The following is a 54,351-nucleotide window of genomic DNA, read 5'->3' as shown; positions in this document are numbered from 1 at the left end:
CGCGTAGAAGGCGACGTAGCCGAGATCGAGCAAACCAGCGAGGCCGACCACGACGTTCAGGCCCCAGCCCAGCATCACATAGGTCAGCACCAGGATCCCGAGGTCGAGAATGTAGCGCTGGTCGTAGAAGATCACGGGAACGAGGAAGGTGAAGACCAGCAACGCTGTCGCGAGCCAGCGTCCCGCAAACGCCATCGTGGCCTGCACCTGCGGCGGAACGACCCTGATGGTGCCGACCGGACCCCACCATTGCCGCAGCAATTCGACGATGATGCTGCCGCCGAACACGACGCCGACCATGGCGGCGAGATCGCCGAACCGCGTCCAGTAGATCAGGCCGCCCTGATTGCCGGCTTCGGTGCGCACGCCGATCATCAGCGAGAACAGCACCAGCGCGACCACCGCGCTGATCAGGGCTTTCTTGAAGATGAAGGCGGCGCCGGAGGGCTGCGAGGCGTGCGAGGTGGCTACTGGGGTGACGCTCACTGAGGGCTGCCCGTCAGACTTTTTCGACTGTGGGACGGCCAAGCAGGCCGGTCGGCATGAAGATCAGCACCACGATCAGGATCGAGAACGCGGCGACGTCCTTGTACTCGACGGAGAAATAGGCCGACCACATCGTCTCGATCAGGCCGATCGAAAGCCCGCCGAGCATCGCGCCCGGCAGCGAGCCGATGCCGCCGAGCACGGCCGCGGTGAAGGCCTTGATGCCGGCGACGAAGCCCATGAAGAAATCGACCAGGCCGTAATAGAGCAGGTACATCATGCCGGCGACGGCGGCCAGCGCTGCCCCGATCACGAAGGTCATCGAGATGGTGCGGTCGACGTCGACGCCGAGCAGCGAGGCCATGGTCTGGTCCTGCTCGCAGGCGCGCATGTCGCGGCCGAGCCGGGTGCGCGACACGATCCAGGTGAACATTGCAAGCAGCACGATGGTGGTGATGACGACGACGATCTGGATGTTGGAGAGCTGCACCGCAAAGCCCGACGCTCCCTCGTGCAGCGTGTAGCCGCCGGTGATGATCGGCGGCACCGGCTTGACCCGCGCGCCCTGCGACACCTGCGAGAAGTTGGTCAGCACGAATGACATGCCGATCGCCGACAGCATCGGTGCGAGGCGGAACGAATGCCGCAAGGGCCGGTAGGCGATCCGCTCGATGGTCCAGCCATAAAGCGCGGTGATCGCCATCGAGACCAGCAGCACGATCAGCAGGATCACCGGGATCGCGGTGAGGCCGAGCGACACCAGGATCAGGAACGTGATCAGGGCGATGAAGCCGCCGATCATGAAGATGTCGCCATGGGCGAAGTTGATCATGCCGACGATGCCGTAGACCATCGTGTAGCCGATGGCGATCAGGCCGTAGATCGAACCGAGCACGAGGCCGTTGATCAGTTGCTGCGCGAAATAATCCATGCACTGCCGCTGTTAGAGACAAGAAACGCGGCGAGGCCCCCGGTAGCCCTAACCGACTGTCGGGTGGATTTCTAACAGCGGGAACTGAAGGCGGCAACAGCGACCGACTGCAACGAAGGTGGCTGTACACGAGTTGTTTGGCCGGTTCCGGATGATGACGCGGCCGATATGACGTTGTTGCGGGCAGGGTGCCTGCGTTCCGGGCAAGATTCCGGGCAGTGCGATGCCGCGCGAATTATCTTTGTGATTGCTTGCGACCGCATCGCACCATCGCGCCGTTTCCACCGGCGGCGGCGCCGGTTCCGGACCGCTGAAGCGCCCAAGGTTCCCATCGAACCAAGTGCTGATCTCCCGGTTATCTCCTCACTGTGTTCAACAAGGGAGACACCCGAATGAGCAATCAGAACCAGAACGCGGGCCAGCAGAACCAGAAACCGGATCAGAAGCCCGGTCAGCAGCAGCAGGGCGGTGGCCAAAAGCCCGGCCAGCAGCAGCAGGATCCGAGCCGCCAGGGCCAAAAGCCGGAGAAGGATCGCTAGTTCGGATACGAGATCAGCGTAGCCGTGACGGTAGGGTCTCGCCGCAAGGCGGGACCCTTCATTTTGCCCCGTTTTGGCACCGTAAACGACTGTCCCCAACCAATCCCCAGGCCGTTAAGGTAAACAAAGGGTTTAAATTGCCCCTGGCAGTTGAACGGCGTTACCTCCCCGTTAACCGCCGCCCGTTCGGAGGGCCGCGGCAGCGTGGGAAGCGTCATGTCCAGCAATTGGCGGATTAGTTCATTCAATGGCGCGCTGCTCGCGGCCTATTTCATTCCGGTCTGGACCATCATCGCCTTGAACATCATGGTGTCGCCGATCCACGGGCTTTATGAGCGGCCGAGCGTGGCGGTCGCGCTGTACGCCAGCGACTATCTGCAGCTTTCCAAGATCGCGACCGTTCGGCTCGCCTGGCTGCTGGCGCTGGCGCGGATCACGGTGGTGGCGTTCTTCGCGGTCTTCCTCGCCATGATGATCCGCCCGTCGGCGCGGAAGAACGGCGGTTACAACGAAGCGCTCGTCGTGGCGCTGTGCTTCGGCAGCGTGATCAGCTTTGCCAGCATGCTGATGGCCTCGAAGGTTGGCGAGATCCAGGCGCTGCGCATGCATGCGGCCGAGCTTTTGATGCTGCTCGGCACCGCGATCGTGATGTTGTTCGAAGAGCCGGCCAAGTCTGCTGCCAAGAAGCCTGCCGCCACAGCGCCGGTCGTCGAGACAGACGCGCCGGCCGGCCAGCTATCCCTTCAGCAGCCCTAGCTCGGCAACGATCGCGCCGGCTTCCTTGACGGCGTGGTTGGCCGCGGGCACGCCGCAATAGATCGCCTGCTGCAGCAGGATTTCCTTGATGTCGTCGGGCGTGAAGCCGCCCTCGGTAAGCGCTGCGCGCACATGGAGGCGGAATTCGTCCCACTGGCCGAGCGCGACCATGGTGCCGATCACAAGCACGCGCCGCGTGCGGTGATCGAAATGCGGCCGCGTCCAGATCTCGCCCCATGCATAGCGCGTGATCAGGTCCTGGAAGTCGGTGTTGAACGCGTTGCGGTTCTTGATCGACTTGTCGACCCATTCATCGCCCAGCACCTCGCGGCGCTGCGCCATGCCGTCGTCGCGGCGCTGATTGTCGTCCATTGATGTTTCCTCCAGGGTACGTCATTCCGGGGCGGTCCGCAGGACCGAACCCGGAATCTCGAGATTCCGGGTTCGATGCTTTGCATCGCCCCGGAATGACAATCATGATCAGCGTTGCGTCAGGAAGCCGACCACGGCGTCGGTGAAAGCGTGCGACTGCTCGATGTTGGAAATGTGTGCGGCGTCGAGCAGTGTCATGCTGGCGCCGGGAATGCCGCTGCGGATCATCTCCGCCGCCGACACCGGCGTCGCCATGTCCTGCCGTCCCGCGATCACCAATGTCGGGCTCTTGATCCTGGGCAGCAGCGCGCGCTGGTCGAGTGTGGAGAGCGCCTCGCAGCAGGCGAGATAGCCCTCGACCGGTGAGGCCAGCAGCATCGCCTTCATGTTGGCTGCGATCTGCGGCTCGTGCTCGCGGAAATCCGCCGTGAGCCAGCCTGCGATCACGGTGTCGGCGACGGCGGCGAGGCCGCCTTCCTTCACCGCCTTGATGCGGTTCAGCCAGTTGGTCGGATCGGGATAGTAGCAGGCGGTGTTGGCGAGGATCAGCTTGCCGAACCGCTCAGGCGCGTTGGCGCCGAGCCATTGCCCGACCATGCCGCCCATCGACAGGCCGCACCAGTGCGTCTTCTCGATGTTGAGGTCGTCGAGGATATCAAGCACGTCGAGGCCGAACCGCTCCATCGAATAGGGACCGGGCGGCACGCCGGATTTGCCATGGCCGCGGCTGTCGTAGCGGATGACGCGGAAGACCTGCGTGAGCGCGCGCATCTGCGGCTCCCACATTTGCAGTGTGCAGCCGAGCGAATTCGACAGCATCAGCGTCGGTCCGCCGTCGCGGCCCTCCACCTGGACGTTGAGCAGGCACCCGTCGGCGTCGATCATTGGCATCGGGCAATACTCCAGTCGATTATGTCTCGTTGAGGGAGGCGAGCAGGCGGTCGATCAGCGCTTGCGAAGCGCCCTGATAGGCCATCGGCTCGAACAATTCTGCGATTCTCTTGGCGTCGAGATGCGCGGTGACCTTTGGATCATCAGACAGCACGTCGCGCAGATGCTTCTTCCCGGCGACAGCGGTCTTGCTGGCGGCCTCGATCAAATGATGCGCGCCGCTCTTGCCGATCTTCTCAGCCAGCGCCATCGTCACGGCCTCGGCCATGATCAGCCCGCCGGTGGCGTCGAGATTGACGCGCATGCGCGCCACATCGACCTCCAGCCCCTCGGCGAGATCGACGATGGCGGTGAGCGCGCCCGAGGTGACCAGCATCAGGGTCGGCAGCGTCGGCCATTCCGCGTGCCAGGGGCCGGCGCTGCGCTCGTGGTCCTGGATCTGTGCGGCAAAGATCGTCGCGGCGAGATTGGGCGCCATGGTCGCGGCGCCAAGCGCGCTCGCCGCTGCCACCGGATTGCGCTTGTGCGGCATGGTGGACGAGCCGCCGCGGCCGACGTCTGCCGGCTCGAAGGCTTCGCCAACATCGGTCTGCATCATCAGCGAGACGTCGCGCGCGATCTTGCCGCAGCTGCCGGCAAGGATTGCAAACACCGACGCCGCCTCAGCGATCCGGTCGCGATGGGTGTGCCAGGGAGCATCGGGCAGCGGCAGGTCCAGCTCCTTCGCGAGTTGCGCGGCGACCGCAAGTCCGTGGTCGCCCAGTGCAGCCAGCGTTCCGGCGGCGCCGCCGAATTGCAGTGCGAGCGTCTCGCGGCGCAGGCGCTGCAGCCGCTTGCGCGAGCGATGCAGCGCGGCGGCATATTCGGCGAGCTTCAATCCGAACGGCATCGGCAGCGCGTGTTGCAGCCAGGTGCGCGCCACCACCGCGGTGTCGCGGTGCGCACGCGCGAGTTTGGCAAAGCCCGCCACGGCGCGATCGGCATCGGCAAGCAGCGCATCGATGCCCGCGCGCAATGTCAGCATGGTCGCGGTATCGATCACGTCCTGGCTGGTGGCGCCCCAATGCACATAGCGTGCGGCGTCAGCGTCGGCCTTCGCGACATCGGCGGTCAACGCCTTGACCAGGGGGATCGCCAGATTGCCGGACCGGGTGGCGGCCTCCGCCAGGTCAGCGCGATCGAATGATTCGGCCCTGCAGGCGGCGCCGATCGGCCCCGCGGCAGAGGCAGGGATCACGCCGCAGGCGGCCTCGGCGCGGGCTAGTGCTGCCTCGAAATCCAGCATGTTCTGCAGCGTCGCGGCATCGTCGCACACCGCGCGCATCGCGGCGCTCGACAGCATCGGCGCAAGCAGGGGAGAGAGGGCTGTGCTCATGTCGGGCGACCTAACCATTCCGGCGCGGCGATGCCAATGCCAACAGACGGTTTGTCGCCATTTTCACCCACATGGCCGATTGCGCGATTTCGTGAACGGGGCGCTGGTCTTGCTGCGGTTGCGAATATGCATCGCTCATCCTCCGAAGGTGGCCTTTCCTTTGCGCATCAGCTGCTTTACTTGGGGACACAGGTTTAGCGATGTTTGGAGGTCCCTCATGGCCATGACAATGAACGGCGAAGTGCAGCTTGCGGCGGCGCGCCAGGCCGTCTGGGACAAGCTCAACGACCCCGAAGTGCTGAAGGCCTGCATTCCTGGCTGCGAGGAACTGGAGAAGACCGACGACCACGGCTTCCGCGCCACCGCCAAGATGAAGGTCGGGCCGGTCTCGGCCCGCTTCAAGGGCAAGGTCACATTGAGCGATCTCGATCCGCCCAATGGCTACAGGATCTCCGGCGAGGGCGAGGGCGGGGTCGCCGGCTTCGCCAAGGGCGGCGCCACCGTCGGGCTGTCAGACAAGGACGGCGGCACGCTGTTGAGCTACAACGTGGAGGCGCAGATCGGCGGCAAGCTCGCCCAGCTCGGCCAGCGCCTGATCAACGGCAGCGCCAAGAAACTCGCCGACGAATTCTTTGCCAATTTTGCCAAGGCGGTGCAGGGTTAGAGCCGGTGCAGGGTTAGCCCTGCCAACGGCCCGTGCCGTATCCGGCCATGTCCTGGATGAGTGGCTCGAAAGGTTGCTCATTGCCGGGCCGCCCCATATTATGCCGTCTGGAACGATTTTAAACCGCCTGTTCTGCCGATATGCGGCAGTGCAGATAAGAGAGTGCTGATGGCCAAGATTTCAATGATCGTGAACGGCAACCCCGTAAACGCCAACGTCGACCCCCGTACCCTTCTGGTTCAGTTTCTGCGCGAAAACCTGCGGCTGACGGGGACGCATGTCGGCTGCGACACCTCGCAATGCGGCGCCTGTGTCGTGCACCTCGACGGCAAGGCATTGAAGTCCTGCACCACGCTCGCGGTGATGGCCGACGGTCATGAGGTCAGGACCATCGAGGGGCTGGCTGCGGATGGCGCGCCGCTGCATCCGATGCAGGAGGCGTTCCGCGAGCATCACGGCCTGCAGTGCGGCTTCTGCACGCCAGGTATGATCATGACCGCGGTCGATTTGGTCCATCGCAAGGGCCACGAGCTCTCCGACGAGGTGATCCGCGAGGAGCTGGAAGGCAATCTCTGCCGCTGCACCGGCTATCAGAATATCGTCGCCTCGATCGCGGCCGGCGCCAAGGCGATGGCCAAGTCAGACCTCGCTTAAAGTCGGACCTCGCCTAATCATTTCATCGCGCTCCCAGCGATCAGGACATTCCCAGGATACTTAAATGTACGAATTCAAATATCACCGTCCGGAGACCGTGCGGCAGGCCGCCAATCTTCTGGTGAAGAACGAGGACGCCAAGCTGATCGCGGGCGGCCACACGCTGGTGCCGGTGATGAAGCAGCGGCTTGCGAGCCCGCCGCATCTGGTCGACCTCTCCCACATCGAAGGCCTCAACGGCATCGAGATGAAGGGCCGCTCGCTGGTGATCGGCGCCACCGCCAAGCATGCCGAGGTCGCCAACTCCGCCATCGTCGGCGAGGCGATCCCGGCGCTTGCCGAGCTTGCCGGCATGATCGGAGATCCCGCCGTACGTCATCGCGGCACCATCGGCGGCTCGCTCGCCAACAATGATCCGACCGCGGACTATCCGGCAGCGGTGCTGGCGCTGGACGCCACCATCGTCACCAACAAGCGCCGCCTGAAGGCCGAGGAATACTTCCAGGGCCTGTTCACGACAGCGCTTGAGGCTGACGAGATCATCACCAAGGTGATGTTCCCGCTGCCGAAGAAGGCGGCGTATGTGAAATTCCGCAACCAGGCCTCGCGTTATGCGTTGGTCGGCGTGTTCGTGGCCAAGCGTCCGTCCGATGTCCGCGTCGCGGTGACGGGCGCGGGCTCCGACGGCGTGTTCCGGGTGACCTCGTTCGAGGAGGCGCTGAAGAAGCGGTTCTCGCACAAGGTGCTCGACGGCCTGACCGTTCCGGCCGACGGCCTGAACAGCGACCTGCATGGCAGCGCGGAGTACCGCGCGCATCTGATCGGCGTGTTGGCGCGCAGGGCCGTGGAAGCCGCGACCGCCAAAGGCTGATCTAAGGGCTGATCGGCGTCAATTTGCGAACTCCTGCTTCAAGATCGGCTATCCAATGAGTGCATCGGCGTTACCCACTTCCGTCGATGCCATGCTGGAGCTGTTGACCTCGCGCGGCTATCTCGCCGAGCGGTCGCTGGCGACGGTGACGTATCTGGCGCTGCGGATGGGCCGTCCGCTATTTCTGGAGGGCGAGGCCGGCGTCGGCAAGACCGAGATCGCAAAAGTCTTGTCGTCGGCGCTCGGGCGCAAGCTGATCCGGCTGCAATGCTATGAGGGTCTCGACGTTGCGTCCGCAGTCTATGAGTGGAGCAGCGCCGCACAGATGATCGCGATCCGGCTGGCGGAAGCCTCCGGCGATACTGACCGCGACCAGCTTGCCAGCGATATTTTCGCCGAACGCTTCCTGATCAAGCGCCCGTTGTTGCAGGCGCTCGAGCCCGACGTCGCCGGGCCGCCGGTGCTCTTGATCGACGAGCTCGACCGCGCCGACGAGGCGTTCGAAGCGTATCTCCTGGAAATCCTCAGCGACTTCCAGGTGACGATCCCCGAACTTGGCACCGTGAAGGCGCCGGCGCCGCCGATCGTGATCATCACCTCCAACCGCACCCGCGAGATCCACGACGCGCTGAAGCGGCGCTGCCTCTATCACTGGGTGGACTACCCCTCCGCCGAGCGCGAGCTAGCGATCGTCAAGGCGCGGGTGCCTGATATTTCCGCAAAACTCTCGCAGCAGGTCGTTCGCTTCGTGCAGGCGTTGCGCAACCAGGATTTCTACAAGTCGCCGGGCGTGGCCGAGACCATCGACTGGGCGACCGCGCTCTCCGAGCTCGACGCCCGCTCGCTGACCCCGCAGGTGGTCGGCGATACACTTGGCGCGCTGTTGAAGTACCAGGACGATATCGCGCGGCTCCAGGGCGAAAGCTTGCAGAAGGCATTGAAGGACGCGACGAGCGAGACGTAGCCCTTCGTCATTCCGGGGCGACGCGTAGCGTCGAACCCGGAATCACGAGGTTGTTGCGCGAGATTCCGGGTTCACGCTTCGCGTGCCCCGGAATGACAGGAAACAAACGATGGCGATCAATCACCTTGCGCCTCCGACCGGCCACATGGCCGACAATGTCATCGGCTTTGCCCGCGCGTTGCGGGCGGCCGGGCTTCCTGTCGGTCCGGGCTCGGTGATCGACGCGCTCAACGCGATCCAGTTGATCGAGGTCGGCAACCGTGCCGACCTCTTCACCACGCTGGAATCGATCTTCGTCAAGCGTCACGAGCACGCGCTGATCTTCCGTCAGGCCTTCGACCTGTTCTTCCGCGCCGCCGAGGAGTGGAAGAGCATGCTGGATTCGGTGCCGTTGCCCGATCACGCCAAGAAGAAGCCGCCGCCGGCCTCGCGCCGGGTCCAGGAGGCGATGGCGCAGCCCGCGATGCGCGAGGAGCGGCCGCAGGCCCAGGAGCAGGAGCTGAAACTCTCGGTCTCCGACAAGGAGGTGCTGCAGAAGAAGGACTTTGCGCAGATGACCGCGGCCGAGATCGCTGAGGTCGTCAGAGAGATCGCAATGATGCGGCTGCCGCAGGCCGAGCTTATGACCCGCCGCTACCAGCCGGATGCGCGCGGCTTGCGGCTCGACATGCGCCGCACCCTGCGTGCCTCGTTGCGCACCGGCGGCGAGATCATCGACATCCGCAAGCTCGGCCGGATCGAGAAGCCGGCGCCGATCGTGGCGCTGCTCGACATTTCCGGCTCGATGAGCGAGTACACCCGCCTGTTCCTGCACTTCCTCCACGCCATCACCGATGCCCGCAAGCGCGTCTCGGTGTTCCTGTTCGGCACCCGGCTCACCAATGTGACGCGCGCGTTACGGCAGCGCGATCCTGATGACGCGCTGGCGCGCTGCTCGTCCTCGGTCGAGGATTGGGCCGGCGGAACGCGGATCGCGACCTCGCTGCATACGTTCAACCAGCTCTGGGCCCGCCGGGTGCTCGGGCAAGGCGCCATCGTGCTCCTTATATCCGATGGACTGGAACGGGAGGCGGATGCCAAACTGGCCTTTGAGATGGACCGGCTGCATAGGTCTTGCCGCCGCCTGATCTGGCTCAATCCGCTGCTGCGCTACTCTGGTTTCGAGGCCAAGGCGCAGGGCATCAAAATGATGTTGCCTCACGTTGACGAATTCCGCCCGGTGCATAACTTGACGTCCATCAAGGGGTTGATCGGGGCGCTGTCGTCCCCGCCGCCGGTGCACCACCGCAGCCTGATCCGTTCCGTAGCCTGAGGGAGGCTTAAATGCTGAACCGCGACGAAGACATTCTTCAGGCCGCTGAGACCTGGCAGAGCCAAGGCCACGGCGTGGCGCTCGCCACCGTGGTCGAGACCTGGGGCTCGGCGCCGCGGCCGGCCGGCTCGAGCCTCGTCATCAACGACGACGGCACGTTCCTGGGGAGCGTTTCCGGCGGCTGCGTCGAGGGCGCCGTCGTCACCGAGGCGCTCGACGTGATTTCGAGCGGCCAGTCCAAAATGCTCGAATTCGGCGTCGCTGACGAGACCGCCTGGAATGTCGGCCTGTCCTGCGGCGGCACCATCCGGGTCTTCGTCGAGAAGGTCGGTTAGCCGTGAAACTCGAAACGCTGAAGCAATTGAACGCCGAGCGCGCCGCGCGCCGCCCGGTCATCGTCGTCACCGATACCGCCAATGGCGAGCAGCGCCTGGTGAAGGCGAGCGACATCGCCGCCGATCCGCTCCGCGCCGAGCTGTCAAAGCAGCTGCGGATGGGCAAGAGCGGCAACGTCGAGGCCGCTGGCCGGAAGCTGTTCCTCAACGTCTACGCGCCGACCGCAAAGCTCGTGATCATCGGCGCGGTCCATATCAGCCAGGCCCTGGCGCCGCTTGCGCGCTCGCTCGACTATGACGTCACGGTGGTCGATCCGCGCACGGCGTTTGCCAGCCCCGAGCGCTTTCCCGACGTGCCGCTGGTGGCCGAATGGCCCGACGTCGCGCTGCCGCCGCTCAATGTCGATCACTATACGGCCTTCGTCGCGGTGACCCACGATCCCAAGATCGACGACCCGGCGCTGCTGCACGCCTTCGAGCGCGACTGCTTCTATATCGGCGCGCTCGGCTCGCGGAAGACCCACGCCAAGCGCGGCGAGCGGCTGCGCGCACAAGGCGCCAAGGACAGCGACATCGCGCGCATCCACGCTCCGATCGGCCTCGATATCGGCGCGGTGTCACCGTCGGAGATCGCGGTCTCGATCATGGCCGAGATCACCGCGCAATTGCGTTTGCCTCCGAAAGACAACTCCAAGGAAAAAGAAGTAGCGGCATGAAGTTCGGTCCCGCCAGTCCGGCCGACGCGATTGGCGGCGTCACCGTGCATACGCTCCGCCAGGGCGCGCTGGTGCTCAAGAAGGGCACGACCATTGGCCCCGAGGAAGTCGAGGCGTTGACCAAAGCCGGCGTCAAGGACGTCGTCGTGGTGCGGCTCGAGCAGGGCGACGTCTCCGAGGACGTCGCGGCTGCCAGCATCGCGCAGGCGGTGGCGGGCGAGGGCGTCAATGTCGAGCGCGCCTTCACCGGCCGCGCCAATTTGTTTGCCGCGCGCCCTGGCGTGCTGGTCGTCGACCGCGCCGCGGTCGACCGCATCAATGGCGTCGACGAGGCCATCACCTTTGCGACCCTCGCGGCGTTCAAGCCGGTCGTCGAAGGCGAGATGATCGCGACCGTCAAGCTGATCCCGTTCGGCGTGGAAGGGAAGCTGCGCGACGCCGCCGTCGCGGTTGCCGGCAATGACGCGCTGCGGATCGCGCCCTACGCCATCACGAAGGTCGGCGTGGTCTCGACGCTGCTGCCGGGCCTTGCCCCGAAAGTGATCGACAAGACGCTGCGCGTCACCGCGGAGCGGCTGGCGCCGGCCGGAGCTGTCATCATCGCCGAGCGCCGCGTGCCGCATGACGAGACCGTGCTGGCCGCTTCGATCAAGGAATTGCTCGCGCTTGGCGCCGAACTCGTCATCGTGTTCGGGGCGTCTGCGATTGCCGACCGGCGCGACGTGATCCCGGCTGCCATCACCGAGATCGGCGGCGCCATCGAGCATTTCGGCATGCCGGTCGATCCCGGCAATTTGCTCTTGATCGGCAGCGCCGGTGGCGTGCCGGTGCTGGGCGCGCCGGGCTGCGCGCGTTCGCCGGTCGAGAACGGCTTTGACTGGGTGCTGATGCGGCTGCTCGCCGGCATCAAGGTCTCGCGGTCGGACCTCACCGGCATGGGCGTCGGCGGCTTGCTGATGGAGATCGTGACCCGGCCGCAGCCGCGCACCGTTCCCGACATCGAGGGCAACCGCAACGTCGCGGCGATTGTGCTGGCCGCGGGACGCTCGACCCGGATGGGCGGCCCGAACAAGCTGCTCGCCGAACTTGACGGCAAGAAGCTGGTGCGCATCGTTACCGAGCAGGTGCTGGCGTCGAAGGCCTCGGAGGTGATCGTCGTCACCGGGCATCAGGCCGACCTGATCGAGCAGGCGCTCAATGGCCTCAAGGTGAAGTTCGCCCGCAACCCGGATTTTGCCGGCGGGCTTGCCAGCTCGGTGAAAGCGGGGATATCAGCGGTCTCCGACAAAACCGACGGCGCCATCGTCTGCCTCGGCGACATGCCGCTGATTTCATCCGCGTTGATCGACCGCCTGATCGAGGCCTTTGAGCCGGACCGCGGCCATCTGATCACGGTCCCAGTCAACGACGGCAAACGCGGCAACCCGGTGCTGTGGTCGCGGCGCTTCTTCCGGGAATTGATGACGCTCGACGGCGACATCGGCGCTCGCCACCTGATCGCCAGGCACGCCGAGGCGGTCGCCGAAGTCCCGGTCGAAGGCAACAGTGCCTTCCTCGACATCGACACCCCGCAGGCGCTGGAAGCGGCACGGCGGGGGTAATCGTCGTCCCGGCGAAAGCCATTACCACAAATGCGCATTGTCGGCGTCGCTGGGGCCGCTTTCCCGCCTACAACAAAGTTCGGTGGCTATGGGTCCCGGCTTTCGCCGGGACGACGAGTTGATAGAGCAACGCTCTCAACCCGTCATTCACCATCTGGAAACGACCCCCGGGTAGATTCGCCGCCGGGTTCTGGGGGATTTCCGTCTTGATCATTTCAACCGTCGCCGCGCAACGCCGCGCGCTGATCGTTCTTGTCCTGACATTGCTGCTTGGCGCCTCACGTTTCATCACAGAAACATGGGCCGCCGGCGCGTTCGCGGTCGGCAAATGCGGCGCCTACGGCCAGGCCTTTGATTACCCGGCGGAAGCGGCGGCGCGTGCAGCCGCGCTGAAGCAGTGCAAGGGCGACTGCACGGCCGTGACCATGAAGCGCGCCTGCGCCGCGCTCTCGGTCGACATGGCCAATCCCTGCGGCGCCCATGGCTACGCCGTGGCGCCGAAGATCTCGGGCTCGCTCAACGCCGCGACCAGGAAGTGCTACGAGTTCGGCGGCAAGGAATGCGTGATCCGCGCCTGGGCCTGCGACGCCAAGGGCTAGCGCTGGCCGGTGCTCTGCCGCTAGATTTGCGCCATGCAATTCGACACCAAGATCGCGGTCGTGATCCGCACCGATTTGGAAGTCTGGCAGAAGCTCAACGTCGCGGCCTTTCTGTCAGGTGGTATCGCGGCCACCTTTCCCGAATGCATCGGCGAGAATTACGAGGACGGTTCGGGCACAAAATACCTGTCCCTGATCGGCCAGCCGATCCTGGTCTACGGCGCCGACCGCGCCGCGCTGTCGCGGGCGCTTGAACGCGCGCTGGCGCGCAACGTGAAGCCTGCGCTCTACACCGAGGACATGTTCAGGACCACGCATGATGCCGCCAATCGCGCGGTGGTCCGGGCGGTCGCGCGTGCCGATCTCAACCTCGTCGGCCTTGCCATCCGTGCCGAGCGCAAGGTGGTCGACAAGATCGTCGACGGGCTGAAGTTTCACAGCTAACGGGCCGTGGCGGCAGGCGCGAGCGGGTGCTCGACACAACTGGAACATTCCGCACCCTGGCGAGTTTTCTCCCTAATCGCATTGACAATGACTGACTAGTCAGTCATGAATTTGCATGGCAAAACGCACAGATATATCGACCCGCACCTCGCCCGCAGGGGGCCGGACAACCATCCGGGCTGCTGCCACCAAGACCCCAAAAGTGGTCTCGCCGAAGCGATCCGACACCAGGCCGGCGGCGAACCGTGCCGAGAAGTCGGCGGAGCGGCGGGCGGCGATTGTGGAAGCGGCGATGGACGAGTTCATCGCGCGCGGCTTTGCCGCGACCCGGCTCGACGACGTGGCGAAACGGGCCGGCGTCGCCAAGGGCACGCTCTACCTGCACTTCAAGGACAAAGAGTCGATGTTCGAGGAGTTGATCCGCACCGCGCTCGTGCCTCTGATCGATCGCATGGCCGCGCCGCCCCCGATCACCGGCCCGGTGCGCGACGCGGTCGAGCGGTTCGCCGAGACCTTTATCCGCGAGATCGTCGCGACGCGGCGCGGCGACATCATCCGGCTGATTGTCGCGGAGGGCCCGCGCTTTCCCGCGATCGCCGATTTCTATTTCCGCGAGGTGGTGTCGAAGGGACTGGCCGCCATGGGCGCGCTGATCCAGCTCGCGATTACACGGGGCGAAATCCGGCAGCGGGAGCTCGCACAATTCCCCCAGCTCGTCGTCGCGCCGGCGATCGTCGCGGTGATCTGGCAGAGCCTGTTTGCCAGGCACGCGCCGCTCGACGGGGTCGCGATGTTCAAGGTTCATCTCGACCTGATCTTCGGCGAACGGAGGACAACATGACCTCGTCGCGCATGATGAAGCTGGTGACGATGTTTGCGCTGGCGGCGGCTCTCGCCGGCTGCAAGGAGAAGCGGGATCCCGGATTCCAGGGCTGGGTCGAGGCCGACATGATCTTCGTCAGCCCGGACGAGTCCGGCCGCGTCGTCAAGCTGAACGTGCGCGAGGGCGACGAGATCAAGCCTGGCGATCTGATTTATTCCGTCGATGACGATCTGCAGAAGGCCGATCTAAACCAGAACAACGCGACGCTGGCGAATGCGCAGCAGACCTATGACCGCGCGGCCTCCTTGCGGGGCACCGGCGCCGGTACCCAGGCCAATCTGGATTCCGCCGTCTCGGCGCTGCGCGTCGCGGAAGCCCGCGTCAACACCTCGCAGACCCGGCTCGACCGCCGCAAGGGTTTTGCGCCGATCGCGGGCGCGATCCAGCAGATCTATTTCCGCGAAGGCGAGATGGTTCAGGCGCAGCGACCGGTGCTGTCGATCATGCCGCCCGGCAACATGAAGCTGCGCTTCTTCGTACCGGAAACCGAGCTGCCGAAGCTTGCGATCGGCGACGAGGTGAAGGTCACCTGCGACAATTGCGCTGCCGATCTCGCCGCAAAAATCTATTTCATCGCCACCACGGCCGAATATACCCCGCCCGTGATCTACAGCCTCGATGAGCGCAACAAGCTGGTCTATCTGATCCAGGCGCGGCCGAGCCGGCCCGATGCCTTGCGCGTCGGACAGCCGATCAGCGTCTATCTCCACGCCAGGACGCCGCTGGCGGACCGCAGATGAACGGCGCTTCGGCCAGTGCGCGGTCCAACTCATCTGGCATCGCCATCGATGTGAAGGGGCTGTCGAAATCGTTCAGCGGGCGCGAGGTGGTTCATGACCTGTCGATGCAGGTCAAGCGCGGCTCGATCTACGGCTTCCTCGGCCCCAACGGCAGCGGCAAGACCACGACCATCCGCATGCTTTGCGGCCTGCTCACGCCTGACAGCGGAGAGGGCACCTGCCTCGGCTACGACATCCGGCGCGACGCCGACAAGATCAAGCGCAGGGTCGGCTACATGACGCAGCGCTTCAGCCTGTACCAGGATCTCTCGGTGCGCGAGAACCTCGAATTCGTCGCGCGGGTCTATGGTCTGCCTGACGCGCGCGGCGCCGCGCGCGACATGATCGCGCGGATCGGCCTCAATGGCCGCGAGGAGCAACTCGCCGGCAATCTCTCCGGCGGCTGGAAGCAACGGCTCGCGCTCGGCGCCTGCACGCTGCCCAATCCGGAATTGCTGCTGCTGGACGAGCCGACCGCCGGCGTCGATCCCAAGGCGCGGCGCGATTTCTGGAACGAGATCCACGGGCTCGCCGCCGAGGGCCTCACCGTGCTGGTCTCCACCCACTACATGGACGAGGCCGAGCGCTGTCACGAGATCGCTTATATCGCCTACGGCCATCTCTTGGTGCACGGTACGGTGGACGAGGTGATCGCAAGCTCCGCGCTATCGACCTACACGGTGACTGGCACGGACCTCAATGCATTGCAGACCGAGCTGAACGGCAAGCCCGGCATCGACATGGTGGCGCCGTTCGGTACCAGCCTGCACGTCTCCGGCCGCGACAAGGCCGCGCTGGAGGCGAGCGTCGCGCCGTATCGCAACGGCGCAAAATGGCACTGGCATGCCAGCGAACCGTCGCTCGAAGACGTCTTCATCGACCTGATGGGCCGCTCTACGGATAATTTTCGATGAGCACGACCGATTCCATTCAACCCCGAGAGACGAGGGAGCCGGCGTTCGGTTTCTGGCGGCGCAGCTATGCGATGCTGATCAAGGAGTTCATCCAGCTTCGCCGCGACCGGGTCTCGTTTGCGATGATTATCATGCTGCCGGTGATGCAGCTCACGTTGTTCGGGTACGCCATCAACACCACGCCGCGCAATCTGCCGACCGCGGTGCTGATGCAGGAGGACTCCGATCTCGGCCGCTCGATCCTGAAGGCGATGGAGAACACCGCCTATTTCCACTTCACCCGCGAGGTCCATACCGTCGAGGAGTTCGACGACCTGCTGCAATCCGGAAAGGTGCTGTTCGGCGTCGAGATCCCGCGCGGCTTCGAGCGCGCGGTGCGGCGCGGCGACAAGCCGGCGCTTTTGGTTGCGGCCGATGCCACCGATCCGGTGGCGGCCGGATCGGCGCTCGGCGCGCTCGGACCGCTGGTGCAATCGGCGCTGGCGCACGATCTGCATATCGGCGATCCCCCCGAAATGCCGTTCGAAATCCGCGCCCATGCCCGCTACAACCCGGCGGCGGACTCGCGGCTCAACATCGTGCCCGGCCTGGTCGGGACCATTTTGACCATGACCATGCTGATCTTCACCGCGCTCTCGGTGACGCGCGAGATCGAGCGCGGCACGATGGAGAGCCTGCTGTCGATGCCGATCAGGCCGGTCGAGGTGATGTTCGGCAAGATCATTCCTTACGTGATGGTCGGTTTCATCCAGGCCACGCTGATTATCGGCATCGGCGTCTTGCTGTTCGGCGTGCCGATCCTCGGCAGCCTCACGCTGCTGGCGCTGCTGACCACGCTGTTCATCACCACCAATCTGTCGATCGGCTACACGTTCTCGACCATCGTGCAGAACCAGCTGCAGGCGATGCAGCTTTCGATGATGTTCTTCCTGCCGAGCATCCTGCTCTCCGGCTTCATGTTTCCGTTCGCGGGCATGCCAGTCTGGGCGCAATATATCGGCGAGGGCCTGCCGCTGACCCATTTTGTGCGCATCGTCCGCGCCATCATGCTGAAGGGCGCGGGCATGCAGAATTTGCAATACGACACGATCGCGCTGGCTGCCCTGATGCTGCTCGCCATGACCATCGCCGTGACGCGCTTCCGCCGTACGCTTGATTGAGGCTATGATGGAGACCAATGTCATTCCGGGATGGTGCGTAGTACCAGACCCGGAATCTCGAGATTCCGGGTTCGCTTCGCGCCCCGGAATGACTGGGGCGGGGGCGATGGCTGGATTCTGGAGCAAAGGCACGACGCAGCACGACTCGACCGTATCCGCCGACTTCCATCACGCGCTGATGCAGCAGGTGATGAGCACAGAGCTACTCCGCATCAAGGCGCTGATCGGCACGGCAGCCCTGCTTGAAGCCACCGGCCTGGTCGTCTATTTCTTCGCGCCGCAGGTGGTCAGCCGCGCCTGGCACGGTAATCTCAGCCCCGTCTACCTCGTCTACATCACCGGGCTGCTCATTCTGTTCGAACTCTGGGTGCATGGGGCGATCACCCGGCATATGCGCAAGGGACTCGACCTGCCGGTGATCCGCCGCTACATCGGTGTGCTGGTCGAGACATCGCTGCCGACCGTTGTGCTGGCGCTGCACATCCGCAGCATGGGCTCGGAGCAGGCGCTCGGCTTCGTGGCGCCGCTGGTCTATTTCGTCTTCATCATCCTCTCGACGCTGCGGCTCGACTTCTGGCTGTCGACCTTCACCGGCTTCGTTGCAGCGGCGGAACTGTTTTACATGGCGGTGTTCTTCCATCCGGCGGGCAGCGGCGCGCCGGAGCCGAATATCTACTATCACGCCTCGCGCAGCGCGATCATCCTGATCTGCGGCGTTCTCGCCGGCGCCGTCGGCACGCAGTTGCGGCGGCAGTTCGCGGCCAGTATCGCGGCAGCCACCGCGCGCGACCGCATCACCAATCTGTTCGGCCAGCATGTCTCGCCGCAGGTGGTCGAGCGGTTGATGGCGGAGGGCGCCTCGACCGAGAGCGACATCCGCCGCGTCGCCGTGATGTTCGTCGACTTCCGCAGTTTCACCGCGGGCGCCCGCACCCGCTCGCCGCAGGAGGTGGTTGACAGGCTCGACGGCGCCTTTGCGGTGCTGGTCGACATCCTCGATCGCCATGGCGGCATCGTGAACAAGTTCCTCGGCGACGGCTTTCTGGCGCTGTTCGGTGCGCCCTTCGAGTCCGGCGATGCCGCCCATCACGCGGTCGCCGCCGCGCGCGAAATGCTCGCGGCCAATGAGCGCGCTAACGTCGCCTCGAGCTGGCCGCTGCGCATCGGCATCGGCATCCATGTCGGCGAGGTGGTCGCCGGCAATATCGGCTCGCCCCGCCGCAAGGAATACACCGTGATCGGCGACACCGTAAATTTTGCAGCGCGGCTGGAGGCGCTGAACAAGGACCTCGGCTCGCAATTCCTGATTTCGTCCGCGGTGCGCGATGCGCTCGGCGACGACTGCACGGACGCGGTTTCGCGCGGCGAGGTGCCGGTGAGGGGTTACGACCAACCGGTTCCGGTCTGGCAACTAGGATAGGGTATTATAGTAGTTATTGACGCGAATTCCTATATTCATATAGATGACTAAATGAACTCAGCCGTCGACAGCCGCCTGCCGCGCTACCAGCGTCTTCGCGACGATCTGGCCGCGCGCATCAACCGCAACGAATGGCGTCCGGGCGATCCGATCCCGTCTGAGGTCGAGCTCGGCGCGCATTACGGCGTCGCGATCGGCACCGTGCGCAAGGCGATCGATCAGCTCGTCAGCGACGGCGCGCTGGAGCGCCAGCAGGGCCGCGGCACCTTCGTGCGCCGTGCGCGGTTCAACTCCTCGATGTTTCGCTTCTTCCGCTTCCAGTCCGAAAGCGGCGAGCGCCGCGTGCCGCAGAGCCGCATCCTGCGGCGGAAATCCGTGCCGGCGACCTCGGCCGTCGCGTCGGCGTTGCGGATTGCCGTCGGCGAGCCCGTCATCAGCCTGTCGCGCCTGCGCCTGATCGACGATGTCCCGCTGCTGGCCGAGGAGATCTGGCTGCAGAAGTCGCGCTTCGAGGCGATCCTTGCGCTCGATACCGCCGAATTCGGCGATCTGCTGTATCCGCTCTATGAGAACAGCTGCGGCCAAATCGTGGTCTCGGCCGACGAAATCCTCACCGTCGAGATCGCGACCGAGATGCAATCCCGCCTGCTGCGGCTGGAGGCCCATGCGCCGCTGATCGTGATCGAGCGCCTCGCCTTCGATCTCGAACGGCGGCCGATCGAGTGGCGCCGCTCGCGCGGGCCGGCGGACCGCTTCCGCTACCACGCCGAGATCAGGTGAGCGCGGCAAGCACAACATAAGAAATCAACGACAAAACAAATCACGGGGAGAGACAATGGCAAACTGGTACAGCGAATGCTCGCCGCTCGAACGGCGCACGTTCTGGGCAAGTTTTGGCGGCTGGGGCCTCGATGCGCTCGACGTCCAGATGTTCAGCCTCGCGATTCCGGCGCTGATCGCAGCGTTCGGAATCAGCAAGGCGGACGCTGGCCTGCTCGGCTCAGTCACCCTGTTCTTCGGTGCGTTCGGCGGTTGGATGGGCGGTGCGCTCGGCGATCGCTTCGGCCGGGTGAAGGCATTGCAAATCACGGTTGCGACCTTCGCGCTGGCGACCTTCGCCTCCGCCTTTGCGATGACCTACACCCAGCTCGTGATCCTGAAGGCGATCCAGGGCATCGGCTTCGGCGCCGAATGGGCCTGCGGCGCGGTGCTGATGGCCGAGATCATCCGCGCCGAGCACCGCGGCAAGGCGCTCGGCGCCGTGCAGAGCGCCTGGGCGGTCGGCTGGGGTGTTGCGGTGCTGCTCTCCGCGCTGGTGTTCACCTACGCGCCATCAGACATTGGCTGGCGCATCCTGTTCGCGGTGGGCCTGGTGCCGGCGCTGCTCATCCTCTACATCCGCCGCGGACTGAAGGAGCCGCCGCGCGCAGCACCAAGCGAGGCTGCGCCGCCGTTCTTCGCCACGCTTGCGGGAATCTTCCAGCGCGACGTGTTGCGCGCCACGCTGATCGGCGGCCTGTTCGGCATCGGCGCCCATGGCGGCTACGCGGCATTGACGACGTTCCTGCCGACTTATCTGCGCGAGGTGCGGCATCTCTCTGTGCTCGGCTCGAGCGCCTATCTCGCCGTGATCATCGTTGCCTTCTTCTGCGGCTGCGTGGTCTCAGGCATCATCAGCGACCGGCTCGGGCGCCGCGCCAACGCGGCGTTATTTGCGGCGGCCTGCGTCGTGACCGTGCTGGTCTATATCTTCGCGCCGCTGACCGACGGGCAGATGCTGGTGCTCGGCTTTCCACTGGGCTTCTTCTCGGCCGGCATCCCCGCCAGCATGGCCGCGCTGTTCAGCGAGCTCTATCCGGCCGGCGTACGCGGCACCGGCGTCGGCTTCTGTTACAATTTCGGCCGCATCATCTCCGCGGCATTTCCGTTCCTGGTCGGCTTCCTCAGCGATCACATCGGCCTCGGCCCGGCGATCGGGATCGACGCCGCCTTTGCCTATTCGCTGGTGTTGCTCGCCGTGCTGATGCTGCCGGAAACCCGCGGCAAGGTTTTTGAGCAGGCCGCAATCGGTACGCACGCGTGATGATGAGGGGCGAAGATGTCATCGTACGAACATGGTATGACGCGGCGCCGGTTTGCCGCGGGATTTGTCGCCGCTCTGTCGGCAACCGGCTTGAGCGGAGCCATGGCTGAAGTGGTGAGCCCGCGCATGTCGATCGATACCCACGCCCACGTCTTTCACCGGGGGCTGAAGCTCGCGCCGGGCCGGCGCTATGCGCCGGACTATGACGCGCCGCTCGATCTCTATCTGAAGCAGCTCGACCAGAACGGCATCACCAACGGCGTGTTGGTGCAGCCGAGCTTCCTCGGCACAGACAATTCCTATCTGGTCGAGTGCCTGAAGGCGACCAACGGCCGCTTGCGCGGCATCGCCGTGGTCGATCCCGCGGTCTCACCCGATGAGCTGCGTGCGCTCGACCGCGCCGGCGTGGTCGGCATCCGCCTCAATCTGGTTGGTCAGCCGCTTCCCGATCTGGCGCTGCCGGAGTGGAAGGCGCTGCTTGCACAGGTCAAGGCGCTCGGCTGGCAGGTCGAGGTACAGCGGAACGCCAGCGATCTTGCCGTATTCGCACCGAAACTCCTCGATCACGGCGTGAATGTCGTGCTCGATCATTATGCGCTGCCGGATCCGAAACTCGGCGTCAGCGATCCCGGCTTCCAGTCCGTCCTCAAGCTCGGCGCGTCGCGAAGAGTCTGGGTCAAGATTTCGGCGCCCTATCGCAACGGTGCTGATGGCGAGCAATTCGCGAAACAGGCCTATCCGCTGCTGCGCGCGGCCTACGGTGTCGAGCGGCTGTTGTGGGGTAGCGATTGGCCGCATACCCAGTTCGAGGCGAAGGAGAGCTACACGAAGAACCGGAAATTTCTCGACGAGCTTGTCACCGATGCCGATGAACGCGCGCGCGTGCTCGCGTCGCCGCGCGAGCTGTTTCGATTCTAGCTCGCGCACGATTGCACCGAATGCTCTGAAGAGCGTCCTTGCGGCCGTGTTACGATGGCTGCGATCCGGTCGATGACGGCCGGCCTGGGTAAGAGGATACGACCAATGCAGCGGCGCTACATCACTGTCGACGTATTCACCGACCGGGCTTTTGGTGGCAACCCGCTCGGCGTGGTGCTCGACGCCGGCGGGCTGTCGACGGCGCAGATGCAGGCGATCGCCACCGAGTTCAATTATTCCGAGACGACCTTCGTGCTGCCGCCGCAAGATTCCGCCAACGACGCCCAGGTTCGCATCTTCACGGTGCGCTCCGAAATTCCGTTCGCGGGCCATCCGAACGTCGGCACCGGCTTTGTGCTGGCAACGCAGGCGGCAAAGGCGCCGGCGCGGCTGAGGTTCGAGGAGAAGGCAGGGCTCGTGCCGGTCGAAATACTGTCCGACCAAGGCAACGTCAGCGGCGCCGAGCTGACGGCGCCGCAGGCGCTGCAGCGGATGAACGAGGTGAGCGCGGCCGAGGCGGCAGCCTTGCTCTCGCTGTCGGTGAGCGACGTGAAGACCGATCGTCATGCGCCGCAGGTCGTCTCGGTCGGCTTGCCGTTCCTGGTGGTTGAGATCGCCTCGCGCGAGGCGGTGAGGCGTGCCAAGCCGGATGCTGCGGCGTTCGCCGAGGCGTTGCCGCGCATCGGGCGTGACGTCATCTATTTCTACACCCGCGACGTTCCGGCGAACGAACAGCCGCTCGATCTGCAGGCGCGTATGTTCCATCCGGGCGCGAGCGGCATCTCCGAAGATCCCGCCACCGGCAGCGCGACCGCGGCCTGCGCGGCGCTGCTCGCCGACATCGATGCCGCACGTGATGGCGAATTGCGTCTGCGGATCGGGCAGGGCGTCGACATGGGCCGACCGAGCCTGTTGCTGACGCGGGTGCGCAAACAGAGTGGTGCCATCACATCGGTGCATGTCGGCGGCGGCTGCGTGAAGATGATGGAGGGGATGCTCAACGTGTCGGGTGAGGGGAGCTAGAGCGTTTTCGAGCGAAGTGGACACCGGTTCGCGTCAAGAAAACGCGTCAAAACAAGAATCCAGAGCTTCGGTTCTGATTCAATCAGAACCGAAAGTGCTCTAGGCCTGCGGCGCCGCCAGATTCTCGATCCTTGCGCCGTCGCGGTCCTCGATGATCTCCGCGATCCATTGCCGGTGGCAGTGCGAATGGTCGCGCTCGTAGCAGAGGATGCAGACCGGGCCGGATGTCTTGAACAGCGACGACAGCTCGTCGAGCTCCTCTTTGGCCTGCGTCGTCTTGAGGTGGGCCGAATAGATCTTGTGCAGGAGCTCGTATTGCCCGCTGCGCGCCGCCTCGCGGCCGTTCTTCGGCGTGCCCAGGCCGCGCAGGTGCAGGTAGGCGATTCCGCGCTCATCGAGGCCGGCGGCGAGCTGGCTCTTGGAAAAACCCGGCCGCCGCGACGACGCGATCGCGCGCACGTCGACCAGCAGCTTGACGCCGGCCTGTTGCAGCTCGTCGAGCACCGCCTTCGACGGCGTCTGCTCGTAGCCGATGGTGAACAGCTTCTTCGCCTTCGCCATCGCTACCCCACTATTTCACGCGTTCGATCAATTCCATCGCACCGGCCGGCGCGCGGATCTTGCCTTCGTGAATCACGTAAGCGAACACGTCGCGCGGCGCCTTCTTCGGCTTGGTCTTGTCGACCCGCGGCAGGTCGTCCGGCTCGTTGCCGCCGGCCCAGTCCTGAAAACGCTTGGCCCAGGCATCGAGCTGCTTCGGCGGATAGCAGGTCTTCAGCTCGTCATTGCCCTTCTGCAGCCGCGCATAGACGAAGTCGCTGACGACGTCGGCAATCGCCGGATATTTGCCGTGCTCGGCGTACACCACGGGCGTCTCGAATTCGCGCAGGAGCGTGACGAATTCGGGGACGCAGAAACTATCATGCCTGACCTCGACCACATGGCGTAGCGCGCGGCCGTCGAGTTTGCGCGGCAACAGTTCGAGGAACTTGCCGAAATCAGCGCCGTCGAACTTCTTGGTCGGCGCGAACTGCCACAGCACCGGCCCAAGCCGGTCCTTCAGTTCCAGCACGCCCGAATCATAGAACCGCTTCACGGAATCGCCGGCCTCGGCCAGCACGCGGCGGTTGGTGGCAAAACGCGGGCCCTTCAGCGAGAAGATGAAGCCGTCGGGCACTTCGCCGGCCCATTTGCGAAAGCTTTCCGGCTTCTGCGAACCGTAATAGGTACCGTTGATCTCGATAGAGGTCAGCTTCGACGCCGCGTAGGCGAGCTCTTTCGCCTGCGTGAGCTTCTCCGGATAGAACACTCCGCGCCACGGCTCGAAGGTCCAGCCGCCGATGCCGATATGGATGCTGCCTGCGTCTGTTGTTGTCGGTTTGTTGGGGGCTTTGGCCACGACTGCACTCATCGCGAGGAAGGAACGAGGGTGAGAGTAGTCAAAATAATCGTGATTGGCCAGTTTGCCAGAATTGCATGGCTGGGAGCTTATCGTTGGCGTCGGTCTTCGCTAGGATGCCGCAAAACGGGAGAAACCAAATGCGTATGCTGATTGCGGCCATCCTCATGATTACGTCCTCCGCCGCGATGGCTGATGAGGTCGACGCTGCACACAAGCTGGCGATCAGCGGCAGGGACGATTACTGGAATTGCCTCGCCCGCGAATATCCCCGCGACAGCAACAAGGCGATGTCCGACCAGGAGTTCACGTCGATGATCGCTTCGGTCTGTGCCTCGGAGCGGCAGAATTTCCGGGTGTCGCTGATCGACTTCCTGTCGCTGCAGTTTCCCAAGGAAGAGGCCGACGCGCATCTTTCGACCGCCAATCGCGCCATCGAGCTTGCGCAAAAGGACATCGTGACCGCCTTCGTCCGGCGCCGGGCCGCGGCCAAATAGGCCTCCAGATCCTGTTGCGGCTGGCCGATTTTTGATATCAATCCGCGCACAGGCAAGGGGACGGTCCGGCATGAATTCACAATCGACGGCAGGCTTTTTGGGCGCAGTGGTCGCGGCCATCGTGCTGGCGGCGGCGTTCATCTATGGACCGTCGCCGAGCCAGATCCGCAATCCGGCCAAATCGGCCACGGTGCAAGCGGCCCCCGCCGCCGAGGCTGCTCCCGCGGCCCCCGCTCCGCGCGGCCCGGTGATCCGCGAAGTCCCGAACAATTAGCGCCATCAGCAGGTAGCCTCTTGCGGACCGCCTGATGGCTTCCTATCTAGTCTCCAACGGTGACGTTGCAGCTTTAAAGGGCTCCGGCGCCGGGACGACCACGAATGGTTGGCTGCGCCGGATGTACGCGCGCCCCTTGTTCGTGGTCGTTGGCATTTTTGGGGTATTTTGCCCCGTTTTCCCGCCTTCCGAGAGCTGTTTCGGCTTGCCCGCCTTGGCAGCGCGGGAGGCTGCCGCTATACGCTGGCGCTCATGAATGACGCCATCAAGCCGGGCCCCGAAACCCCGTCGCAGGCCGCTGGTTTGCCGCAACTTTCGGTCGTCGTCCCGACCTTCAACGAACGAGACAATGTCACGGTGCTTTACCGGCGGCTCGACGCGACACTGAAGGACGTGCCCTGGGAAGTCATCTTCGTCGACGACAATTCGCCTGACGGCACCTGGGACGTGGTGCGCGGCCTGGCGCGGCAGGATTCGCGCGTGCGCTGCATCCGCCGGGTCGGCCGGCGCGGCCTGTCCGGCGCCTGCATCGAGGGTATCCTGGCCTCGAGCGCGCCCTATGCGGCCGTGATCGACGCCGACCTGCAGCACGACGAGACCCAGCTCCCGAAGATGGTCGCGCTGCTGCAGAGCGGCGAGGCTGAGCTCGTGGTCGGCAGCCGCTATATCGAGGGCTACGTTGCGGAGGGCTTCAACAAGCAGCGCGCCGGCGCCAGCGCCGTCGCCACCGAGATCGCGCGGCGTGCGCTCAAGGTCGAGATCGCCGATCCCATGAGCGGGTTCTTCATGATCCGCCGCGACCGCTTCGAGCAGCTTGCGCCGCAGCTGTCGACGCAGGGCTTCAAGATCCTGCTCGACGTGGTGGCGACCGCGCAGGGCAAGCTGCGCGCAGTCGAGATTCCCTACACTTTTGGCGCCCGGCAGCATGGCGAGAGCAAGCTTGATTCCATGGTCGCGTTCGACTTCCTCGGCCTCGTGCTGGCGAAGCTGACACATGACGTGATCTCGCTGCGCTTCCTGCTGTTCGCGATGGTCGGTGCGATCGGCCTACTGGTGCATTTTGCCGTGCTGTTCATCGCGCTGGAAATGTTCGGCGTGTCGTTCCCGGAAGCGCAGGCCTATGGCGCGATCGTCGCCATGACCAGCAACTTCATCCTCAACAACTTCCTGACCTACCGCGACCAGCGGCTGAAGGGCCTTGCGATCGTGCGCGGACTGCTGCTGTTCTATCTCGTCTGCAGTGTCGGGCTGATGGCCAATGTCGGCGTCGCGTTCTCGGTCTACGACAAGGAGCCGATCTGGTGGCTGGCGGGTTCTGCCGGCGCGCTGATGGGCGTGGTCTGGAACTACGCGATGTCCGGGCTGTTCGTCTGGCGCAGGCGATGATTTCGGCATGAATCCGAACGAGGCGCGGCTCGCCCTCAACACCGCTCTCGCGGTTTGCGCGCTGGTCGCGCTGCGGCTCGCGGCCGCGGCCTGGACGCCGCTGACCTTCGACGAAGCCTATTACTGGATGTGGTCGAAGGTGCTCGCCGGCGGCTATTACGACCATCCGCCGATGGTGGCGATCGTGATCCGGCTCGGCACGATGATCGCCGGCGACACACCGCTCGGGGTGCGGCTGGTGTCGATCCTGCTTGCGCTGCCGATGAGCTGGGCGATCTACCAGTCGGCCGCAATCCTGTTTGGTGGCCGCCGGGTCGCCGCGAGTGCTGCGATCCTGCTCAACGTCACGCTGATGGCGGCAGTCGGCACGCTGATCGTGACGCCGGATGCGCCGCTTCTGGTCGCGGCGAGCTTCCTCCTGTTCTCGCTCGCCAAGGTGCTGGAAAGCGGCCGCGGCGCCTGGTGGCTCGCCGTCGGCGCCAGCGCGGGCGCGGCGCTGCTGTCGAAATACACCGCGCTGTTCTTCGGACCCGCGATCCTGATCTGGCTTGTAACGGTGCCGAAGCTGCGGCGCTGGTTGCTGTCGCCCTGGCTCTATCTCGGCGGCGTGGTCGCGCTCGCGATGTTCGCGCCGGTCATCCGCTGGAACGCGGATCACCAATGGGTCTCCTTCATCAAGCAGATGGGCCGCGCCCGGATCGAGGATTTCCGGCCGGCCTTCATCGCTGAACTGATCCCGACCCAGTTCGCATTCGCGACGCCGCTGATCTTCATCCTCGGCGTGATGGGCCTCTACGCGCTCTATCGGCGCCTTGCTGGCGCGATGGGCGCGCGGGTGCTGGTCAACACGCTGTTCTGGACCATCGTCGCCTATTTCACTTGGCATGCGCTACATGCCCGCGTCGAGGCCAACTGGTTCGCGCCGGTCTATCCGGCCTTTGCCGTCGCGGCTGCGGTCGCCGCGATCCAGGTGCAATGGGCGCCGCGCGAGCAGCGCACGGTCGATTTTTGTCGGCGCTGGGCCGCGCCCGTTGGCGTCGTGCTGTTCGCGCTGCTGATCGTGCAGGCCAACACCGGCGTGCTCTCGGGCTACCGCCGCGATGCCACCGTGCGCAGCGTCGGCGTCGGCTGGCGCGAGCTCGCCGATGAGATCGAAGCGGCGCGCGCCCGCATCGGCGCGACCTGCGTGCTGGCGCCCGATTACGGCACCACCGGCTGGCTCGCATTCTATCTGCCGAAGGGGACCTGCGTCGCGCAGCAGGGCCAGCGCATCCGTTGGATCAATCTGCCGGAGCCGAGCCCGGCGCAATTGTCCGGCAAGCTGCTTTATGTGCGCGAGGTGGGGCAAAGCGTGCCATCGTCGATGCGCGACAATTTTGCGCGCATCGAGACCGTTGCGGAAGCCAAGCGCATGCGCGGTCCCTTGACCATCGAGACTTACGCGCTCGACGTGCTGGAAGGACCGAAGGGCGAGGTGTTGGACCGCTCACCGCCACCGGAACTGGAGTAGGGACGGAGGCAATTTCTTGCAAAAATCCCGGATAATTACGGGGTGATCTGCAATGAAATTCTTCGCCTCTTCACCGGCGCCAGCCCATCTTTAATGGCCTGCCCGAATGTCCCACGATGAGACAAATAATCCGTTTTCAGGTTCCAATGTGATCTTAAAAAAGCCCAATGCCGCAGGCACTTCCGGCGTTGCAGGGGATCGCATCCGGTTAAGTCGCATTTAACTAAAAGCCGCCTTAATGCCCGTCCGCGCCCCTGCGAGACGCTGAGCCGAAAACGTCATTCGGTGCAAGTCGAGCGAGGGACTAGGTGGAACTGTTTCGAGCGGGCGTATGACTACCAGTACGAGTGCGTATGTTCTTGGGGCGCCGAGCCGCAAGAGATCTTCCCGGAAAATTCTCCCTCAGCATTTCCTCGGCAGCGCCGCGGTGGCGGGCCTGGTGCTCGGCTGCGCCTGGACTGTCTACGCCAACATCTTCGCGGCGAGCGTCTATCCGTCGGTCGGCAGCGCGGCGTTCGATGCGCCGGTGGCCAAGCGACCCGTCGCAGTCGCCGCGCGGCCCGCACCGCCCTCGTTCAATGAGGTGTTCGCGTCACTGACGCCGCCGCCATCGACTCCCGGGAAGCCCGAGGTCGCGAAGTCCGAGGGCACAGCGCCTTCGCTTATGTTTAACGAAAGGTTTGCTGCGGCCGCCCCGGACGGCGTGGCGCCCAGCGTCGTAGCCGACGCCGCGCCGCCGACCGATGCGGTCAAGCCGACCGCTACATCGAAGATCGCTGAAGCACCGAAGCCTGCGGCCTCGCAGAGGGTTGCCGAAGCGTCGAAGCCGCTTCCGGCGCCGAAATCGGCCGAGGCTGCGAAGAAGGAAGCCGCGGTCAATCTGCAGGTCGCGCTCAATACGCCGCCGACCGCAGCGGTCGACACCAAGTCTCCTGAGACCAAGGCCGCCGAGATGAAGCCGGCCGCAAAATCCGGCGGGGTCACGGTGCGTGACATGGCCGCGCGCGCCAAGGCCGCGGTATTGTCGATCGCATCGAACGAACGGCAGACCATGGTCGAGAAGCTGTGGGGCAAGCATGAGTCCAACGGCTCGCTGCTCTCGTTCGCCTCCGCCGATGCCAACGTCACCGGCAGCATTTCTTCGACGCTCGACCAGAGCCCGATGCTGGGCGGCTCGCCGCCCTATGATCGCCAGACCGCGGTGTATGACATTTCCGCCAGTACCGTGTACCTGCCCGACGGCACAAGGCTCGAAGCGCATTCCGGTCTCGGCTCCAGGCTCGATGATCCGCGGTCGTCGAATCTCAGGATGGTCGGCGTGACGCCGCCGCACATTTACGAGTTGAAGCCGCGCGAAGCGCTGTTCCATGGCGTGCCGGCGCTGCGGCTCAATCCGATCGGCGGCGAGGGGAAGATCTTCAACCGCTCCGGCCTGCTCGCGCACACGTTCATGCTGGGTCCGAACGGCGACTCCAACGGCTGCGTCTCGTTCAAGGACTATTACGCATTCCTCAACGCCTACCGCAACAAGGGCATCCGCCGCCTCGCGGTGCTGGCGAGGGTTCAGTAAGCACGCGCTCAGCCGGCGTCCGGCTCCATCGCCTTCTTCAAGTCGATGGCATCCATCTCGTCCAGCAGGGCCTGTGCCAGCCCCTTCTGCTGATCCGGCAGTCCGCGCTGTCGCGCCGCCTGTTCGAGCGCAAACGTCGCTTCCATATGGATGCGGAAATGCGCGGCGTTCTGTTCGACGCCGGTGCCGGCGGGCGTTTCGCCGAACACGACCTCGTGGCAGCGTGTCACCGATAGCGACGTGAAGGCGCGGCAGGACAGCGGGCGCACCTCATAGACGGAGCACCGATCGTCGCCGCCGAGCAGCGGGCAGCGCAGGCGTAATTTGGTCGGGTCGGGCGCCTCGCGCGCTGCGGCGGCAGCAGTTTTCAGTTTCTCGTGCAACGTCTCGCGATCGGCGGGCGTGAAATGTGCAGCGATATGCTCGGCCATCACGGCGGCTGTTCCAGGCGGTACCTGAACGTACAGATGACAACAGGCGGCACAGCCACTGCCGCAGGCCGTCGCCGGCTGGTTCGGAATGTCGCGGCGAAATCCGGCCGCCGCGGCGTCGGCCAGGGCTGTGGCATCGCGGGCCGCCTCAGCGATGCCGTTAGCTCGCTCGAGCACGACACCATAGGCACCGCGCAGATTGTCGAAGATACCCTCGTAGCGGCCGGACAGCGATCGCATCAGGGTGCCGACTTCGGCGATGTCGTCCGATATGAAGTCGATGGCGTCTTGTGCGCTCATGGCCGCTGGTCCGATTCGTCCCCTGTATAGGCCGCGAATCAGTCGGACGTCACGATCAATGCGGATCGCAGTGCGACGGATCGAACGCCAGTTGCGGTGCGCGATCCCGTGCATGTCTGGAACTCGGGGCCAGGGTTGTTATACTGCGACCGCAATTGACGGGACGAGTCCCGGTCAATCCGGCGCGAAGCGAATGGGGCCCGCAATGCTTTTTGAAACTCCACCGGCCTTCGCAACCGAAGCATTCGTCGATGCCGGTGCGGCGGTCAGCCGACTCGAGGAAATCTACGAGCGCAACACCGGCTTCCTGCGGGATCGCTTTGAGGCCTATGTCAGCGGCGGGCCGATCGCGACCCGTGTTCGCGCCTGTTATCCGCTGGTGCGCATCACGACGTCGTCGCACGCGCGGCTCGATTCGCGTCTCGCCTATGGGTTTGTCGCGGGGCCGGGCGTGCATGAGACCAGCGTCACGCGGCCGGACATCTTCCGGACCTATCTCACCGAGCAGATCGGGCTGTTGATCAAGAACCACGGCGTGCCGGTCCAGATCGGCGAGTCGAACGAGCCGATTCCGATCCATTTCGCCTACCGGCGCGACATCAACGTCGAGGCCGCGTTGACGATCGCCGACAGTTCGGCGTTCACGCGGTCGCTGCGCGACGTGTTCGATACGCCAAATCTTGCCGCCATGGACGATGCGATCGCCGACGGTACGTTCGAACTGGCACCGGGGGCTCCGGAGCCGCTCGCCCTGTTTCGCGCAGCGCGGGTCGATTACTCGCTGCGCAGACTCTATCATTACACCGGCACCGATCCGGAGCATTTCCAGAATTTCGTGATCTTCACGAACTACCAGTTCTATGTCGATGCCTTCGCGCAAATGTGCCAGCAACGTCTGGCATCGGGGGAGATCGGCCCGGAGGCGTTCGTGGCGCCCGGCAATGTGATCACAGAGAACGCGCGGCTTGGCGGCGGCACGACCGGGGTAGCGCCGAGCCGCGTGCCGCAAATGCCCGCCTTTCATCTCGTCGAGCCCGGCTACCGCGGCATCACCCTGATCAACATCGGGATCGGTCCGTCGAACGCGCGGAACATCACCGACCACGTCGCGGTGCTGCGGCCGCACGCCTGGCTGATGATCGGACATTGCGCAGGCTTAAGGAATACGCAGCGCCTCGGCGACTACGTGCTGGCCCATGGTTACGTCCGCGAGGATCACGTGCTCGATCGCGAGCTGCCGCTGTGGGTGCCGATCCCGGCGCTGGCGGAGATGCAGGTTGCGCTTGAGGAAGCGGTCGACGAGGTCACCGGGCTGTCCGGCTTCGAGCTCAAGCGGCTGATGCGCACCGGAACGGTCGCAAGCGTCGACAACCGCAATTGGGAGATCAGCGGCCCACAGGTCATCAGGCGCATGTCGCAGTCGCGCGCCGTCGCGCTCGACATGGAGTCGGCAGCGATTGCCGCCAACGGCTATCGCTTCCGCGTGCCCTACGGCACCCTGCTGTGCGTCTCCGACAAGCCGCTGCACGGCGAGATCAAGCTTGCGGGTATGGCGAGCGAGTTCTACCGGCAGCGCGTCGGCCAGCATCTCGAGATCGGCCTGAAGGCGCTCGAACGGCTCAAGCAGCAGGAATCCGAGCGGCTGCATTCGCGCAAGCTGAGAAGCTTTGCCGAGGTCGCGTTTCAATAGCAGACCTCGGCACTTCCAGCGTTCCGTCGCGGAGAACTGGTGCAGTCCGTGGGCCTCAAGCAAGCGCGTCGCCACGGGCGATGATCGCGAAGCGGTCTGACAGTTCGGCGAGCGCGACGTCGTGAATGATTTTGGCCGAGAGCGTTCCGCCGTGACCGTCCGGCAGGTCGCGGGTGGCGCAGCTGTCGGCATCGACGGTGGTGCGGAAACCGAGATCGAGCGCGGCGCGGGCGGTCGAGCTGACGCACATATGCGTCATGAAACCGGCAAGCACGAGCTCCTTGCGTCCTGTCGCGGCTAACTGCGCCAACAGATCGGTGCCCGCAAAGGCGTTCGGCAATTCCTTCTCGATCACGGGCTCGCCCGGCCGCGGTGTGAGTGGTGCCACGATCGCACCACGGTCGGCGGTGCGGTCGAACAGGCTACCGGGCTTGCCCCGATGCGCAATGTGGAAAATCGCGGCGCCACTCTCGCGGGCACGGACAAGCAGCGCGGTTGCGCGCGCGACCGCAGCGCCGGCGTCGGGCAGCGCGAGCGGCCCTGCAAGATATTCGTTCTGGATGTCGATCAGCACCAGGCAGGCGTCGCCAAGGCGAGGCGGGGTGAGGTCGGTGCCGGCTAGCTGCAGCAGGGTTTTGGCTGTTGTCATGGTCTTCAATTCTCCCGAAGTGTGTCGGACAGATATAGCTGCGGCTGTGCCTGCCGTTATGCAGGGATATCGCAGCCATTGGCTGCGTTATTGCAGGCGGTCAAAGCGCGTTGTAACCTGTCCGTATGAACTGGGACGATCTTCGCATCATCGCGGCGGTCAGGGACGAGGGCACCTATGCGGGCGCCAGCGCGCGGCTGCGCGTCGACGAGACCACGGTCGGCCGCAGGCTGGCGCGCATCGAGCGTTCGCTCGGCCTGCGCCTGTTCGAGGCCGCCGACGGCCTCCGCACGCCGACACGGCAATGCGAGATGGTGCTGGCGCACGTCCAGGCGATGGCTGTCCATGCCGATGAGATCGGCCGGATCGGCGAAAGCCTGCCGGGCCCGGTGGGTCGGTTGCGCATCGCCTCAACCAGCGCGGTCGCCGAGGAAGTGTTGGCGCCGCGCGCGGCCGACTTCCTGCGTGCGCATGCCGGCGTCACGCTGCAATTCCTGACCTCGAGCGAGAATGTCAAATTCTCGCACTGGGAGGCTGACCTCGCGATCCGGCTGCGCAAGCCGGACAAGGGCGATTTCGCGATCTCGAAGCTTGCCGAAATCAGGCTCTATTTCTTCGAGCCGGTCGCGGCCGGCGAGGGCGAGCGGGTGACGTGCGTGTATCCCGACGAGCTCGAAGGCGTTCCTGAAATGCAGTTCCTGCGTGCGAGGAGACTTCGCGGGCGCTGCGTCACCGACAATGTTCGTGTCATCCGCACGCTGATCCAGTCGCATCACGCCGCAGGCGTGTTGCCGGAACATAGTTGCGGGGAGTTGCTGAGCGATCGCCGCTTGCGTGCCACGTTGCTGCCGAAGCGGCGCGATGCCTGGCTCCTGGTGCAGAACCACCTCAAGCGCGACGCGGCCGCGCGCGTCACCATCGATTGGGTGCGCGCCTGCTTTCAGGATCTTTCGCGCGGCTGATGAGACCCTGGTCGTCATTCCGGGGCACGCGAAGCGCGAGCCCGGAATGACGAGGCCAAACAAAAACCCCGGCATCGCTGCCGGGGTTTTGCATTTTCGTAGGTTGCCTGGTGGCGTGGACTTAGAAGTCCATGCCGCCCATGCCGCCGCCAGGAGGCATCGCGGGGCCGCCGGAGTTCTTCTTCGGCAGCTCGGCGACCATCGCCTCGGTGGTGATCAGCAGCGCTGCCACGGAGGCTGCGTTCTGGATCGCGGTGCGCACGACCTTGGTCGGGTCGATAATGCCCTTCTTGACGAGGTCGACATATTCGCCGGTCTGGGAGTCGAAGCCGTAATTGTACGACTTGTTCTCCAGGATCTTGCCGACGATGACCGAACCGTCTTCACCGGCGTTGATCGCGATCTGGCGAGCCGGAGCCGACAACGCCTTGCGCACGATCTCGACGCCGGTCTTCTGGTCGTCGTTCTTGGTGCGCAGGCCCTTGAGCTGCTCGGAGGCACGGAGCAGGGCGACGCCGCCGCCCGGGACGATGCCTTCCTCGACAGCCGCGCGGGTCGCATGCATCGCGTCATCAACGCGATCCTTGCGCTCCTTCACCTCGACCTCGGTCGCGCCGCCGACGCGGATCACCGCGACGCCGCCTGCGAGCTTGGCGAGACGCTCCTGCAGCTTCTCACGATCGTAGTCCGAGGTGGTCTCCTCGATCTGCGCCTTGATCTGGGCAACGCGGGCGTCGATGTCGGACTTCTTGCCGGCACCGTTGACGATCGTGGTGTTCTCCTTGTCGATCATCACCTTCTTGGCGCGACCGAGCATGGCGAGCGTGACGTTCTCGAGCTTGATGCCGAGATCTTCCGAGATCGCCTGGCCGCCGGTCAGGATCGCGATGTCCTGCAGCATGGCCTTGCGGCGATCGCCGAAGCCCGGAGCCTTGACGGCCGCGACCTTCAGGCCGCCACGGAGGCGGTTGACGACCAGCGTGGCCAGGGCCTCGCCTTCGACGTCTTCAGCGACGATGATCAGCGGCTTGCCGGTCTGCACCACGGCCTCGAGCAGCGGCAGCAGCTCGTTCAGCGAGGAGAGCTTCTTCTCGTTGATCAGGATGTAGGCGTCGTCGAACTCGACGCGCATCTTGTCGGCGTTGGTGACGAAGTAGGGCGAGATGTAGCCGCGGTCGAACTGCATGCCCTCGACGACGTCGAGTTCGGTCTCGAGCGACTTGGCTTCCTCGACCGTGATGACACCCTCGTTGCCGACCTTCTTCATGGCGTCGGAGAGGAACTTGCCGATTTCGGCGTCGCCGTTGGCCGAGATCGTGCCGACCTGGGCGATCTCGTCGTTCGAGGTGACCTTCTTGGAGTTCTTGACGAGGTCGGCGACCACGGCTTCCACAGCCAGGTCGATACCGCGCTTCAGGTCCATCGGGTTCATGCCGGCGGCAACCGACTTGGCGCCTTCACGGACGATCGCAGCCGCCAGTACGGTGGCGGTGGTGGTGCCGTCGCCAGCCGCGTCAGCGGACTTGGAGGCGACTTCGCGCACCATCTGCGCGCCCATGTTCTCGAACTTGTCCTCGAGCTCGATCTCCTTGGCGACGGTGACGCCGTCCTTGGTGATGCGGGGAGCGCCGAACGACTTCTCGAGCACGACGTTGCGGCCCTTCGGGCCGAGGGTGACTTTCACCGCATTGGCGAGGATATCGACGCCGCGCAGCATCTTGTCGCGCGCATCTACGCCGAATTTGACTTCTTTAGATGACATGTTTGGTTTCCCTGAGTTGATCTTGGTTTCTCACCCCTAGAGAGGCGCCGGCAGGCGCTCCTCAGGGTGAGCGTGTGCGCGTTGACTTAAGCGGCCTTCTTCTTGGCGGCTGCGGGGACGTCGAGCACGCCCATGATGTCGCTTTCCTTCATGATCAACAGGTCTTCATTGTCGATCTTGACCTCGGTGCCAGACCATTTGCCAAACAGGACGCGGTCGCCGACCTTGAGGTCGATCGGGATCAGCTTGCCAGCTTCGTCGCGGCCGCCCGGGCCGACGGCGATGATTTCGCCCTGCGAGGGCTTTTCCTTGGCACTGTCCGGAATGATGATGCCGCCAGCGGTCTTCTCTTCGGCGTCGATGCGCTTGACCACGACGCGGTCGTGAAGCGGACGGAATTTCATGCAGTCCTCCTAAGCATATACAGCTGTTGTTGAATTTTGGAGCATTGGCAGTCCAATCCGGCGAGTGCCAGATGGGCTGAGCAGGAGATAGGCCAAGCCTTGGCGGCGGGCAAGGGCTTCTAGCAGAAAATTTGGCACTCGGATGGTGCGGCTGCCAGCATTGAGGGTCATGCTTAATGCGCGCCGAGGCTGGGCGTCCCCTATTAGCACATGCGGTAAGCTGCTGCTAACGCGAGAAATTTCAACAACTCGTTAAACATTTAGGCTTGTGATGGGGCAGTCGCGTGCGTCACATTTCTCTCATGTGAGTGCATCTTTCGCCGGGGTGGCTCCGGCAGGCCAGCCACCACGTGCACATGCGCTCCGTCACAGGAGGTTGGCATGGTCTCGCGGGTTGGTGGGGTTGCTTCCGAGGACTTCAGGAAGCAGTTGCTGGGGTACGGGCTGACGACGGCGCAAATCCTTTATCGGATGCCGGATCATCCCTCGTTGCTGCAGACCTATGTCTGGCAGAACTACGACCTGTTTCCGAAATTTCCGGCGCTCAAGGACTTCCTTGCCTTCTGGCGGGACAGACTGGATGGCCCGCTGTTCTCGGTGACGGTGGCGCATTCCAAGCTGATCAAGCCCGCCGAGCTGCGCGCCGTCGACGGCGTCTTCCGGCTGCATTGAGCATCGCCTTCGTAGGGTGGGCAAAGCGCAAGCGCGCCCACCATTACGAGCACGACACTGGATGGTGGGCACGGCGCAAGCGCGCCTTTGCCCACCCTACGACGCGTGATTTGTGATAGCTTTTCCCGGTCAAGAAACGGGAGGCAAACAATGGCGAAGCAAAAGACGGCATCAAGACCAGCAGCCAAGACCGCGGTGAAGAAGAAATGGACGGGGCTCAAGAGCACCGCCAAATCGTCCGCGCGCAAGACCATCAAGTCCAAGGGCCGTGCGCCGGCCGCTAAGTCCAAAACCGCAGCGAAGCCTGCCGCGAAGACCGCATCAAAGGCGCGGCCGAAGCAGCGCATCGCGATCAGCCATCACCGCGAAGAGGATTTCAAGGCCGATGGCCTGCGCACTTACGCCAAATATCGCGACCTCGGCATATCGGCGGCCTCGCATGGCCTCGCCCAGGCGCATGTCATCCGTTTGCAGGGTCCGTGCAATCCGGATGAGGTCTCGAAACTGCATTTCCACGACGTCGAATTCCAGATGGTCTATGTGCTCAAGGGCTGGGTGAAGACCTATATGGAAGGCGAAGGTGAGACGCTGATGAAGCAAGGCAGCGCCTGGACCCAGCCGCCGCGGATCCGGCACATGATCCTCGATTATTCCGACGACGTCGAATTGCTGGAGGTGATCCTGCCGGCGGAGTTCAAGACGGTGGAGTTGAAGGCGTAAGTCTCGCCGTCATTCCGGGGCGCGCATAGCGCGAACCCGGAATCTCGAGATTCCGGGTTCGATGCTTCGCATCGCCCCGGAATGACGAGAGGGCTCACGTCATCGCCCCGACGATCGCGCCCATCAAACACGTCGTGAGCGTGCCCGAGACGATCGACTTCAGTCCGAGCGCGTTGATCTCCTCGCGCCGCTCGGGTGCCATGATGCCGAGGCCGCCGATCATGATGCCGAGGCTGGCGAAGTTGGCGAACCCGCACATCGCGTAGAGCATGATCAGCCGCGAGCGCGGATCGAGCGCATCGGTGCCGAGCTTCGACAGATCAACATAGGCGATCAGCTCGTTCAGCACGGTCTTGGTGCCCATCAGGCTTCCCGCCGTGACCGCCTGCGACCACGGCAGGCCCATCAGCCAGCACACCGGCGCCATCACGTAACCGAGCAGCCGCTGCAGCGAAATCTTTGCGCCGCCGATTTCCGGCAGCAGGCCGATGACGGCGTTGACGAGATACACCAGCGCGACCAGCACCAGCAGCATCGCGATGATGTTGATCAGCAGTTCAACCCCGGCCGCGGTCCCCTTGACGATCGCATCCATCGTCGAGGACACCTGAACGTCGGGGTCTTCGAGCGATCCACCCGTGCGCCTATCAGCCGTCTCCGGCACCATGATCAGGCTGATCAGGATCGCCGCCGGCGCGCCGAGCACCGAGGCGATGACAAAATGCGCGGCCGCATCTGATATCAGCGGTGCAAGAAGCGTGGCGTAGAGCACCAGCACGGTGCCGGCGATGCCGGCCATGCCGCCGGTCATTACCAGAAACAATTCGCTGCGCGTGAGCTGCGGCAGATAGGGCCGGATGAACAGCGGCGCTTCCACCATGCCGAGGAAGATGTTGGCGGCGGTCGAGAGCCCGACCGCGCCGCCGACGCCGAGCGTGCGCTCGAGCAGCCACGCCATCCCGCGCACCACCGGCGGCAGCACGCGCCAATAGAACAGCAGCGTCGTCAGCACGCTCATGACCAGCACGATCGGCAGCGCCTGGAAGGCGAGGATAAAATCCGCGCCCGGCGCCTTCGGATCGAACGGCGGCGGGCCACCACCGACATAGCCGAACACGAAGGCGGTGCCGGCGCGCGTCGCGGCGGCGATGGTGCCGACGGCGTCGTTGATCGCGCCGAAGGCTGTGGTCACCAGCGGCACCTTGATCAGCACCAATGCGGTGACGATGGTGGCGATTAGCCCGATCGCGGCTTGCCGCAGTGATACCGCGCGACGATTCTCACCTAACACCCAGGCGATCGCCAGAAGCGCCATCACGCCGAACGCCGATTGCAACTGCAGCATCAAGCCCCCGAAAACCCGTCGCAGGATTATGGGCAGGGGCTTCGCGTAGCGCAATGCTGTTGCGCGTTGAGACAAGCGGCATTGACAAGTTGCAGGCGGTCGGCCACGGCTCGGCGATGTCCTCTGTCATGCCGGTCGGTGCCCGCGATCTGCTCGCCCACAGACCGTTCCTGTTCTTCCTGTCGTCACGCAGCCTGTCGCGCTTCTCCAGCCAGATCGGCGCGGTCGCGATCGGCTGGCAGATCTACGATTTGACCGGCAGCGCCTTCGAACTCGGCATGGTCGGCCTCGTCCAGTTCCTGCCGACGGCGCTGCTGGTGTTCGTTGCCGGCCACACCGCCGACCGGTTCGAGCGCAAGCGCGTGGTGCAGGCCTGCCAGCTTCTGGAAGCGCTGGCCGCGCTGTTCCTCGCGGTGAGCACCTTTGCCGGCACCATCTCCGAAGTGCAGATCTTCGCCGCGACCTTCGTGCTGGGTATCGCCGGCGCATTCGAGAGCCCGGCGACCGCGGCGCTGTTGCCGCTAATCGCGCCGCAGGGCTCGCTGCAGCGGGCGACCGCGGTCGCGAGCGGCGCCGGCCAGATCGCGACTATCACCGGACCGGCGCTCGGTGGTTTTGCCTTCGCATTCACGCCGAGCATGCCCTACGCCGTCATGGTCGTGTTCTGGCTGTTCGGCATGATCCTGACCGGTGGCATCGGCCGGCTGCAGCAGACGGCGGTGAAGGAGTCGCCGGCGTCGGACGACCTTTACGCCGGCGTCACCTTCGTGCGCAGCAGTCCGGCGATCCTCGGCACCATCTCGCTTGATCTGTTCGCGGTGCTGTTCGGCGGTGTCACCGCGCTGTTGCCGATCTATGCCCGCGATATTCTGGTGACCGGCCCGCTCGGCCTCGGCATCCTGCGCGCCGCGCCCGCGGTCGGCGCGCTGCTGATGACAATGGTGTTGGCGCGGCACACCATCAGCCGCCGTGTCGGAATGCGGATGTTCCAGGCGGTGATCGTGTTCGGCGTGGCGACGGTGGTGTTCGCGCTGTCGCACTGGATGTGGCTGTCGGTGCTGGCGCTCGCGGTTTTGGGCGCCGCCGATACGATCAGTGTCGTGATCCGCTTCTCGCTGGTGCAGCTGGCCACACCCGATGCGATGCGCGGCCGCGTCGGCGCGGTGAATTTCCTGTTCATCAACGCCTCGAACCAGCTCGGTCAGTTCGAAAGCGGTGTCACCGCGGCGCTGCTCGGCGTTATGCCGGCCGCCGTGCTCGGCGGTGTCGGCACCATTGCGGTCGCGCTGCTCTGGATGAAGCTGTTCCCGACGCTGCGGGATGTCGAGAAGCTGGAGTAGGGAGCAGGAGGTCTCGAAGCGCTTGCACAATTTCGGAATAATGGAAGAGTACGGCTGAGTTGCCCGACATGTCAAGTTGCCACGTCGAACACCGGCACCCCCGCTACTTTGCATGGGGTTGTTTTCAATATTTTCAGCGCGCCCCCGCCATAGCCCCGCCGCAGGCGGGGAGACGGGGAAGATTAGCCCCGTCCCACGAACGGCATCTTGCTCGCCATGACCGTCATGAACAGCACGTTGGCGTCGAGCGGCAGGCCGGCCATGTAGGCGACCGCGTCGCCGACCGCCTTGGCGTCCATGCGCGGTTCCTGCTTCGACGTGCCGTCGGGCTGCAGCACGCCGGGGCCGTTGACCATGCGATCGGTCATCGGGGTCGCGGCGTTGCCGATGTCGACCTGGCCGACCGCAATATCATACATGCGGCCGTCGAGATTGCTGGCCTTGGTGAGGCCGGTGATAGCGTGCTTGGTCGAGGTGTAGGCGGCCGAGAACGGCCGCGGCGCATGCGCCGAGATCGAGCCGTTGTTGATGATGCGGCCGCCGCGCGGCGTCTGGTCCTTCATGATGCGGAAGGCGTGCTGGGTGCACAGGAACGGTGCGGTGAGGTTGGTGTTCACCACCGCCTGCCACTGCTCGAGCGACAAATCCTCGAAGTTTACCGGCGGCGCGCCCATGCCGGCGTTGTTGAACAGCACGTCGAGCCGGCCGTAGGTGGACTTCACCGTGTCGAACAGGGCTGCGATCGAAGCCGGATTGGCCATGTCGGCGGAGACGCAAAGGCTCTTGCCGGCGGGGCCGAGCTTGCTGGTCTCTTCCAGCATCTCCTTGCGGCGTCCGACCAGCACGACGGTGAAGCCTGTGTTCATCAGGGCGAGCGATGCCGCGCGTCCGACGCCGGTGCCGGCACCGGTGACGACGGCGATCTTGTTGGTGGCAGTCATCTGGTTTCCTCTTTTTTGGCTTTTGCTTCGGTTTCATTCTTGTAGGGCGGTCGCGGAATATTGTTGTGCGCGGCACGTAGCGCCGCCGACCAGCGCGACCGCAGGTCGTGGAAATAGGGCTCACCGGCCTCGATGCGATGGTTGAGGTCGGCCTCGCAGGCATCGCTGCGCACCACCAGCACGTCGATCGGCAGGCCGACGCCGAGATTGGAGCGCATGGTCGAATCCATCGAGATCAGCCCCGTTTTGAGCGCCTCGTAGAGCTCGACGTCGTAATGCATGGCGCGATCGAGCACCGGCTTGCCGTATTTGTGCTCGCCGATCTGCAAATAGGGCGTATCGGTGGTGCATTCGATGAAGTTGCCGGCGGTGTAGACCATGAACAGCCGCATCCGCGACCCCCTGATCTGGCCGCCGAACAGGAACGAGACGTCGAAGCTCACATCTTCCGATCTCAGCGCTTCACCCTCGGTGGCGTGCACGGAGCGGATTGCGCGGCCGATCCGCTGAGCCGCCTGGAACATGGTCGGCGCGTTCATCAGCGTCTCGACCTCGCCGGTGTGCGGATCCTCCATGCCCTCGGTCAGCGTCGACAGCACCGACTGGCTGACCGCCAGATTGCCGGCGCTCGCGATCGCCATGATCCGTTCGCCGGGCTTTGCGAAGATGTGCAGCTTGCGGAAGGTCGAGACATTGTCGAGGCCGGCATTGGTGCGGGTGTCGGCGATCATGACGAGGCCGTCGCGCACCAGAATTCCGCAGCAATAGGTCATTTCCAGTCCCCAACGGTCCGAGTTTCTCGGCGCAGAACTAGTAGCCAATTTCGAGGTCGCATCCAACCCAAATTCCCGAGCGAACGGCGTGTGTCGCAGCCTCGGAGCAGGGCGGTCACAATTGCTGCGTTGATCCCGCTTGTGCATCGACGAGGAATGCCTCGTCCACGGGGACGCCCAACGCGGTGACCAACCGGTTCGTCTCGGCGGCCATGCCGACGATCGCCAGCATTTCCTGATATTCGGCCTCGGTCATGCCCTTCGCGCGGGCGCCCGCGGTGTGCGAGTGAATGCAGTAGCTGCAGCCATGGGCCACCGAGACCGCAACGTAGAGCATTTCCTTGATCTTTGGATCGAGCGCGCCCGGTGCCATCACGTCCTTGATGCTCTCCCAGGTTCGACGCAGGGTCTTCGGATCATGCGCGAGCGCGCGCCAGAAATTGTTGACGAAGTCCGACTTCCGCGTCGTGCGGATATCGTCGAAGACAGCACGCGCTTCCGCCGAGAGTTCATCGTCTGAAAGCAGTTTGACGGTTGCCATGATCTGTCTCGCTGGGTCGGATTTGATGCGACAGCGATCATAGAACGTAGGGCGGGCAAAGCGAAGCGTGCCCACCATCACGAACACAGCACTTGGTGGTGGGCACGGCGCATCCGCGCCTTTGCCCACCCTACGCATCTCGCTCTTACGACTGCGTCTGGCTCTGCCATTGGCCGGGACGTCCGGCCTGGTCAACCTTGACCGCGACTGACAGCGTTTCCGTGCCGCCGCCATAGCGGGTGCCGCGGACCGGGGCGGCGCCGAGATAGTCGAGGCCGATCGCAACGCGGGCATGGGCGTCGGTGACACAGATGCCGTTGGCGGCGTCGAAGCCGACCCAGCCGAGACCGGGCACATGGGCTTCCGCCCAGGCGTGGCCGGCCTGCTGGTTGACCATGCCGTCGGAGCGCAGGAAGTGCCCGGAGACGAACCGCGCCGGCACGCCGCCGGCACGGGCGCAGGCGATGAAGATGTGGGCGTAGTCCTGGCAGACGCCGCGCTTCAGCGCGAACGCCTCGGCGGCCGAGGTGCCGCTGGTTGTCGGATCCTCATCGAAGGTCATGTGCTCGTAGATTTGCACCATCAGCGCATGCAGAAAGCCGAGCACGTCGCTGTCAGCCTCGCTGCGCATGTCGCGCACAAAACCTGCCATCGCCGGATTGACGTCGGTCAGCAGCGTGGACCGCAGGAACAGGGTCGGCGGGAACCGCTCGTCGGTGCCGCGCAGCACGCCGCCGGTGTCATGGGTCTCGACCAGGCCTTCACAATGGATGGTGAGGTCGCCGATCGCGCCATGCGTCAGCACGTGGGTGAAATTACCGAAGGCGTCCTCATGGGTGTCGAGCCGGGAATCGGTCGAGACGTCGATCTGCCAGTCCGCGACATACTGCCCGTCATGGCTGCCCGGCGTCATCCGCAGAATCTGGATCACACCCGTGGCCGCGGGCTCGTAGCGATAGGTGGTGGTATGGGCAATCCGCAGGCGCATGGTTGAACCAGGAGGTCGGGATCGTCATGCCCAGCCTCATGCCGGGCATCCACGTCTTTCTTCCTTCTCGCCCCTCTAAGCAAGGCGTGGATGGCCCGGTCAAGCCCGGCTGGAAGAGATTCTGGGCGTCTTCTTGCCGTATCGAACCCGTCAAACCAGATATTGCTTGGTGACGATTTCGCCCAGCCGCGAGTTATCCGCAAGGAATTCCTGGATGAATTCGTGCACGCCGTGCTGGAAGATATCGTCCATATGGCTGTGCTCAAGCCGGTTCCTGATGCCGCGGGCGTGGCGCTGGGCGGCGCCCTGGCGGCCATAGGCGACGCCGATCTGGTCCAGATTGCGCACCAGATTGCTGTAGCAGCTCGCCAGCGACCGCGGCAGCGTGTCGTTCAGGATCAGCAGGTCGGCGATCAGCCAGGGTTTCAGGGTTTCCCGGTAGACCCAGTGATAGGCTGTCAGCGCCGAGACCGAGCGCAGGATCGAGGTCCACTGGTAGTAATCCAGCGGGCCGCCGACGTGCTCCTCCTCGGGCAGCAGCACGTGGTATTTCACGTCGAGAATACGCGCAGTGTTGTCGGCGCGCTCGAGATGCACGCCGAGCCGGGAGAACCAGTAGGCGTCGTTGCGCAGCATGGTCCGGTAGGCCGAGCCGTCGAAGCGTAGCGAGGTCTCCTGCACGAAGCGCAGGAATTTTGCCAGTTCCTCGCGGTTCCCGGTGCCGCCCTTGGTCCACACCGCCTGCAACTCGATCCAGGACGAATTGATGGTGTCCCACATCTCCGATGTCAGCGCGGTGCGCACCGAGCGGGAATTGAGCCGGGCCGCCTCGATGCAGTTCTTGATCGACGAGGAATTTGCGTCCGAGAACGACAGATACTCGACGACGTTGCGCTCGTTGGCTTCCTCGTAATGCTCGTAAAAGGCGGCGCCGACGCCGGCGGTGAGGAGCGCGGAGTCCCACTCGTTGGTCTTGCCGATATAGGCCGCCGGCAGTGCGGTGACCCGGAGCGTCGCATCGATCGTGCGCGCGAGATATTCGGCGCGCTCGACATAGCGGGCCAGCCAGAACAGGTTTTCTGCGGTGCGCGACAGCATGCTCTCAATTACTCACTCAGTATCCAGGTGTCCTTGGTTCCGCCGCCCTGGCTCGAATTGACCACGAGCGATCCTTCCTTCAGCGCCACGCGGGTCAGCCCGCCCGGCACGATGGTGGTGTGGGTGCTGCCGGTCAGCACGAACGGCCGCAGGTCGACATGGCGCGGCGCGAGGCCCTTGGCGGTGCAGGTCGGGCAAGTCGACAGCGCCAGCGTCGGCTGGGCGATGAAGCCTTCCGGCTCGCGCTTGAGCTTGTCGCGGAATGCCTCGATGGTCGCCTTGGTGGCGGCCGGGCCGATCAGCATGCCATAGCCGCCGGAGCCGTGCACCTCTTTCACGACGAGGTCGGCGAGATTGTCGAGCACGTAGGACAGATCCTGCGGTTCGCGGCAGCGGTAGGTCTGCACGTTCTTGAGGATCGGCTCCTCGCTGAGGTAGAACTTCACGATGTCGGGCATGTAGGAGTAGATCGCCTTGTCGTCGGCGATGCCGGTGCCAACTGCATTGGCGAGTGTGACGTTGCCGGCCGCATAGGCCGACATCAGCCCCGGCACGCCGAGCGCGGAGTCCGGGCGGAAGGTAAGGGGATCGAGGAAATCGTCGTCGACGCGGCGGTAGATCACGTCGACCCGTTTCAGCCCCTCGGTCGTGCGCATGAACACCTCGTCGTTCTTGACGATGAGGTCACGGCCCTCGACCAGTTCGATGCCGAGCTTGTCGGCGAGGAACGAGTGCTCGTAATAGGCCGAGTTGTAGATGCCGGGGGTCATCAGCGCGACCGTTGGCTCGGCCGCGGCGCTGTGCGGCGCCACCGAGCGCAGCGCCGACAAGAGCTCGTCCGGATAGCGCTCGACCGGCGCGACGCGGTGCCGCGCGAACAGGTCCGGAAACAGCCGCATCATGATCTCGCGGTTTTCCAGCATGTAGGACACGCCGGACGGCGTGCGCGCATTGTCCTCCAGCACGATGAAGTTGTCCGGATCGGTGCGGATGATGTCGATGCCGGCGATGTGGACGTAGACGTCGTGCGGCACGTCCTGGCCGTTCATCTCCGGGCGGAACACCGGGTTCTGGAAGATCAGGTCTTCGGGAATGATGTTGGCGCGCAGGATGTCGCGGCCGTGGTAGATGTCCTTGAGGAACATGTTGAGGGCGAGCACGCGCTGCTTCAGCCCCTTTTCCATCAACGTCCATTCCTTGGCCGACAGGATACGCGGAATGACGTCGAAGGGGATTAGCCGTTCCTGGGCCTCGGCATCGCCATAAACCGCGAAGGTGATGCCGATCCGTCGGAACAGCAGCTCCGCTTCCTGGCGGCGATATTCCAGCGCGTCCGGCGGCGTCTCTTTCAGCCAGCGGGAGAGCTCCTCATAGGCCGAGCGGAGCTCGCCGCCGAGGCCGTTCATTTCATCGAACGCAACTGCCATATATCCTGACTGTCCTTCGAAGCCATGTGACACACAGTGCATGACTTGAGGTGGTGGTAGCAAGGGGCGGGCCAGCGCGATATGCATTGGCTTGCAGCATTTGCCAGGGATGTTCGTCGACGCTGCCTGAAAAACCGGCGGAAGCCTGCTTAATTCGGCAGCAAAACCCCGTGACATCAAGGCGTTGGGTCGGCAATGTCAGGGGATCAGTTAGGGAATGAGACCATGAGCGAGATCGTCACGGCGGGGATTTTGGTGATCGGCGACGAAATCCTGTCCGGCCGGACCAAGGACAAGAACATCGGCTTCATCGCCGAATATTTGACCAATATCGGCATCGACCTGAAGGAAGTGCGCGTCGTCGCCGATGAGGAGGCCGATATCATCGCCGCCCTTGATGCGCTGCGGCATAGGTACAACTACGTGTTCACCACCGGCGGCATCGGGCCGACCCATGACGACATCACCGCCGACAGCGTGGCCAAGGCCTTCGGGGTCGAAATCCACCATCACCCGGAGGTGGTGGCGCGGTTCAGGGAGCGCTGGACCGAGCAGGACCTGAACGAGGCCCGGTTGCGGATGGCCCGCGTCCCCGATGGCGCCGAGCTGATCCAGAGCGCGACCATCCTGGCACCCGGCTTCAAGCTCGGCAATGTCGTCGTGATGGCCGGCATCCCCACCATCATGCAGGCGATGATGGACATCGTGGCGCCGACGTTGAAATCCGGCGTGCGCATGCTGTCGGATACAGTGCGCGCCGACGCGCGGGAAGGCGACATCGGCGGTCCCCTGCGCACGATCGCAGAAGCCCATCCCGACACCATCATCGGCAGCTATCCATTCCAGGACGAAAACCAGAAGCCGAACACCAATCTGGTGGTGCGGTCGCGCGATCCGGAGAAGCTCGCCGCGGCGATGGCGGAGGTGAAAGAGATGCTTGTGAAACTGCATGCCGGGCAGAACAAGCCGGCGATAGGTTGATACGGCATGGTTGATAAAAGTTCGGAATCGAGCGCGCAGGAGCGGGCCGGCAGGCCCTTCCCGGTCTCGTGGGATCAATTCCACCGGGACTGCCGGGCACTGACCTGGCGGCTCAATGAAGTGGGGCCGTTTCATGCGGTGATTGCGATCACCCGCGGCGGGCTGGTACCGGCCGCGATCGTGGCGCGCGAGCTCGGCTTGCGCGTGATCGACACCGTCTGCATCGCAAGCTACGACCACGACAAGCAGGGCGACCTCAAGGTGCTGAAGGGCATTTCGGAGCAGACCGCGAAGCTTGGCGGCGGCACCGGCAAGGGGCTTCTGATCGTCGACGACCTCGTCGATACCGGAAAAACCGGCAAGCTGGTTCGCGAGATGCTGCCCGATGCGCATTTCGCCACCGTCTACGCCAAGCCGCAGGGGCGGCCGCTGGTCGACACCTACATCACCGAGGTGTCGCAGGACACCTGGATCTTCTTTCCCTGGGATACCGCGCTGTCGTTCCAGCCACCGATTCGCGACGGCGCAGCGTGAGGACTTCGTCATTCCGGGGCGATGCGAAGCATCGAACCCGGAATCTCGAGATTCCGGGTTCGCGTCTTCGACGCGCCCCGGAATGACAGCGACGGACGATCAGCATGCCCCTGCAAAACCGCGTCACACCATCCGGCGACATCGTCGCGTCAGAGCATCGCGGCACTTTCACCGGCAATCGCGGCATCATCCATGATCCTGCGACGCGGACGTTGCTCAACAAGCGCTGGTCGACGCCGGCCTGGATCACCTGCCTCTGCGAGTTCAGGGGATGGCGGCGCAAGGTGATGAGCCGGCGGAGCTGGACCGAACTGTTCTTTCTCGATGAGGCGACTGCGTTTGCCGCCGGCCATCGGCCCTGCTTCTTCTGCCGCCGCGACGACGCCAAGCGCTTTCGCGCCGCCTGGGAAGAGGGCAACGGCGTCACCGGCCTCAGCACCAAAGCGATGGATACGGTGCTGCACGTCGAGCGGCTCGATCGCGGCAAGAAGCGGCTGCATCCGCTATCGATACCACTGCACGAGCTGCCCGACGGCGCGATGGTGAAGGCGAACTGCGAGAGCTATCTCGTCGCCGGTGGGAAGACGCTGCGCTGGTCGTTTGCCGGCTACAGCCGGGCCGACGTGGCTGGCCCAGCCATGCTGCTGACACCGCCATCGACCGTGCGCGCCTTGGGAACGGGCTACCGGCCGGTGCTGCATCCGAGCGCGAGCTAGTCAGCGCAGCGGTTTGCCCTGTTCGTCGACGCTCATCCGGGAATCCCGCAGCGTCCATTCCTTGATGATCTGGCGACAGCGCGTAATTTCGGGCGTGTCCTGTGTCGCAGGCGATTGTGCCAATCGCGCCACCATGTCCCGGCACGCATTGAGCTGATCACGCTCGCCGGCATACGCAGGCCACGCGATGGTCAACAGTACTGCCACAACGGCGAGACGAGTAGCCGTCACTGTCACCCGAGCCGCTGCCGCGCCAGTTTTGCGCCGGCGCCGAGCGCAACCAGCTTGGCTTCCGCGATGTCCCGCCGCATCGGCGCCATGCCGCAATTGGTTGTTGCGACGATGTTGCCCTTCGGCACGAATTTCGACACCGCCTCGATCACTTTGACGACGTCCTCCGCGGTCTCGACCTCGTCGCTGGCGACATCTATCACGCCGGCCTGCACGATCTTGCCCGGCAGCAGCGCCAGCAGTTCGAGAGGTACCTTCGAATTGCGGCATTCGATCGCGACCTGCTGGATCGCGCTCTTGTCGATGACGGGGAACGTGTCTTCATATTGCCGCCACTCGCCGCCGAGCGTCTGCTTCCAGTCTGTGTTGGCCTTGATGCCGTAGCCGTAGCAGATGTGCACCGCGGTAGCGCAGGTGAGGCCCTCGGCCGCACGCTCCAGCGCCTTGATGCCCCAGTCGCGGACCTCGTCCATGTAGACGTTGAAGGCGGGCTCGTCGAACTGGATCATGTCGACGCCGTCGGCCTGCAGCGCCTTCGCTTCCTCGTTCAACAGCTCGGCAAAGGCAAACGCCATCTTGACGCGGTCGCCGTAATATTGATCGGCGATGGTGTCGATGATGGTCATCGGGCCGGGCAGGGTGAATTTCAATTTGTTCTTGGTGTGCGCGCGGGCGACCCGGGCTTCGCCGTCGTGGACGCGGCCCTTGAGCCTGAGCGGCGCGACGACCTGCGGCACCATCGCTTTGTAGCGGTCCTTGCGGATGCCCATCTCGACCTTGTGGGCGAAATCGATGCCCTCGATCTTCTCCAGGAAGCCGTGCACGAAATGCTGCCGCGCCTGCTCGCCCTCGGTGACGATGTCGACGCCGGCGTCTTCCTGTAGCTTGACCGCGAGCATGGTGGCATCGCGCTTGGCACGGGCGAGTTCGGCGCCTTGCGACTTCCAGGGCGCCCACAGGATGTTTGGCTCGGCCAGCCATTCGGGCTTCGGCAGGGAGCCTGCGATCGTGGTTGGAAACAGCATGGGAGCCTCCCGGTCGGTTCGGATTGAGCGCCTGTCTGCCATGTCTTATGGTGGAGGTACAGAACAACAAAAGTCTTTGTGACGGGGAATCAGGAAACCGATGATCGACCTGCACTACGCGCCGACGCCGAACGGCTGGAAAATATCGATCATGCTGGAGGAGCTGGGGCTGCCCTATCAGGTCATCCCGGTGAACATCCGCGCCGGCGAGCAGTTCCGCCCCGAATTCCTGGCGATCAGCCCGAACAACCGCATCCCCGCGATCGTCGACCATGCGCCGGCCGACGGCGGCGGGCCGTTCTCGGTGTTCGAGACCGGCGCGATCCTGATCTATCTCGCCGACAAGACCGGCCGCTTTTTGTCGCAGGAGCTGCGGGCGCGGTCGACCATCATCCAATGGGTGATGTGGCAGATGGGCGGCCTCGGTCCGATGCTCGGCCAGCACGGCCATTTCGCGCTCTATGCGGCGGAGAAGATTCCCTATGCGATCGAGCGCTATCGCGATGAGGCGGCGCGGCTCTACGGCGTGCTCGACCGCCAGCTTGGCAAGACCGGCGCCTACATCGCCGGCGACGACTATTCGATTGCCGACATCGCCTGCTTCCCCTGGACCATGACCCACAAGGCGCAGGGCTTTACGCTCGACGACTACCCGAACATCAAGCGCTGGTACGCAGCCGTGCGCGCCCGCCCGCAGGTGCAGACGGGACTGGCGATCGGCAAATTCGTCAAGGAGCCGTTCGATGAGGAGGCGCGCAAGAACATGTTCGGCGCGAAGGCGAGAGAAGCGCTGGGAAGACAGTGATGTTCCTACCCCGTCATCGCGAGCAAAGCGAAGCAATCCATGCCACCACGCGTGGAGGCATGGATTGCTTCGTCGTTTCACTCCTCGCAATGACGGAAGATAGAGCAATTCAACGATAACAAAGGAAACGCCATGATCGAATTCTTCTTCGACTGTTCGAGCCCCTGGACCTATCTCGCCTGGCACAACATCCAGCCATTGGCGAAGGAGTTCGGTACGGAGATCGCATGGCGGCCGATCCTGGTCGGCGGCATCTTCAACACCGTCAATCCGTCGGTCTATGCCCAGCGTGAAACGCCGGTCCCGCTGAAGGCGCGCTACATGAAGAAGGATCTCGCCGACTGGGCGCGCTCGGCCGGACTTGCGATCAAGATGCCGCCGACGGTGTTCCCGGTGAACTCTGTGAAGGCGATGCGTGGCTGCATTTGGCTCGGCAATGACAAGATGGTGCCGTTCGCCCGCGCCGCGTTCGAGGCCTATTGGGGCGACGACAAGGATATCTCGCAGGATGCTGTGCTGAGCGAGATCTGCGGCAAGGTCGGCATCGATCCGGCAAAATTCCTTGCCGGAATCAGCGAGCAGGCAATCAAGGACCAGCTCAAGGCCAACACCGAGGAGGTGATGGCGCGCGGCGGCTTCGGCTCGCCGACGATCTTCATTGGCAAGACCGACATGTATTTCGGCAACGACCGCCTGCCGCTGATCCGCGAGGCGCTGGCGCGCCTCAAGGCGCGGGCCGCCTGATGCCGAAAGCCGTCGTCTGCCGCGAGCTTGGGCCGCCCGAGCGATTGCACCTGGAAAGCTTTGCCCTGCTGCCGCTGAAACCGGGCGAGGTGCGTGTTGCGATCCGCGCCGCCGGGATCAATTTTCCGGACATTCTGATGGCCGCCGGCGAGTACCAGCTCAAGCCGTCGCTGCCGTTCACGCCCGGCTCGGAAGCCGCCGGCGATGTCGTCGAAGTCAACGACGCGAAGGGCGTCGCGATCGGCGACAAGGTGATCGTCAAGATGCGCTTCGGCGCCTATTGCGACGAGACGGTGGCGGCGCCGTCTCAGCTCGTGCCGCTGCCGTCGACCTTCGACTATGCGGAGGGCGCCACGTTCCTGGCTGCGCACGGCACCGCGCATCATGCGCTGATCGACCGCGCGCAAATCAAGCCGGGTGAGGTGCTGCTGGTCCACGGCGCCGGCGGCGGCGTTGGACTGGCGGCAGTCGAGATCGGCAAACTGCTCGGCGCCACCGTGATCGCGGCAGCCTCGTCCGAGGAGAAGCTTGCAATTGCCAAGGCGCGCGGCGCCGATCACGTCCTGCTCTACCAACGCGAGCCGTTCCGTGACGCTGTCAAACGCCTCACCGATGGTCGCGGCACTGATGTGGTGTTCGACCCCGTCGGCGGTGAGGTGTTCGAGAACTCGATGCGCTGCATCAACTGGGGTGCGCGCATCCTCGTCGTCGGCTTCACCGGCGGCATCGGGCTTGCCCGGACCAATCTCCTGATGATCAAGGGCGCCAGCGTGCTCGGCGTTCGCGCCGGCGAGGCGGTGCGGAAGAACCCCGCGCTCGGCGAAGTCAGGATCAAGGCGCTGAGCGAATGGGCCGAAGCCGGAAAGGTGCGGCCAAACATCTCACACCGTCTGCCGCTCGAGGATTTTGCCAAGGCGATGCGGCTGCTGATCGATCGCGAGGCGATCGGGCGCGTGGCGTTGATGACGCGGTAGGGAAGCGTAGGGTGGGCAAAGGCGCGTAGCGACGTGCCCACCATCACGTGCAACGCCAGGAATGGTGGGCACGCTTAGCTTTGCCCACCCTACGATTTGTGCTCGAACTGTCCATCCCGCAAAAACGCAATCGTCTGCGCGATCGCTTCCGCGTTGCGCACCAGCCATGGATGCGAGGTGCGGATCACGATGTGATCGGTCATGCCGCCGAGCTTCGTGTTGGCGACCGACACCCGTCCGTCATGCGGCCGCGGCAGCCCCATCGAGGTGATCGGGTAGATCGAGCGGTTGCCGGCGATGATGCCGGTCGGATAGTCGACCGTAGGCAGCATGGCGCTGGTTGCGGCGTCGCGACGGGTGACGAGCTGCTGGCCGGCCGGGCCGAAGAAGGCGCGATAGGCAGCTATGCTCTTCAGGCGGTCGGCGATCTCGCTGCCGCCGTTCGGCGTGCCAAGCATCACGACACGACCGAGCCGCAGTGGGCGATGTCTTGCGAGATAGGCACGGGCAACCAGGCCGCCCATCGAATGGCAGACGAAATGGAGGGAGCCCTCGAGGCGGCCGGCGAACAGCTCGACTGCCGGACGGATGTCCTCGGCCAGCGCATCGAGCGGCTTCCGCCGGCTCTCGTAATCGAGATTGAGGGTGGCGAAGCCGGCGGCCTGCAGCGCCAGCTCCATCCTGCGGAACGAGCGCGCCGTCCTGCTGATGCCGTGCAGCAGGACGAGGCCGTCAGATGTCGACGTCGCGGGACGCCATTCGCTCACTGATAGTCGCGCTCTTGCCACCACGGGAAGTAATCGGGCATGTCTGATGACACCTTGTTCTTGAACTGTGCGGGGCGCTTTTCCAGGAACGACACCACGCCTTCCTTGACGTCGTCGGAGCGGCCGCGGGCATAGATGCCGCGGCTGTCGACCTTGTGCGCCTCCATCGGATCGTCGGCGCCCATCATGCGCCACATCATCTGGCGGATCAGCGCCACCGAGACCGGCGCGGTCTTGGCAGCGATTTCTTTCGCGAGCGCGCGTGCGGTCGGCAACAGATCATCCGGCGGCACCACCTTGCTGACCAGCCGGCCGGCGAGCGCTTCCTGCGCAGGGAAGACGCGGCCGGTGTAGCACCATTCCAGCGCCTGCGAGATGCCGACGATGCGCGGCAGGAACCAGCTCGAGGCGGCCTCGGGCACGATGCCGCGTTGGGAGAACACGAAGCCGAAGCGCGCGGCTTCGGATGCGATGCGGATGTCCATCGCAAGCTGCATGGTGACGCCGATGCCGACCGCGGGGCCGTTCACGGCAGCGATCACCGGCTTCAGGCATTTGAAGATGCGCAATGTCACCTGGCCGCCGCCGTCACGCACCTGCGGATCGCTGTAGTCGACACCTCCGCCAGCGAGCCGTTTCACCGGCCCGCGCCGGGCATCGCGGTCGAAGGTGTTGGCGCCCGAGGAGAGATCGGCGCCGGCGCAAAAGCCGCGGCCTGCGCCGGTGACGATGATCGCTCTTACGTCGTCGTTCTTGTCGGCCGCATCGAACGCGGCGATCAGCTCCTGCTGCATCGCGGCGTTGAAGGCGTTGAGCTTGTCGGGCCGGTTCAGCGTGATGGTGAGGATCTGCTCGGCGACCTCGTACTTGATCGTCTCATACGCCATGGGGATGATTTCCTCTCGGTTTTCTTGACTGAAGAGCGCGACGCGCATCTTCATCCAGATAACCCGGCAATGCATCCCTTGGGAAGAACTCGGATGCGCGAAGGAGATCCGCGCATCGCGACTTGCGTTGAGGCGCTACGTTACTTCTTCGGCGGCGCCGGCCAGGGCTTCTGCGCGCCGCGCAGACCCTCGAAGGCCTTGCCCATACCGAGCACGCCGATGTCGTCGAAGCGGCGGCCGACGATCTGCACGCCGATCGGAAATCCGCGTTTGTCATAGCCACCGTTGATCGCAAGCGCCGGGTTCTCCGACATATTCCACGGCACGGTAAAGCCGATGTGCTCGAACGGCTTTGCGGGATCATTCAACGGCGAGGCGAACTCCGCCGGAAAATTCACCACCGGCGACACCGGCGAGATCACATAGTCGAACTCGCAGAACAGTTTTGCCGCCGCCGCACGGAGCGCCATCGTCACGTTGAAGCCGCGTATGACATCGACGCCCGACAGCTTGGCGCCGGACTCGCCCCATTTGAGGATATAGGGCAGGGTCTTTTCGCGGGTCGCAGCCGGCAGCTTCGAGAGATCATCCCACATCCGCGCGCGCCAGAAATTATCGAGACCCTCGAGCATCTCCTGGGTCAGGATGCCATCGGTCTCGGTGATGACGGCGCCTGCGGATTCGAACGCCTTCGCGGCCTTGACGACGACGTCGCGCACGTCCTTCTCGAGCTTCTGGCCGGCGCCGGCGTCGAGCATCAGGCCGATGCGCAGCTTGCGCGGCGACTTCTCCAGCGCCTTCCAGTTGACCTCGATCGCGGGCAGGCTCATGCCGTCGCGGCGGTCGGGACGCGACAGCACGCTCATCATCAGCGCGGCGTCGTCGATCGTGCGGGTCATCGGGCCGGCGACGCGGCCGACATAGGCCGGTTCGATCGGAACGCGGCCCAAGCTCGGCTTCAGCGCGACGAGGCCGCACCAGCACGCCGGCAGCCGCACCGAGCCGCCGATATCGGTGCCGAGATGCAGCGGACCGTAGCCAGCGGCGCCGGCTGCACCCGCGCCGGAACTCGATCCGCCGGGGTTCTTGCTGACATCCCAGGGATTGCGCGCGAGCGCGTGGAACGACGACAGCCCCGACGACAGCATGCCGTAGTCCGGCATCGTGGTCTTGGAGAAGATCACGCTGCCGGCTTCGCGCAACCGCGCGGCGGGTGGCGCGTCCTTTGCGGCGGGCACGAGGTTGACGCTCGCCGCGCCCAGCGGCACCGGCTGGTCCTTGGTCGCGACATTGTCCTTGATGGTGACGGGAACGCCGT

General features: G+C 64.5%; 60 protein-coding genes (2 of these 60 running past the window's edge). 37 read left to right on the top strand and 23 right to left on the bottom strand.

The window, feature by feature from the left end; all coding sequences use genetic code 11:
* Positions 1-429, bottom strand: the beginning of a protein-coding gene (livM, locus tag UP10_RS03555) for a high-affinity branched-chain amino acid ABC transporter permease LivM (protein WP_502692159.1). It extends 840 nt beyond the left edge of the window; the window shows 429 of its 1,269 coding nt (coding positions 1-429); the start codon lies at positions 427-429; its stop codon lies off the left edge, out of view.
* A 70-nt stretch (positions 430-499) separates the two neighbouring features.
* Positions 500-1,417 carry an ABC transporter permease subunit gene (locus tag UP10_RS03550; protein WP_044585966.1) on the bottom strand — a complete coding sequence of 306 codons (918 nt, stop codon included), beginning with the start codon at positions 1,415-1,417 and terminating at the stop codon, positions 500-502.
* Between the two features lie 392 nt (positions 1,418-1,809).
* Between UP10_RS03550 and UP10_RS45130 the strand changes: the two genes are divergently transcribed.
* Positions 1,810-1,956, top strand: coding sequence for a hypothetical protein (locus UP10_RS45130; protein WP_197086731.1), 147 nt, complete (start codon positions 1,810-1,812; stop codon positions 1,954-1,956).
* Between the two features lie 216 nt (positions 1,957-2,172).
* A complete protein-coding gene (locus tag UP10_RS03540; protein WP_044585964.1) occupies positions 2,173-2,712 on the top strand; it encodes a hypothetical protein in 540 nt (179 codons plus the stop codon).
* On the opposite strand, the gene UP10_RS03535 is transcribed toward UP10_RS03540, so the two are convergent.
* From UP10_RS03535 to UP10_RS03525, 3 genes are all read right to left on the bottom strand, one after another.
* Positions 2,692-3,084: a carboxymuconolactone decarboxylase family protein gene (locus UP10_RS03535; RefSeq protein WP_044585963.1), complete on the bottom strand. Its 393-nt coding sequence runs from the start codon at positions 3,082-3,084 to the stop codon at positions 2,692-2,694. The two genes, UP10_RS03540 and UP10_RS03535, sit on opposite strands and share 21 nt — an antisense overlap.
* A gap of 108 nt (positions 3,085-3,192) precedes the next feature.
* Positions 3,193-3,975, bottom strand: a complete 783-nt coding sequence (gene pcaD, locus UP10_RS03530) for a 3-oxoadipate enol-lactonase (protein ID WP_044585962.1) — start codon at positions 3,973-3,975, stop codon at positions 3,193-3,195.
* A gap of 19 nt (positions 3,976-3,994) precedes the next feature.
* Positions 3,995-5,350 (bottom strand): 3-carboxy-cis,cis-muconate cycloisomerase, encoded by a 1,356-nt coding sequence (locus UP10_RS03525; RefSeq protein WP_044585961.1) that lies wholly within the window; start codon positions 5,348-5,350, stop codon positions 3,995-3,997.
* Positions 5,351-5,567: 217 nt separating this feature from the next.
* Here UP10_RS03525 and UP10_RS03520 point away from each other — a divergent pair, with 217 nt between their 5' ends.
* From UP10_RS03520 to UP10_RS03430, 19 genes are all read left to right on the top strand, one after another.
* A complete protein-coding gene (locus UP10_RS03520) occupies positions 5,568-6,014 on the top strand; it encodes an SRPBCC family protein (RefSeq protein WP_044541461.1) in 447 nt (148 codons plus the stop codon).
* Positions 6,015-6,182: 168 nt separating this feature from the next.
* A complete protein-coding gene (locus tag UP10_RS03515; protein WP_044585960.1) occupies positions 6,183-6,668 on the top strand; it encodes a (2Fe-2S)-binding protein in 486 nt (161 codons plus the stop codon).
* A 64-nt stretch (positions 6,669-6,732) separates the two neighbouring features.
* Entirely contained in the window at positions 6,733-7,539 is an 807-nt protein-coding gene (locus UP10_RS03510) for an FAD binding domain-containing protein (protein WP_044541459.1), read from the top strand.
* Positions 7,540-7,594: 55 nt separating this feature from the next.
* Positions 7,595-8,503, top strand: a complete 909-nt coding sequence (locus UP10_RS03505) for an AAA family ATPase (RefSeq protein ID WP_044585959.1) — start codon at positions 7,595-7,597, stop codon at positions 8,501-8,503.
* A 109-nt stretch (positions 8,504-8,612) separates the two neighbouring features.
* A complete protein-coding gene (locus tag UP10_RS03500) occupies positions 8,613-9,815 on the top strand; it encodes a vWA domain-containing protein (protein ID WP_044585958.1) in 1,203 nt (400 codons plus the stop codon).
* A gap of 11 nt (positions 9,816-9,826) precedes the next feature.
* On the top strand, positions 9,827-10,150 hold the full coding sequence (locus UP10_RS03495) for an XdhC family protein (RefSeq protein ID WP_044541456.1): 324 nt from the start codon (positions 9,827-9,829) through the stop codon (positions 10,148-10,150).
* Positions 10,151-10,152: 2 nt separating this feature from the next.
* Positions 10,153-10,866 (top strand): XdhC family protein, encoded by a 714-nt coding sequence (locus UP10_RS03490; protein ID WP_044585957.1) that lies wholly within the window; start codon positions 10,153-10,155, stop codon positions 10,864-10,866.
* Complete coding sequence (locus tag UP10_RS03485; protein WP_044585956.1) at positions 10,863-12,467, top strand: NTP transferase domain-containing protein; 1,605 nt, start codon at positions 10,863-10,865, stop codon at positions 12,465-12,467. The genes UP10_RS03490 and UP10_RS03485 overlap by 4 nt, the downstream gene beginning before the upstream one ends.
* Positions 12,468-12,676: 209 nt before the next feature.
* On the top strand, positions 12,677-13,066 hold the full coding sequence (locus tag UP10_RS03480; protein ID WP_044586169.1) for a DUF4189 domain-containing protein: 390 nt from the start codon (positions 12,677-12,679) through the stop codon (positions 13,064-13,066).
* 33 nt (positions 13,067-13,099) lie between these two features.
* Positions 13,100-13,510, top strand: a complete 411-nt coding sequence (locus UP10_RS03475; RefSeq protein WP_044585955.1) for a DUF2000 family protein — start codon at positions 13,100-13,102, stop codon at positions 13,508-13,510.
* 115 nt (positions 13,511-13,625) lie between these two features.
* The gene (locus tag UP10_RS03470) at positions 13,626-14,351 is read left to right on the top strand and encodes a TetR/AcrR family transcriptional regulator (protein ID WP_082076966.1); all 726 of its coding nucleotides are present in this window, start codon (positions 13,626-13,628) and stop codon (positions 14,349-14,351) included.
* On the top strand, positions 14,348-15,133 hold the full coding sequence (locus UP10_RS03465; RefSeq protein ID WP_044585953.1) for an HlyD family secretion protein: 786 nt from the start codon (positions 14,348-14,350) through the stop codon (positions 15,131-15,133). Before UP10_RS03470 ends, UP10_RS03465 begins: the two co-directional genes overlap by 4 nt.
* Positions 15,130-16,086, top strand: coding sequence for an ABC transporter ATP-binding protein (locus tag UP10_RS03460; protein WP_044585952.1), 957 nt, complete (start codon positions 15,130-15,132; stop codon positions 16,084-16,086). Before UP10_RS03465 ends, UP10_RS03460 begins: the two co-directional genes overlap by 4 nt.
* Entirely contained in the window at positions 16,083-17,246 is a 1,164-nt protein-coding gene (locus UP10_RS03455) for an ABC transporter permease (protein ID WP_044585951.1), read from the top strand. Before UP10_RS03460 ends, UP10_RS03455 begins: the two co-directional genes overlap by 4 nt.
* A gap of 106 nt (positions 17,247-17,352) precedes the next feature.
* Positions 17,353-18,666 carry an adenylate/guanylate cyclase domain-containing protein gene (locus UP10_RS03450; protein ID WP_044585950.1) on the top strand — a complete coding sequence of 438 codons (1,314 nt, stop codon included), beginning with the start codon at positions 17,353-17,355 and terminating at the stop codon, positions 18,664-18,666.
* 51 nt (positions 18,667-18,717) lie between these two features.
* Entirely contained in the window at positions 18,718-19,446 is a 729-nt protein-coding gene (locus UP10_RS03445) for a GntR family transcriptional regulator (RefSeq protein ID WP_044585949.1), read from the top strand.
* A 55-nt stretch (positions 19,447-19,501) separates the two neighbouring features.
* Positions 19,502-20,749 (top strand): MFS transporter, encoded by a 1,248-nt coding sequence (locus UP10_RS03440; protein WP_044585948.1) that lies wholly within the window; start codon positions 19,502-19,504, stop codon positions 20,747-20,749.
* Between the two features lie 15 nt (positions 20,750-20,764).
* The gene (locus UP10_RS03435; RefSeq protein WP_044585947.1) at positions 20,765-21,667 is read left to right on the top strand and encodes an amidohydrolase family protein; all 903 of its coding nucleotides are present in this window, start codon (positions 20,765-20,767) and stop codon (positions 21,665-21,667) included.
* Positions 21,668-21,772: 105 nt separating this feature from the next.
* On the top strand, positions 21,773-22,690 hold the full coding sequence (locus UP10_RS03430; RefSeq protein ID WP_044585946.1) for a PhzF family phenazine biosynthesis protein: 918 nt from the start codon (positions 21,773-21,775) through the stop codon (positions 22,688-22,690).
* Between the two features lie 99 nt (positions 22,691-22,789).
* On the opposite strand, the gene UP10_RS03425 is transcribed toward UP10_RS03430, so the two are convergent.
* Positions 22,790-23,251: a DUF488 domain-containing protein gene (locus UP10_RS03425; protein WP_044585945.1), complete on the bottom strand. Its 462-nt coding sequence runs from the start codon at positions 23,249-23,251 to the stop codon at positions 22,790-22,792.
* Between the two features lie 10 nt (positions 23,252-23,261).
* Entirely contained in the window at positions 23,262-24,101 is an 840-nt protein-coding gene (locus UP10_RS03420; RefSeq protein ID WP_156179634.1) for a DUF72 domain-containing protein, read from the bottom strand.
* A 128-nt stretch (positions 24,102-24,229) separates the two neighbouring features.
* Here UP10_RS03420 and UP10_RS03415 point away from each other — a divergent pair, with 128 nt between their 5' ends.
* The 5 genes from UP10_RS03415 to UP10_RS03395 all read left to right on the top strand — a co-directional run bounded on the left by UP10_RS03415 (position 24,230) and on the right by UP10_RS03395 (position 29,326).
* Positions 24,230-24,586: a hypothetical protein gene (locus UP10_RS03415; RefSeq protein WP_044585944.1), complete on the top strand. Its 357-nt coding sequence runs from the start codon at positions 24,230-24,232 to the stop codon at positions 24,584-24,586.
* Positions 24,587-24,656: 70 nt separating this feature from the next.
* On the top strand, positions 24,657-24,860 hold the full coding sequence (locus tag UP10_RS03410; RefSeq protein WP_044541441.1) for a hypothetical protein: 204 nt from the start codon (positions 24,657-24,659) through the stop codon (positions 24,858-24,860).
* 252 nt (positions 24,861-25,112) lie between these two features.
* Positions 25,113-26,246, top strand: a complete 1,134-nt coding sequence (locus UP10_RS03405; RefSeq protein WP_044586167.1) for a glycosyltransferase family 2 protein — start codon at positions 25,113-25,115, stop codon at positions 26,244-26,246.
* A 7-nt stretch (positions 26,247-26,253) separates the two neighbouring features.
* Complete coding sequence (locus UP10_RS03400; RefSeq protein WP_044585943.1) at positions 26,254-27,756, top strand: glycosyltransferase family 39 protein; 1,503 nt, start codon at positions 26,254-26,256, stop codon at positions 27,754-27,756.
* A 331-nt stretch (positions 27,757-28,087) separates the two neighbouring features.
* Entirely contained in the window at positions 28,088-29,326 is a 1,239-nt protein-coding gene (locus UP10_RS03395; protein ID WP_082076965.1) for a tlde1 domain-containing protein, read from the top strand.
* Positions 29,327-29,334: 8 nt separating this feature from the next.
* Here the strand turns inward: UP10_RS03395 and UP10_RS03390 are convergent, their stop codons facing one another.
* Complete coding sequence (locus tag UP10_RS03390; protein WP_044585942.1) at positions 29,335-30,057, bottom strand: YkgJ family cysteine cluster protein; 723 nt, start codon at positions 30,055-30,057, stop codon at positions 29,335-29,337.
* Positions 30,058-30,262: 205 nt separating this feature from the next.
* Here UP10_RS03390 and UP10_RS03385 point away from each other — a divergent pair, with 205 nt between their 5' ends.
* Complete coding sequence (locus tag UP10_RS03385; RefSeq protein WP_044586165.1) at positions 30,263-31,747, top strand: AMP nucleosidase; 1,485 nt, start codon at positions 30,263-30,265, stop codon at positions 31,745-31,747.
* Between the two features lie 55 nt (positions 31,748-31,802).
* Here UP10_RS03385 and UP10_RS03380 read toward each other — a convergent pair whose 3' ends face one another.
* Entirely contained in the window at positions 31,803-32,396 is a 594-nt protein-coding gene (locus tag UP10_RS03380) for a cysteine hydrolase family protein (protein WP_044585941.1), read from the bottom strand.
* 125 nt (positions 32,397-32,521) lie between these two features.
* Between UP10_RS03380 and UP10_RS03375 the strand changes: the two genes are divergently transcribed.
* Complete coding sequence (locus UP10_RS03375; protein ID WP_044585940.1) at positions 32,522-33,358, top strand: LysR family transcriptional regulator; 837 nt, start codon at positions 32,522-32,524, stop codon at positions 33,356-33,358.
* Positions 33,359-33,479: 121 nt separating this feature from the next.
* Here the strand turns inward: UP10_RS03375 and groL are convergent, their stop codons facing one another.
* Entirely contained in the window at positions 33,480-35,120 is a 1,641-nt protein-coding gene (gene groL, locus UP10_RS03370) for a chaperonin GroEL (protein WP_044541435.1), read from the bottom strand.
* Between the two features lie 86 nt (positions 35,121-35,206).
* The gene (locus UP10_RS03365; protein ID WP_044541434.1) at positions 35,207-35,524 is read right to left on the bottom strand and encodes a co-chaperone GroES; all 318 of its coding nucleotides are present in this window, start codon (positions 35,522-35,524) and stop codon (positions 35,207-35,209) included.
* A gap of 381 nt (positions 35,525-35,905) precedes the next feature.
* Here UP10_RS03365 and UP10_RS03360 point away from each other — a divergent pair, with 381 nt between their 5' ends.
* Both UP10_RS03360 and UP10_RS03355 read left to right on the top strand, forming a co-directional pair.
* On the top strand, positions 35,906-36,196 hold the full coding sequence (locus tag UP10_RS03360) for an usg protein (protein WP_044585939.1): 291 nt from the start codon (positions 35,906-35,908) through the stop codon (positions 36,194-36,196).
* Positions 36,197-36,346: 150 nt separating this feature from the next.
* Positions 36,347-36,916, top strand: coding sequence for a cupin domain-containing protein (locus UP10_RS03355; protein ID WP_044585938.1), 570 nt, complete (start codon positions 36,347-36,349; stop codon positions 36,914-36,916).
* 94 nt (positions 36,917-37,010) lie between these two features.
* On the opposite strand, the gene UP10_RS03350 is transcribed toward UP10_RS03355, so the two are convergent.
* Positions 37,011-38,261, bottom strand: a complete 1,251-nt coding sequence (locus UP10_RS03350) for a NupC/NupG family nucleoside CNT transporter (protein ID WP_044585937.1) — start codon at positions 38,259-38,261, stop codon at positions 37,011-37,013.
* Between the two features lie 116 nt (positions 38,262-38,377).
* On the opposite strand from UP10_RS03350, the gene UP10_RS03345 reads away from it, so the two are divergent.
* Complete coding sequence (locus UP10_RS03345; RefSeq protein ID WP_044586164.1) at positions 38,378-39,601, top strand: MFS transporter; 1,224 nt, start codon at positions 38,378-38,380, stop codon at positions 39,599-39,601.
* Between the two features lie 182 nt (positions 39,602-39,783).
* On the opposite strand, the gene UP10_RS03340 is transcribed toward UP10_RS03345, so the two are convergent.
* The 6 genes from UP10_RS03340 to UP10_RS03315 all read right to left on the bottom strand — a co-directional run bounded on the left by UP10_RS03340 (position 39,784) and on the right by UP10_RS03315 (position 45,369).
* Positions 39,784-40,542 (bottom strand): SDR family oxidoreductase, encoded by a 759-nt coding sequence (locus UP10_RS03340; RefSeq protein ID WP_044585936.1) that lies wholly within the window; start codon positions 40,540-40,542, stop codon positions 39,784-39,786.
* Complete coding sequence (locus UP10_RS03335; protein ID WP_044585935.1) at positions 40,539-41,315, bottom strand: proteasome-type protease; 777 nt, start codon at positions 41,313-41,315, stop codon at positions 40,539-40,541. Before UP10_RS03335 ends, UP10_RS03340 begins: the two co-directional genes overlap by 4 nt.
* A gap of 115 nt (positions 41,316-41,430) precedes the next feature.
* Entirely contained in the window at positions 41,431-41,856 is a 426-nt protein-coding gene (locus UP10_RS03330; RefSeq protein ID WP_044585934.1) for a carboxymuconolactone decarboxylase family protein, read from the bottom strand.
* Between the two features lie 145 nt (positions 41,857-42,001).
* Positions 42,002-42,844, bottom strand: a complete 843-nt coding sequence (locus tag UP10_RS03325) for a transglutaminase family protein (protein ID WP_044585933.1) — start codon at positions 42,842-42,844, stop codon at positions 42,002-42,004.
* Positions 42,845-42,994: 150 nt separating this feature from the next.
* On the bottom strand, positions 42,995-43,942 hold the full coding sequence (locus UP10_RS03320) for an alpha-E domain-containing protein (RefSeq protein ID WP_044541424.1): 948 nt from the start codon (positions 43,940-43,942) through the stop codon (positions 42,995-42,997).
* An 8-nt stretch (positions 43,943-43,950) separates the two neighbouring features.
* Entirely contained in the window at positions 43,951-45,369 is a 1,419-nt protein-coding gene (locus tag UP10_RS03315) for a circularly permuted type 2 ATP-grasp protein (protein WP_044585932.1), read from the bottom strand.
* A gap of 225 nt (positions 45,370-45,594) precedes the next feature.
* Here UP10_RS03315 and UP10_RS03310 point away from each other — a divergent pair, with 225 nt between their 5' ends.
* The 3 genes from UP10_RS03310 (at position 45,595) to UP10_RS03300 (ending at position 47,600) form a co-directional block, all read left to right on the top strand.
* Positions 45,595-46,350: a competence/damage-inducible protein A gene (locus UP10_RS03310; protein ID WP_044585931.1), complete on the top strand. Its 756-nt coding sequence runs from the start codon at positions 45,595-45,597 to the stop codon at positions 46,348-46,350.
* Between the two features lie 6 nt (positions 46,351-46,356).
* Positions 46,357-46,884, top strand: coding sequence for a xanthine phosphoribosyltransferase (gene gpt, locus UP10_RS03305; protein ID WP_044585930.1), 528 nt, complete (start codon positions 46,357-46,359; stop codon positions 46,882-46,884).
* A gap of 104 nt (positions 46,885-46,988) precedes the next feature.
* Positions 46,989-47,600 carry a hypothetical protein gene (locus tag UP10_RS03300; RefSeq protein ID WP_044585929.1) on the top strand — a complete coding sequence of 204 codons (612 nt, stop codon included), beginning with the start codon at positions 46,989-46,991 and terminating at the stop codon, positions 47,598-47,600.
* Here the strand turns inward: UP10_RS03300 and UP10_RS03295 are convergent, their stop codons facing one another.
* Together UP10_RS03295 and UP10_RS03290 are read right to left on the bottom strand one after the other, a co-directional pair.
* Complete coding sequence (locus UP10_RS03295) at positions 47,601-47,837, bottom strand: hypothetical protein (RefSeq protein ID WP_156179632.1); 237 nt, start codon at positions 47,835-47,837, stop codon at positions 47,601-47,603.
* Complete coding sequence (locus UP10_RS03290) at positions 47,834-48,856, bottom strand: methionine synthase (protein ID WP_044585927.1); 1,023 nt, start codon at positions 48,854-48,856, stop codon at positions 47,834-47,836. Before UP10_RS03290 ends, UP10_RS03295 begins: the two co-directional genes overlap by 4 nt.
* Before the next feature lie 100 nt (positions 48,857-48,956).
* Between UP10_RS03290 and UP10_RS03285 the strand changes: the two genes are divergently transcribed.
* From UP10_RS03285 to UP10_RS03275, 3 genes are all read left to right on the top strand, one after another.
* Positions 48,957-49,661 (top strand): glutathione binding-like protein, encoded by a 705-nt coding sequence (locus tag UP10_RS03285; RefSeq protein WP_044585926.1) that lies wholly within the window; start codon positions 48,957-48,959, stop codon positions 49,659-49,661.
* A 132-nt stretch (positions 49,662-49,793) separates the two neighbouring features.
* Positions 49,794-50,405, top strand: coding sequence for a 2-hydroxychromene-2-carboxylate isomerase (locus UP10_RS03280; RefSeq protein WP_044585925.1), 612 nt, complete (start codon positions 49,794-49,796; stop codon positions 50,403-50,405).
* Positions 50,405-51,379, top strand: coding sequence for an NADPH:quinone oxidoreductase family protein (locus UP10_RS03275; RefSeq protein ID WP_044585924.1), 975 nt, complete (start codon positions 50,405-50,407; stop codon positions 51,377-51,379). The genes UP10_RS03280 and UP10_RS03275 overlap by 1 nt, the downstream gene beginning before the upstream one ends.
* 89 nt (positions 51,380-51,468) lie before the next feature.
* Here UP10_RS03275 and UP10_RS03270 read toward each other — a convergent pair whose 3' ends face one another.
* The 3 genes from UP10_RS03270 to UP10_RS03260 all read right to left on the bottom strand — a co-directional run.
* Positions 51,469-52,146: an esterase/lipase family protein gene (locus UP10_RS03270; RefSeq protein ID WP_044585923.1), complete on the bottom strand. Its 678-nt coding sequence runs from the start codon at positions 52,144-52,146 to the stop codon at positions 51,469-51,471.
* The gene (locus tag UP10_RS03265) at positions 52,143-53,033 is read right to left on the bottom strand and encodes a crotonase/enoyl-CoA hydratase family protein (RefSeq protein WP_044586163.1); all 891 of its coding nucleotides are present in this window, start codon (positions 53,031-53,033) and stop codon (positions 52,143-52,145) included. The genes UP10_RS03270 and UP10_RS03265 overlap by 4 nt, the downstream gene beginning before the upstream one ends.
* 140 nt (positions 53,034-53,173) lie before the next feature.
* Positions 53,174-54,351: the 3' portion of an amidase gene (locus UP10_RS03260; RefSeq protein WP_044585922.1), read on the bottom strand. The gene runs 241 nt beyond the window's last position; only the last 1,178 of its 1,419 coding nucleotides appear in the window; the start codon falls outside the window, past its right edge; it ends in the stop codon at positions 53,174-53,176.

Origin of the sequence: Bradyrhizobium sp. LTSPM299 (assembly GCF_000938235.1) — a bacterium.
Classification (GTDB): Bacteria; Pseudomonadota; Alphaproteobacteria; order Rhizobiales; family Xanthobacteraceae; genus Bradyrhizobium.
This window is presented reverse-complemented; position numbering and strand designations above follow the sequence as displayed.

Bases quoted from the DNA above. Each gene is read 5' to 3' on its own strand.
- UP10_RS03315 (WP_044585932.1), bottom strand. From the start codon at position 45,369: ATGGCAGTTGCGTTCGATGAAATGAACGGCCTCGGCGGCGAGCTCCGC.
- UP10_RS03340 (WP_044585936.1), bottom strand. From the start codon at position 40,542: ATGACTGCCACCAACAAGATCGCCGTCGTCACCGGTGCCGGCACCGGC.
- UP10_RS03300 (WP_044585929.1), top strand. From the start codon at position 46,989: ATGCCCCTGCAAAACCGCGTCACACCATCCGGCGACATCGTCGCGTCA.
- UP10_RS03350 (WP_044585937.1), bottom strand. From the start codon at position 38,261: ATGCTGCAGTTGCAATCGGCGTTCGGCGTGATGGCGCTTCTGGCGATC.
- UP10_RS03330 (WP_044585934.1), bottom strand. From the start codon at position 41,856: ATGGCAACCGTCAAACTGCTTTCAGACGATGAACTCTCGGCGGAAGCG.
- UP10_RS03525 (WP_044585961.1), bottom strand. From the start codon at position 5,350: ATGAGCACAGCCCTCTCTCCCCTGCTTGCGCCGATGCTGTCGAGCGCC.
- UP10_RS03355 (WP_044585938.1), top strand. From the start codon at position 36,347: ATGGCGAAGCAAAAGACGGCATCAAGACCAGCAGCCAAGACCGCGGTG.
- UP10_RS03365 (WP_044541434.1), bottom strand. From the start codon at position 35,524: ATGAAATTCCGTCCGCTTCACGACCGCGTCGTGGTCAAGCGCATCGAC.
- UP10_RS03520 (WP_044541461.1), top strand. From the start codon at position 5,568: ATGGCCATGACAATGAACGGCGAAGTGCAGCTTGCGGCGGCGCGCCAG.
- UP10_RS03320 (WP_044541424.1), bottom strand. From the start codon at position 43,942: ATGCTGTCGCGCACCGCAGAAAACCTGTTCTGGCTGGCCCGCTATGTC.
- UP10_RS03390 (WP_044585942.1), bottom strand. From the start codon at position 30,057: ATGAGCGCACAAGACGCCATCGACTTCATATCGGACGACATCGCCGAA.
- UP10_RS03310 (WP_044585931.1), top strand. From the start codon at position 45,595: ATGAGCGAGATCGTCACGGCGGGGATTTTGGTGATCGGCGACGAAATC.
- UP10_RS03510 (WP_044541459.1), top strand. From the start codon at position 6,733: ATGTACGAATTCAAATATCACCGTCCGGAGACCGTGCGGCAGGCCGCC.
- UP10_RS03540 (WP_044585964.1), top strand. From the start codon at position 2,173: ATGTCCAGCAATTGGCGGATTAGTTCATTCAATGGCGCGCTGCTCGCG.
- UP10_RS03445 (WP_044585949.1), top strand. From the start codon at position 18,718: ATGAACTCAGCCGTCGACAGCCGCCTGCCGCGCTACCAGCGTCTTCGC.
- UP10_RS03420 (WP_156179634.1), bottom strand. From the start codon at position 24,101: ATGAGTGCAGTCGTGGCCAAAGCCCCCAACAAACCGACAACAACAGAC.
- UP10_RS45130 (WP_197086731.1), top strand. From the start codon at position 1,810: ATGAGCAATCAGAACCAGAACGCGGGCCAGCAGAACCAGAAACCGGAT.
- UP10_RS03475 (WP_044585955.1), top strand. From the start codon at position 13,100: ATGCAATTCGACACCAAGATCGCGGTCGTGATCCGCACCGATTTGGAA.
- gpt (WP_044585930.1), top strand. From the start codon at position 46,357: ATGGTTGATAAAAGTTCGGAATCGAGCGCGCAGGAGCGGGCCGGCAGG.
- UP10_RS03380 (WP_044585941.1), bottom strand. From the start codon at position 32,396: ATGACAACAGCCAAAACCCTGCTGCAGCTAGCCGGCACCGACCTCACC.
- UP10_RS03265 (WP_044586163.1), bottom strand. From the start codon at position 53,033: ATGGCGTATGAGACGATCAAGTACGAGGTCGCCGAGCAGATCCTCACC.
- UP10_RS03500 (WP_044585958.1), top strand. From the start codon at position 8,613: ATGGCGATCAATCACCTTGCGCCTCCGACCGGCCACATGGCCGACAAT.
- UP10_RS03280 (WP_044585925.1), top strand. From the start codon at position 49,794: ATGATCGAATTCTTCTTCGACTGTTCGAGCCCCTGGACCTATCTCGCC.
- UP10_RS03470 (WP_082076966.1), top strand. From the start codon at position 13,626: ATGGCAAAACGCACAGATATATCGACCCGCACCTCGCCCGCAGGGGGC.
- UP10_RS03345 (WP_044586164.1), top strand. From the start codon at position 38,378: ATGTCCTCTGTCATGCCGGTCGGTGCCCGCGATCTGCTCGCCCACAGA.
- UP10_RS03360 (WP_044585939.1), top strand. From the start codon at position 35,906: ATGGTCTCGCGGGTTGGTGGGGTTGCTTCCGAGGACTTCAGGAAGCAG.
- UP10_RS03410 (WP_044541441.1), top strand. From the start codon at position 24,657: ATGAATTCACAATCGACGGCAGGCTTTTTGGGCGCAGTGGTCGCGGCC.
- UP10_RS03400 (WP_044585943.1), top strand. From the start codon at position 26,254: ATGAATCCGAACGAGGCGCGGCTCGCCCTCAACACCGCTCTCGCGGTT.
- UP10_RS03460 (WP_044585952.1), top strand. From the start codon at position 15,130: ATGAACGGCGCTTCGGCCAGTGCGCGGTCCAACTCATCTGGCATCGCC.
- UP10_RS03415 (WP_044585944.1), top strand. From the start codon at position 24,230: ATGCGTATGCTGATTGCGGCCATCCTCATGATTACGTCCTCCGCCGCG.
- UP10_RS03515 (WP_044585960.1), top strand. From the start codon at position 6,183: ATGGCCAAGATTTCAATGATCGTGAACGGCAACCCCGTAAACGCCAAC.
- UP10_RS03435 (WP_044585947.1), top strand. From the start codon at position 20,765: ATGTCATCGTACGAACATGGTATGACGCGGCGCCGGTTTGCCGCGGGA.
- UP10_RS03450 (WP_044585950.1), top strand. From the start codon at position 17,353: ATGGCTGGATTCTGGAGCAAAGGCACGACGCAGCACGACTCGACCGTA.
- pcaD (WP_044585962.1), bottom strand. From the start codon at position 3,975: ATGCCAATGATCGACGCCGACGGGTGCCTGCTCAACGTCCAGGTGGAG.
- UP10_RS03505 (WP_044585959.1), top strand. From the start codon at position 7,595: ATGAGTGCATCGGCGTTACCCACTTCCGTCGATGCCATGCTGGAGCTG.
- UP10_RS03465 (WP_044585953.1), top strand. From the start codon at position 14,348: ATGACCTCGTCGCGCATGATGAAGCTGGTGACGATGTTTGCGCTGGCG.
- UP10_RS03495 (WP_044541456.1), top strand. From the start codon at position 9,827: ATGCTGAACCGCGACGAAGACATTCTTCAGGCCGCTGAGACCTGGCAG.
- UP10_RS03335 (WP_044585935.1), bottom strand. From the start codon at position 41,315: ATGACCTATTGCTGCGGAATTCTGGTGCGCGACGGCCTCGTCATGATC.
- UP10_RS03385 (WP_044586165.1), top strand. From the start codon at position 30,263: ATGCTTTTTGAAACTCCACCGGCCTTCGCAACCGAAGCATTCGTCGAT.
- groL (WP_044541435.1), bottom strand. From the start codon at position 35,120: ATGTCATCTAAAGAAGTCAAATTCGGCGTAGATGCGCGCGACAAGATG.
- UP10_RS03285 (WP_044585926.1), top strand. From the start codon at position 48,957: ATGATCGACCTGCACTACGCGCCGACGCCGAACGGCTGGAAAATATCG.
- UP10_RS03425 (WP_044585945.1), bottom strand. From the start codon at position 23,251: ATGGCGAAGGCGAAGAAGCTGTTCACCATCGGCTACGAGCAGACGCCG.
- UP10_RS03405 (WP_044586167.1), top strand. From the start codon at position 25,113: ATGAATGACGCCATCAAGCCGGGCCCCGAAACCCCGTCGCAGGCCGCT.
- UP10_RS03440 (WP_044585948.1), top strand. From the start codon at position 19,502: ATGGCAAACTGGTACAGCGAATGCTCGCCGCTCGAACGGCGCACGTTC.
- UP10_RS03395 (WP_082076965.1), top strand. From the start codon at position 28,088: ATGACTACCAGTACGAGTGCGTATGTTCTTGGGGCGCCGAGCCGCAAG.
- UP10_RS03455 (WP_044585951.1), top strand. From the start codon at position 16,083: ATGAGCACGACCGATTCCATTCAACCCCGAGAGACGAGGGAGCCGGCG.
- UP10_RS03430 (WP_044585946.1), top strand. From the start codon at position 21,773: ATGCAGCGGCGCTACATCACTGTCGACGTATTCACCGACCGGGCTTTT.
- UP10_RS03275 (WP_044585924.1), top strand. From the start codon at position 50,405: ATGCCGAAAGCCGTCGTCTGCCGCGAGCTTGGGCCGCCCGAGCGATTG.
- UP10_RS03485 (WP_044585956.1), top strand. From the start codon at position 10,863: ATGAAGTTCGGTCCCGCCAGTCCGGCCGACGCGATTGGCGGCGTCACC.
- UP10_RS03325 (WP_044585933.1), bottom strand. From the start codon at position 42,844: ATGCGCCTGCGGATTGCCCATACCACCACCTATCGCTACGAGCCCGCG.
- UP10_RS03375 (WP_044585940.1), top strand. From the start codon at position 32,522: ATGAACTGGGACGATCTTCGCATCATCGCGGCGGTCAGGGACGAGGGC.
- UP10_RS03535 (WP_044585963.1), bottom strand. From the start codon at position 3,084: ATGGACGACAATCAGCGCCGCGACGACGGCATGGCGCAGCGCCGCGAG.
- UP10_RS03550 (WP_044585966.1), bottom strand. From the start codon at position 1,417: ATGGATTATTTCGCGCAGCAACTGATCAACGGCCTCGTGCTCGGTTCG.
- UP10_RS03290 (WP_044585927.1), bottom strand. From the start codon at position 48,856: ATGCTGTTTCCAACCACGATCGCAGGCTCCCTGCCGAAGCCCGAATGG.